Source organism: Psychrobacter sp. AOP7-A1-24 (assembly GCF_052376235.1).
Classification (GTDB): Bacteria; Pseudomonadota; Gammaproteobacteria; order Pseudomonadales; family Moraxellaceae; genus Psychrobacter.
This window is the reverse complement of the sequence record NZ_JBQSVM010000006.1, coordinates 1-57,671: the sequence shown is the minus strand read 5'-3', so window position 1 is coordinate 57,671 and position 57,671 is coordinate 1. Positions and strand designations below refer to the sequence as shown.

The 57,671-nt window shown below is 43.3% G+C and carries 47 protein-coding genes (1 of these 47 running past the window's edge); 25 read left to right on the top strand and 22 right to left on the bottom strand.

The genetic code is table 11. The features are described from left to right. The 5 genes from ACT3QQ_RS03670 to ACT3QQ_RS03650 form a co-directional block, all read left to right on the top strand. A protein-coding gene (locus ACT3QQ_RS03670; protein ID WP_444523046.1) for a YcgL domain-containing protein crosses the window boundary here: on the top strand, positions 1 to 5 show its 3' end. Its footprint begins 316 nt before the window's first position; only the last 5 of its 321 coding nucleotides appear in the window; the start codon falls outside the window, past its left edge; it ends in the stop codon at positions 3 to 5. A gap of 241 nt (positions 6 to 246) precedes the next feature. Then, on the top strand, positions 247 to 843 hold the full coding sequence (locus ACT3QQ_RS03665) for a hypothetical protein (RefSeq protein ID WP_444526964.1): 597 nt from the start codon (positions 247 to 249) through the stop codon (positions 841 to 843). Positions 844 to 1,142: 299 nt separating this feature from the next. After that, positions 1,143 to 2,006: an AAA family ATPase gene (locus ACT3QQ_RS03660; protein ID WP_444526963.1), complete on the top strand. Its 864-nt coding sequence runs from the start codon at positions 1,143 to 1,145 to the stop codon at positions 2,004 to 2,006. Between the two features lie 152 nt (positions 2,007 to 2,158). Beyond that, positions 2,159 to 3,382 (top strand): vWA domain-containing protein, encoded by a 1,224-nt coding sequence (locus ACT3QQ_RS03655; protein WP_444526962.1) that lies wholly within the window; start codon positions 2,159 to 2,161, stop codon positions 3,380 to 3,382. 303 nt (positions 3,383 to 3,685) lie between these two features. Further along, complete coding sequence (locus ACT3QQ_RS03650) at positions 3,686 to 4,903, top strand: globin domain-containing protein (RefSeq protein ID WP_444526961.1); 1,218 nt, start codon at positions 3,686 to 3,688, stop codon at positions 4,901 to 4,903. Between the two features lie 150 nt (positions 4,904 to 5,053). Here ACT3QQ_RS03650 and ACT3QQ_RS03645 read toward each other — a convergent pair whose 3' ends face one another. The 4 genes from ACT3QQ_RS03645 to ACT3QQ_RS03630 all read right to left on the bottom strand — a co-directional run bounded on the left by ACT3QQ_RS03645 (position 5,054) and on the right by ACT3QQ_RS03630 (position 9,552). Further along, positions 5,054 to 5,866, bottom strand: coding sequence for a phosphodiester glycosidase family protein (locus ACT3QQ_RS03645; RefSeq protein ID WP_444526960.1), 813 nt, complete (start codon positions 5,864 to 5,866; stop codon positions 5,054 to 5,056). A gap of 105 nt (positions 5,867 to 5,971) precedes the next feature. Beyond that, complete coding sequence (locus ACT3QQ_RS03640) at positions 5,972 to 7,780, bottom strand: FMN-binding glutamate synthase family protein (protein ID WP_444526959.1); 1,809 nt, start codon at positions 7,778 to 7,780, stop codon at positions 5,972 to 5,974. A gap of 504 nt (positions 7,781 to 8,284) precedes the next feature. After that, positions 8,285 to 8,512, bottom strand: coding sequence for a hypothetical protein (locus ACT3QQ_RS03635; RefSeq protein WP_444526958.1), 228 nt, complete (start codon positions 8,510 to 8,512; stop codon positions 8,285 to 8,287). Between the two features lie 212 nt (positions 8,513 to 8,724). Next, a complete protein-coding gene (locus tag ACT3QQ_RS03630) occupies positions 8,725 to 9,552 on the bottom strand; it encodes an IclR family transcriptional regulator (RefSeq protein WP_444526957.1) in 828 nt (275 codons plus the stop codon). A gap of 176 nt (positions 9,553 to 9,728) precedes the next feature. On the opposite strand from ACT3QQ_RS03630, the gene ACT3QQ_RS03625 reads away from it, so the two are divergent. Together ACT3QQ_RS03625 and ACT3QQ_RS03620 are read left to right on the top strand one after the other, a co-directional pair. Then, positions 9,729 to 10,913, top strand: coding sequence for an acyl-CoA dehydrogenase (locus ACT3QQ_RS03625; RefSeq protein WP_444526956.1), 1,185 nt, complete (start codon positions 9,729 to 9,731; stop codon positions 10,911 to 10,913). 195 nt (positions 10,914 to 11,108) lie between these two features. Then, positions 11,109 to 12,317 carry a CaiB/BaiF CoA transferase family protein gene (locus ACT3QQ_RS03620; RefSeq protein ID WP_444526955.1) on the top strand — a complete coding sequence of 403 codons (1,209 nt, stop codon included), beginning with the start codon at positions 11,109 to 11,111 and terminating at the stop codon, positions 12,315 to 12,317. A gap of 154 nt (positions 12,318 to 12,471) precedes the next feature. On the opposite strand, the gene ACT3QQ_RS03615 is transcribed toward ACT3QQ_RS03620, so the two are convergent. Continuing rightward, entirely contained in the window at positions 12,472 to 13,233 is a 762-nt protein-coding gene (locus ACT3QQ_RS03615) for an IclR family transcriptional regulator (RefSeq protein ID WP_444526954.1), read from the bottom strand. A 220-nt stretch (positions 13,234 to 13,453) separates the two neighbouring features. Between ACT3QQ_RS03615 and ACT3QQ_RS03610 the strand changes: the two genes are divergently transcribed. From ACT3QQ_RS03610 to ACT3QQ_RS03595, 4 genes are all read left to right on the top strand, one after another. Beyond that, entirely contained in the window at positions 13,454 to 14,917 is a 1,464-nt protein-coding gene (locus ACT3QQ_RS03610; RefSeq protein WP_444526953.1) for an NAD-dependent succinate-semialdehyde dehydrogenase, read from the top strand. Between the two features lie 141 nt (positions 14,918 to 15,058). Continuing rightward, entirely contained in the window at positions 15,059 to 16,333 is a 1,275-nt protein-coding gene (gene gabT / locus ACT3QQ_RS03605; RefSeq protein ID WP_444526952.1) for a 4-aminobutyrate--2-oxoglutarate transaminase, read from the top strand. A gap of 87 nt (positions 16,334 to 16,420) precedes the next feature. Continuing rightward, positions 16,421 to 16,639: a hypothetical protein gene (locus tag ACT3QQ_RS03600; RefSeq protein WP_444526951.1), complete on the top strand. Its 219-nt coding sequence runs from the start codon at positions 16,421 to 16,423 to the stop codon at positions 16,637 to 16,639. 21 nt (positions 16,640 to 16,660) lie between these two features. Next, positions 16,661 to 18,103, top strand: coding sequence for an APC family permease (locus tag ACT3QQ_RS03595; RefSeq protein WP_444526950.1), 1,443 nt, complete (start codon positions 16,661 to 16,663; stop codon positions 18,101 to 18,103). A 79-nt stretch (positions 18,104 to 18,182) separates the two neighbouring features. Here the strand turns inward: ACT3QQ_RS03595 and ACT3QQ_RS03590 are convergent, their stop codons facing one another. The 6 genes from ACT3QQ_RS03590 to ACT3QQ_RS03565 form a co-directional block, all read right to left on the bottom strand. Beyond that, on the bottom strand, positions 18,183 to 19,556 hold the full coding sequence (locus tag ACT3QQ_RS03590) for an NAD-dependent succinate-semialdehyde dehydrogenase (RefSeq protein ID WP_444526949.1): 1,374 nt from the start codon (positions 19,554 to 19,556) through the stop codon (positions 18,183 to 18,185). An 84-nt stretch (positions 19,557 to 19,640) separates the two neighbouring features. Further along, positions 19,641 to 20,756: an agmatine deiminase gene (aguA, locus tag ACT3QQ_RS03585; RefSeq protein ID WP_444526948.1), complete on the bottom strand. Its 1,116-nt coding sequence runs from the start codon at positions 20,754 to 20,756 to the stop codon at positions 19,641 to 19,643. A gap of 68 nt (positions 20,757 to 20,824) precedes the next feature. Continuing rightward, positions 20,825 to 21,694 (bottom strand): N-carbamoylputrescine amidase, encoded by an 870-nt coding sequence (aguB, locus tag ACT3QQ_RS03580; protein WP_444526947.1) that lies wholly within the window; start codon positions 21,692 to 21,694, stop codon positions 20,825 to 20,827. Between the two features lie 136 nt (positions 21,695 to 21,830). After that, the gene (locus tag ACT3QQ_RS03575) at positions 21,831 to 23,324 is read right to left on the bottom strand and encodes a Na+/H+ antiporter NhaC family protein (RefSeq protein WP_444521686.1); all 1,494 of its coding nucleotides are present in this window, start codon (positions 23,322 to 23,324) and stop codon (positions 21,831 to 21,833) included. 198 nt (positions 23,325 to 23,522) lie between these two features. After that, complete coding sequence (locus ACT3QQ_RS03570) at positions 23,523 to 24,854, bottom strand: NAD(P)/FAD-dependent oxidoreductase (RefSeq protein ID WP_444523028.1); 1,332 nt, start codon at positions 24,852 to 24,854, stop codon at positions 23,523 to 23,525. A 1-nt stretch (position 24,855) separates the two neighbouring features. Next, a complete protein-coding gene (locus ACT3QQ_RS03565; protein ID WP_444526946.1) occupies positions 24,856 to 26,202 on the bottom strand; it encodes a glutamine synthetase family protein in 1,347 nt (448 codons plus the stop codon). 356 nt (positions 26,203 to 26,558) lie between these two features. Here ACT3QQ_RS03565 and ACT3QQ_RS03560 point away from each other — a divergent pair, with 356 nt between their 5' ends. Together ACT3QQ_RS03560 and ACT3QQ_RS03555 are read left to right on the top strand one after the other, a co-directional pair. Continuing rightward, positions 26,559 to 27,296, top strand: a complete 738-nt coding sequence (locus ACT3QQ_RS03560; protein WP_444526945.1) for a gamma-glutamyl-gamma-aminobutyrate hydrolase family protein — start codon at positions 26,559 to 26,561, stop codon at positions 27,294 to 27,296. Continuing rightward, complete coding sequence (locus tag ACT3QQ_RS03555; protein WP_444526944.1) at positions 27,274 to 27,957, top strand: cupin domain-containing protein; 684 nt, start codon at positions 27,274 to 27,276, stop codon at positions 27,955 to 27,957. The genes ACT3QQ_RS03560 and ACT3QQ_RS03555 overlap by 23 nt, the downstream gene beginning before the upstream one ends. A gap of 96 nt (positions 27,958 to 28,053) precedes the next feature. On the opposite strand, the gene ACT3QQ_RS03550 is transcribed toward ACT3QQ_RS03555, so the two are convergent. The 8 genes from ACT3QQ_RS03550 to carA all read right to left on the bottom strand — a co-directional run bounded on the left by ACT3QQ_RS03550 (position 28,054) and on the right by carA (position 39,504). Then, positions 28,054 to 29,364 (bottom strand): glycosyltransferase family 4 protein, encoded by a 1,311-nt coding sequence (locus ACT3QQ_RS03550; protein ID WP_444526943.1) that lies wholly within the window; start codon positions 29,362 to 29,364, stop codon positions 28,054 to 28,056. 151 nt (positions 29,365 to 29,515) lie between these two features. Next, on the bottom strand, positions 29,516 to 30,388 hold the full coding sequence (locus ACT3QQ_RS03545; RefSeq protein WP_444526942.1) for a TIGR03915 family putative DNA repair protein: 873 nt from the start codon (positions 30,386 to 30,388) through the stop codon (positions 29,516 to 29,518). 75 nt (positions 30,389 to 30,463) lie between these two features. After that, complete coding sequence (locus ACT3QQ_RS03540; protein ID WP_444526941.1) at positions 30,464 to 31,732, bottom strand: putative DNA modification/repair radical SAM protein; 1,269 nt, start codon at positions 31,730 to 31,732, stop codon at positions 30,464 to 30,466. Positions 31,733 to 31,873: 141 nt separating this feature from the next. Continuing rightward, positions 31,874 to 32,449 carry a hypothetical protein gene (locus ACT3QQ_RS03535; protein WP_444526940.1) on the bottom strand — a complete coding sequence of 192 codons (576 nt, stop codon included), beginning with the start codon at positions 32,447 to 32,449 and terminating at the stop codon, positions 31,874 to 31,876. 207 nt (positions 32,450 to 32,656) lie between these two features. Then, the gene (locus ACT3QQ_RS03530) at positions 32,657 to 33,547 is read right to left on the bottom strand and encodes a hypothetical protein (RefSeq protein WP_444526939.1); all 891 of its coding nucleotides are present in this window, start codon (positions 33,545 to 33,547) and stop codon (positions 32,657 to 32,659) included. A gap of 471 nt (positions 33,548 to 34,018) precedes the next feature. Then, positions 34,019 to 34,495, bottom strand: a complete 477-nt coding sequence (gene greA, locus ACT3QQ_RS03525) for a transcription elongation factor GreA (RefSeq protein WP_444526938.1) — start codon at positions 34,493 to 34,495, stop codon at positions 34,019 to 34,021. A 330-nt stretch (positions 34,496 to 34,825) separates the two neighbouring features. Beyond that, complete coding sequence (gene carB / locus ACT3QQ_RS03520; RefSeq protein ID WP_444523502.1) at positions 34,826 to 38,104, bottom strand: carbamoyl-phosphate synthase large subunit; 3,279 nt, start codon at positions 38,102 to 38,104, stop codon at positions 34,826 to 34,828. Between the two features lie 158 nt (positions 38,105 to 38,262). Next, entirely contained in the window at positions 38,263 to 39,504 is a 1,242-nt protein-coding gene (gene carA, locus ACT3QQ_RS03515; RefSeq protein WP_444526937.1) for a glutamine-hydrolyzing carbamoyl-phosphate synthase small subunit, read from the bottom strand. A 609-nt stretch (positions 39,505 to 40,113) separates the two neighbouring features. On the opposite strand from carA, the gene ACT3QQ_RS03510 reads away from it, so the two are divergent. The 4 genes from ACT3QQ_RS03510 to ppnP all read left to right on the top strand — a co-directional run bounded on the left by ACT3QQ_RS03510 (position 40,114) and on the right by ppnP (position 43,059). Next, positions 40,114 to 40,650 (top strand): gamma carbonic anhydrase family protein, encoded by a 537-nt coding sequence (locus tag ACT3QQ_RS03510; protein WP_444526936.1) that lies wholly within the window; start codon positions 40,114 to 40,116, stop codon positions 40,648 to 40,650. A gap of 164 nt (positions 40,651 to 40,814) precedes the next feature. Then, a complete protein-coding gene (locus ACT3QQ_RS03505; RefSeq protein WP_444526935.1) occupies positions 40,815 to 41,507 on the top strand; it encodes an HAD family hydrolase in 693 nt (230 codons plus the stop codon). A gap of 127 nt (positions 41,508 to 41,634) precedes the next feature. Next, positions 41,635 to 42,730 (top strand): peptide chain release factor 2 gene (gene prfB / locus ACT3QQ_RS03500; protein ID WP_444523499.1). Its coding sequence is split into 2 segments (ribosomal slippage): positions 41,635 to 41,706 and positions 41,708 to 42,730, totalling 1,095 coding nucleotides; the frame shifts between segments, so codons are not numbered across the junction. Positions 42,731 to 42,774: 44 nt separating this feature from the next. Next, on the top strand, positions 42,775 to 43,059 hold the full coding sequence (ppnP, locus tag ACT3QQ_RS03495) for a pyrimidine/purine nucleoside phosphorylase (RefSeq protein ID WP_444526934.1): 285 nt from the start codon (positions 42,775 to 42,777) through the stop codon (positions 43,057 to 43,059). Positions 43,060 to 43,176: 117 nt separating this feature from the next. Here the strand turns inward: ppnP and ACT3QQ_RS03490 are convergent, their stop codons facing one another. Continuing rightward, positions 43,177 to 43,629 carry a GNAT family N-acetyltransferase gene (locus ACT3QQ_RS03490; RefSeq protein WP_444526933.1) on the bottom strand — a complete coding sequence of 151 codons (453 nt, stop codon included), beginning with the start codon at positions 43,627 to 43,629 and terminating at the stop codon, positions 43,177 to 43,179. A gap of 180 nt (positions 43,630 to 43,809) precedes the next feature. Here ACT3QQ_RS03490 and ACT3QQ_RS03485 point away from each other — a divergent pair, with 180 nt between their 5' ends. The 8 genes from ACT3QQ_RS03485 (at position 43,810) to ACT3QQ_RS03450 (ending at position 56,539) form a co-directional block, all read left to right on the top strand. Continuing rightward, positions 43,810 to 44,940, top strand: coding sequence for a DNA topoisomerase IB (locus ACT3QQ_RS03485; protein WP_444526932.1), 1,131 nt, complete (start codon positions 43,810 to 43,812; stop codon positions 44,938 to 44,940). A gap of 306 nt (positions 44,941 to 45,246) precedes the next feature. After that, positions 45,247 to 46,950: an AMP-binding protein gene (locus ACT3QQ_RS03480; protein WP_444526931.1), complete on the top strand. Its 1,704-nt coding sequence runs from the start codon at positions 45,247 to 45,249 to the stop codon at positions 46,948 to 46,950. Between the two features lie 72 nt (positions 46,951 to 47,022). Continuing rightward, positions 47,023 to 47,817: an SDR family NAD(P)-dependent oxidoreductase gene (locus ACT3QQ_RS03475; RefSeq protein ID WP_444526930.1), complete on the top strand. Its 795-nt coding sequence runs from the start codon at positions 47,023 to 47,025 to the stop codon at positions 47,815 to 47,817. 98 nt (positions 47,818 to 47,915) lie between these two features. After that, on the top strand, positions 47,916 to 48,497 hold the full coding sequence (locus tag ACT3QQ_RS03470) for a L,D-transpeptidase family protein (protein WP_444526929.1): 582 nt from the start codon (positions 47,916 to 47,918) through the stop codon (positions 48,495 to 48,497). Positions 48,498 to 48,789: 292 nt separating this feature from the next. Further along, the gene (gene clpB, locus ACT3QQ_RS03465) at positions 48,790 to 51,387 is read left to right on the top strand and encodes an ATP-dependent chaperone ClpB (protein WP_444526928.1); all 2,598 of its coding nucleotides are present in this window, start codon (positions 48,790 to 48,792) and stop codon (positions 51,385 to 51,387) included. A 197-nt stretch (positions 51,388 to 51,584) separates the two neighbouring features. After that, entirely contained in the window at positions 51,585 to 52,832 is a 1,248-nt protein-coding gene (locus tag ACT3QQ_RS03460) for a PQQ-dependent sugar dehydrogenase (RefSeq protein ID WP_444526927.1), read from the top strand. 167 nt (positions 52,833 to 52,999) lie between these two features. Further along, complete coding sequence (locus ACT3QQ_RS03455; protein WP_444523490.1) at positions 53,000 to 54,643, top strand: BCCT family transporter; 1,644 nt, start codon at positions 53,000 to 53,002, stop codon at positions 54,641 to 54,643. Between the two features lie 243 nt (positions 54,644 to 54,886). Continuing rightward, complete coding sequence (locus ACT3QQ_RS03450) at positions 54,887 to 56,539, top strand: BCCT family transporter (protein WP_444526926.1); 1,653 nt, start codon at positions 54,887 to 54,889, stop codon at positions 56,537 to 56,539. Between the two features lie 143 nt (positions 56,540 to 56,682). Here the strand turns inward: ACT3QQ_RS03450 and ACT3QQ_RS03445 are convergent, their stop codons facing one another. Then, entirely contained in the window at positions 56,683 to 57,039 is a 357-nt protein-coding gene (locus tag ACT3QQ_RS03445) for a hypothetical protein (protein ID WP_444526925.1), read from the bottom strand. A 233-nt stretch (positions 57,040 to 57,272) separates the two neighbouring features. Then, a complete protein-coding gene (locus ACT3QQ_RS03440) occupies positions 57,273 to 57,632 on the bottom strand; it encodes a DUF3144 domain-containing protein (RefSeq protein ID WP_444521822.1) in 360 nt (119 codons plus the stop codon). Positions 57,633 to 57,671 lie beyond the last annotated feature (39 nt).

The following is a 57,671-nucleotide window of genomic DNA, read 5'->3' as shown; positions in this document are numbered from 1 at the left end:
ATTAATAGGCTTGTTGGCAAGCAAGTGTGGTAGGAGGTATCAGTACGCTACCTGTAAAATATCGTCGATAGAAAATCGATGACACATTTGCTCACATGTATTTGCATAGAAAGTCATGATAAACTGACACCCTACGTAATGCATAAGTTCATTATGTACTTGGGCCCATTCTAGTTCTACAGAACGCACATATACCGCTAGACACAGATGGTGTCATCGGCGATAAACGCAGGTAAATAAACACGCATGGACTGGTTAAAAAGTATTTTATATAGCTTACCGCTAGAGTCTATCAGTGACATTCTCGGTGAGATTGCCATTTGGTGGGGCCAAATGGTGAAGGATGTCCCGCCCGCAGATTTGCCAATGTATGCTTATCTTGGTGGTGTTGTTTTGGTATTAGTACTATGGATACTCGTTGCTCGTGTAATGCCAAAACCGCTAGGCGGTATGAGCTGGATGGTTTTGTTTGCGGTATTGGTAGCACCAGGTACAGCGCTTGGTGATCCGAGCGAGCTTGCACCAGCCAGCATTAGCGTAGTCTATGCTGTGCTGATGAAAGATTACGCAGGCGCGGTTGCCAGTATGCTGCCAATATTGGTGATACTGGTCGCAGGATTGTTTGTTGGTTTCTTATGGCAGCTGATACGCAGTGCATTTGCATCGAGCTTGGACAAAGCCCGTAGCCGCAGCGCAGAAGATACGCAGGCCACGTTGCAAATGACCACAGGCAGTTATTTACCAGAAGGTGCTACTGTAACCAAACAGCCTGACACTAATGTAAGCTTGAAAAAAAGCAGTACATTGGCTAAGAAGCCGGATAACGATACATCTGATAAGTGATAAAAATAGGCTAAGCGTTGAGACAAAATTATTTTCTTAAAAACTATTTGATGCCCCAATAAAAAGACACCGCTGCGTGTCTTTTTTTGTGCCAGATTGTTTATTGGGCCTATAAATAATTGTTCACTATCCACTGCACATAACAATTGTTAATAAATGCGAACGCATGAGTATTTTGGCAATGCATCAGGCTGTGCTAATCTAATTTATTCTTTACTAACTCATTCTGTATTAATCATTTATGTTTTAGACCTATCCATTTATAACAACTCATCTATAACAACAATCGAGATCTGATTATGACCACAGCTGATAATACTAAGAAAAACTTTACTGGTACCAGTAGTTATATTGCTACCGATGATTTGCAACTGGCAGTAAATGCTGCCATGACTTTACAAAAGCCATTATTGATCAAAGGTGAGCCTGGCACAGGTAAGACGTTGCTCGCCGAAGAAGTTGCTGAGAGTTTGGGTATGCCGCTGATTACTTGGCACGTCAAATCGACAACTAAGGCTGAGCAAGGACTGTACGAATACGATGCAGTATCGCGCCTGCGGGATTCGCAATTGGGCGATGATAAGGTCTATGACATTGCCAACTATATCAAGCCAGGTAAGTTGTGGGACGCTTTTACCAGTACAGAGCGTAGCGTACTACTGATTGATGAGATTGATAAAGCCGATATCGAGTTCCCAAATGACTTGCTACATGAGCTTGATAAGATGTCTTTTTATGTCTACGAGACGGGCGAGACCATCACAGCAGCGCAGCGTCCAGTGGTTATTATTACCTCAAACAATGAAAAAGAGCTGCCAGATGCGTTTTTGCGTCGTTGCTTTTTCCATTACATTGACTTCCCTGAAGAAGCAACCATGCGTCAAATCATTGAAGTGCATTTTCCAGATATTCAAGAAAAACTGGTCAATGATGCATTGGATATTTTCTATAAGCTGCGCGGTATTCAAGGTCTTAAAAAGCCGCCATCAACGTCTGAGTTGGTCGATTGGTTAACCTTGTTACTTGCTGATGATATGGCTCAGGACGAGCTAGAAGAAAATCTGCGCGGCGAAAAGTCTATTCCACCATTATATGGCGCATTGCTCAAAAACGAAGCCGATGTAAGTTTATTACAGCGTTTTGCCAATATGATGCGTCGCTAATGTTTGTAGCTTGCGTTGACTTTTATATTTTATATCCAATATTGGATGTTTGATATAAAGCCAATGCAAGCGTTTAGCCTATGACGGTACCAATGAATGATATCAGCAATATCACCAGATAATAATATCAGCCAATAAGTGATACGACTCTTATGTTTATCAAACTATTCTATACCTTGCGTACTTATGGCGTGCCAGTCAGTACGCGCGAGCTGCTCGATCTCAATGCCGCGCTAGATAAAGGGCTAATGATGCAGTCGCATCCTGAAGATCCAGCACTGATTACTTTTGCCAGCCGCGAAGATATGTATCGTCTGATTCGACTGTGTATGGTCAAAGACGAGCGCCATTTTGATAAATTCGATCGGGCCATGGCAGATTATTTTGAAGGTGTCGATAGTCTTGATATGGATGAGCTATTAGCCAAGCTAACGGATGTGCCCAAAGAATGGCTGGATCTAAAGCTCGATCCAAAAAACCTAACGGAAGAGCAAAGACGCTTACTGAAAAAGTACGGTTCGCTTGAGGAGCTGATGAAGGCGCTAGAGGAACGGTTAAAGGAGCAAAAAGAGCGTCATCAAGGTGGCAGTAAATGGGTAGGCACGGGCGGCACTTCGCCATTTGGTGCTTATGGCGACCATCCAGAAGGCGTACGTGTCGGCGGTGAATCTCGTAAACGTAGTGCGGCAAAAGTCTGGGAGCAGCGTAAATATCGCAATCTCGATGACGACAATCAACTCGGTACTCGTCAGATTCAAATGGCGCTGCGTAATCTGCGTCAGTTTGCGCGGACAGGCAGTGCTGACGAGCTAGATATTCATGAGACGATTAAGCGCACGGCAAAAAAAGGTGTGCTCGATATTCATATGCAAGCGGAGCGCCGTAACCGAGTTAAGATTCTGATGTTGTTTGATGTGGGCGGCAGTATGGATATCCATGTCGAAGCGCTTGAAAAACTGTTCTCTGCGGCAAAAAATGAATTTAAAACCTTAGAATTCTTTTATTTCCATAACTGCCTGTATGACTATGTATGGAAGGACAATAATCGTCGCCATAGTGCACCAATGCCAACGTTTGAGCTACTCAATACATATGGTCGAGAGTATCGTGTCATCTTCGTCGGTGACGCATCGATGTCGCCCTATGAGCTGATGACAGTCGGTGGTAGTGTAGAGTATATGAATAATGAAGCGGGCGTTGTATGGTTGAAGCGCGTACTTGAGCATTTTGATAAAGTAGCTTGGCTCAATCCTGAAAGCCAAAGCTACTGGCAATATACGCAAACCATCGTTGAGATCAAAAAACTGTTTGAAAATAAGATGTATCCGATGACCTTACATGGTGTTGAGGAAATGACCCAATATATGGCAAGGTAATTTTAATATTTAGCCTAAATGATAAAGTCTATTTACATAGATTGAATCCTTATAATAACAGCCGTTATGACGACATAGCGGCTGTTTTTTATTAAAGAAGATAAGTTCTATATGAATACTATATTGGTCTGCCTAGTAAATTGTGTTAACATTCATTTTAAATAAATGTTATAAGTGTTTTTGAATTGGTTAGCTAAAAGTATCGATGACGACAGTAAAAAGGTTTGATCATCGTTGCCAGTTTAGACGAATCATTTTTAACATTTAAGTTTATCAACGCAGTTAATGATTAAGAGAAACAATATGGCCTCACCAAAAACGTTAGAAATCGTCACCGCAACCGTTCCTGTACTCGAAGAGCATGGCGTTGCAATTACTACGGTATTTTATAAAAATATGTTTAACGAGCACCCTGAGCTGTTAGATATTTTTAATGAGACCAATCAAAAACTAGGAAGACAGCAGACGGCACTAGCAACGACGGTATTGGCTGCTGCCAAGCACTTGGATAAGTTGGCTACGTTATTGCCACAAGTGACTCAGATTAGCCACAAGCATAGAGCTTTACAAATATTGCCTGAGCATTATCCTATCGTTGGCAAGCATTTGATTGGGGCGATAAAAGAAGTATTAGGTGAGGCGGCTACTGATGACATTATTGATGCTTGGACAGAAGCTTATGATGAAATTGCCTCGGTATTCATCCAGATTGAACATGGCATGTATGAAGAAGCGATGTGGCAGGGGTTTGTACCCTTTAAAGTCACTAAAAAAGAAGCGGTTGCTACAGATATCGCAGCTTTTACCGTGGTACCAGTCGATAAGAGTGCGCACAATACAGGCAATGATTTAGCAAATACTCAAAATATTGATTTGAGCAAGTTGACCTTAACTGCTGGTCAATATATCACTGTGAAAACAGACCCAAAAGACAGCGACCATATAGCATTGCGTCATTATTCTTTATACTCTGTCAGTACTGATACAGGCATTCAGTTCGCCGTCCGACGTGATAACCGTAATAAGCATCATGGTTTGGTTTCTAACTATATGCATGACCAACTAGAAGTCGGTGATACGGTTTTACTATCGGCTCCAGCTGGTGACTTTGCGCTCAATCAAAAGTTGGTACAGCAAAATGATGTGCCCTTAGTATTAATGAGTGCAGGAGTCGGGGTTACGCCTATACTATCTATGCTAGAGGCGCAAGTATCAGCCAATCCTAAACGTCCTATTATCTGGGTTTACGCCTGTCAGAACGTTGCTCATCATGCCTTTGCAGATCAAGTTAACGAATTACTCGGACAAGCCGCGCATGTGGAAAAACATATATTTTACTTTGAGTCTGGGCAAATATTAGATGAAACATGGCTTGCTACTTTGCCTAACCCTGCTGATATCTATGTGTGTGGGTCGATGCCATTTATGGAAAGTATGATTGATGGGTTGGTAGCATTAGCGCACGGAGTCGATAGTGTTCACTATGAACCGTTTGGCCCTAAAATGAGCTTGGGCGGCTAGTTTTTAACTTGGTTTTGCTAACAGTTAGCTAGCTGATTTTTACTTATGGCCAGTAATAAAAAAGCACTTGGATGACAATGTCATTTCCAGTGCTTTTTTATGCAACATACTATGAGAAAACAGAGGTTGAGCTAAAAATATAGATACGTATTACTCTTCATTTTCGACCAATCCAATCATCACACCCACCTCCTTTTTATCTTGCTTATCGATACTAGGCGCATACAGCGCTGAGGCAATACCACCATCCAAAAATAGCGCATTTGAACAACCTAGCTCATCCTTGAATAGTTCTGCAAACTGATAAAAGGTCACAGGCTCATCACTATTAACGAGCTGTACACTACCGTCACGACAAACGCCTGCACCATTGCGCAGTTTGACTGAGCTACTATTGGGGTTGAACTGTGGGTGTATTTCGTTATCGATGACCAACATAGGGCCAGATTGCGTCGCATACCAAGGCTGCACATCACCATTGTCCAGCTGCTCATTTAACGTATTACTTTCAGTAATTTGTACTGTACCAGCTTTGTCCCACCACATCACCCCATTAGGCAATAGATGGAAATTACCACCACCTTCTTTTGTATTTAGCGATTTGACTTCTTTGCCTTCGATGACGGTATAGCCAATCGGCGCATAATTTTCATTATACATGCCTGCATTCATTGCAAAATTGAGACTTTCATTGTTTGGTAATGTTGCCAATAACGCATCAAAAGTTAGCAAAGGCTCATTGTTATCAGAAGATTGCCAAAACAGTTGTAATGAATAACGCTCGCTCGTTAAAGCAGTAGTATCCACACGACAAATACTGTAGGTAAAAGGCGTGTCTTCAGTCTGACATGACCAATTGTCGGTATCGCTATTAGCTACGTCATTATGTGTCTGCTGGCAAGCGCTCAGGCCTAATATCAGCGCCATCGCTGTTAACGGTAAGAAAAAAGTAGAACTTGGCATCAATCACGCGTCTTTTAATGTATAAGTTATTTGAGGTTGGGTACTATCTATTGCTCAATCGCACATTCATCACTACTTTTCAGGTACAACGATTCAGGCGCTGAGTCAGTCACTAGTAGGCGGGAAGTCACGGATTGTATTATTCACATTACCAATTAAGTGTCCACCATTGGCAGTTGATGGCTCAGAACCATAAGCTGCGCTGTGCTCTGTTGGCGCATTTGTCTCTTTGCCTTTGTCGCGCGAGTCCTTGTTATAAGCAATAAGCGCATCATTATTGGCTAAAAAGCTATCAGGATTTGCCATGACCCACATTTGGTTGAAAATGTCGGCGCGTGCGCTATGATCGAGTAAAGCACCTTCATCAGCAAAATAGAAAAATTTGGATAACAGCTTGATCTGCCCGTCGTCTAAGCGTCGTGCGATATGGTATGGCTGCAATTGACTAGGATGTTGCAAGCCAACCGAGCCTACGATACTGGCAAGCGATTTTAGCGTGTTTTTATGAAAACTTGCAACACGTTCCGCTTTACTCGGAACATCGAGTGCCTTTTGACGGTAAGGATCTTGAGTAGCTACACCCGTTGGGCAAGTGTTGGTGTGACAAGAGCGCGATTGAATGCAACCGACTGCAAACATAAAGCCACGTGCCGAATTACACCAGTCTGCACCTAGCGCAATCATGCGCGCAATATCAAAGCCTGATACGATCTTGCCACTGACACCAAGCTTGATTTTGTCACGGATGCCTGCACCGACTAATGTATTGTGTACCAGCAAAAATCCTTCGACCATTGGCATGCCGACATTGTCCATAAACTCGACGGGCGCTGCACCTGTGCCGCCTTCTGCACCGTCAATAACAATAAAGTCAGGATAGTTATCCGTCTCTATCATGGCTTTGACAATGGCCATAAACTGCCATGGCTGACCAATACATAGCTTAAAGCCAACAGGCTTGCCACCAGATAAGTCACGCAGTTGCTGCCAAAAAGCGACTAGCTCGCGCGGGGTGCTAAATGCAGTGTGCGAGGAGGGCGAGATACAGTCTTGACCCGTAGGCACTTGGCGCGTGTCGGCAATCTCTTGCGTGATTTTGCTAGAAGGTAGGACACCACCTTTACCAGGCTTAGCGCCTTGTGATAATTTAATTTCGATCATTTTAACTTGTGGATCAACGGCTTTTTCGGCAAAAGACTGTGGATCAAAATTGCCCTCATTATCGCGACAACCAAAATAACCCGTACCTAACTCCCAAATTAAGTCGCCACCGAACTTGCGATGATAAGGACTGATTGCACCTTCGCCCGTATCATGAGTAAAGCCACCGCGTTTTGCGCCTTGATTAAGTGCCATGATGGCGTTTGCTGATAGGCTGCCGAAGCTCATTGCAGAGATATTAAATACCGACATATCGTGCGGCTGCTGACAACGCTCACCGCCGACCATAATACGAAAGTCTTTGTTTTCTAGTGGTGCACTGATGGCTGATTGCAAAAACCATTCTTTGCCATGAGTATAGAGATTATCTAACGTACCAAAGGCGTTGGTATCACTGACATTCTTAGCACGTTGATATACGAGCGCGCGCTGCTGGCGTGAAAACGGAACTTGTTCTTTATCGTCCTCAAGCAAGTACTGGCGAATCTCAGGACGGAAGTCTTCCAATACATAGCGGATATGTCCAGCCACAGGGTAGTTGCTCAATATCGCGTGCTTAGATTGAATCAAATCATAGATACCAAGTGCTACAGCCAACCCACCAATAACAATCAACCACCAACTTGCCAATAGCAAACCCGCTAATAGAATTAAAATCGCCGCGCCAAACGTGCTGTAGCGGAGTAATAATCCGATAAAATACGGCGAGCTGGTTTTGGGTTCAGGGTTTAGATTGGTACGAGATTCAGGCATAACGAGGCTCAATAGTAATGATTGATATAGATAAGATGCTTACGTTTATCGCGTACATCATACACGTATGACGTCATTACGTCGGTATCAATGGGTAACAGGAGAGTAGTAATATTAAGGCGTGTCCTTAGTCCTATCAAAGTCCTGTTAATCACTATTGGTGAAATAAGAATGTCCCTTTATAATTTTTAGCAGACAATTAGTACTAAAGTTTGATCGTCATTAATAGTGTCAAAAGCAATCTTAACAGGCAAAAATTGCCCAAGCAGCCATGCTTGGGTTTTGGTATGTTGGCTGATGCTTCGTGTGGTAAATTCGCCACCACCACCGATGGGTTCAAAGCCTGCTTGCAAGCATTCGATTGATATTCACTTGTATACCAAATAAAAGGGTTTAAAATATACCGTATGACGCATATTTTTTAAACCCAATAAAACGGTATTCTTGATAACTAAGTACTTGATAATTAAGTACCTAGTGTTTTAGTGCTTAATTATCACTGGCCTAGCTGTTGAATTTCTTTGCTATCAGATCTTTGATAAAAGCAATAACAGTTGCGCTGTGCTCAGAGTTTTTGATCTCATCTAATAGCTCAGACTTTGACATGCTTTGGTATCTTTGGATGTCTTCGCTACTGATATCTTTTGCGCTATTAATCAATGCTGATAAGCCATTGTTATCAGCATTATCACCGCCAGTTACAGCGCCTAACATATCGTTCATGTTTATCATTGGTATTTCCTCATACAAAAATAATTATTAAATGGTTCAATGTGAAAGTGATTTATCACTCACACTTTAGTTTACCGCATCTATATTCGCTTAGGGGTATTAAAGTTACTCTTTTTAGATAGCGATCATGTGTAGGGCAAACCAGTTTTAGTTCACATTGCCATACTACTAAGTAAAAATACCTGTGCTAGAACTTTATTGTTTATTCTTTTCTAAACCCTACCACCAATCCGCTCCGCCAATGCCTGCAATTTTGGCACTATCATCGCAGCATATTCATCCGCTTCCCAGTTGGCACTCGGCACACTGGCATTGAGCGAATACGCGTATTGCCCTGTTGCGACATCATATACGCCAACCGCGACTGCCAATATGTCAGTAGAAAAATCCCCATCAGACACGGTATAGCCATACTTTTCGTAATGCTCTGTCGCGCTGGCTAGGGCAGTTTGTGCATGGTCGTATTCTTCAACAGATAAATTCTCTTTTAGATTGCTAATGATGACTGCCTGTCTGGCTTGCGAGCTTGCTGCATAAAAAGCGCGTCCAATGGCAGTGCGTGCAACGGGCACCGCTGAGCCAACCTGTAAGTTGACCGATAGTCGAGCAGGACTACGGCAACAGGCGTGATAGCGCATTTCCCCTTCGACTTCAGTCGCCAGATTCACTGATACTTCATTTTCACTAGCGAACTGCCGTAATAATGGTTCAGCTGCTGCCACCATATCGTGACGACTCCATGCGGTTGCACTGAGACGCACAGCGCTACTACCTAATTGGTACTGTCCGTGCTCAGTGATACGTAAAAACCCAAGCGTCGTTAAGGTATGAATAAGGCGAGTAACAGTTGCCTTTGGTAGTGCTGTCATCTGACATAGCTGCTGATGGGTGAGCCGTTCATCATGTTCAAACGCTGCGAGTATCGTCAGTCCACGACCCAGTGCTGTGACGAACTGTCGATCACTTTCTCCTTTATTTTGATTCATGATTCCATATATTTTTTCTAATAGTGAGGTAGATGTTGATAAGGGTTTCGTCATTTTATACTCATCTTTTTTTAATAAAGGTTTACAGCGCGGCGAAATTTTGATTAAATAGCTTTAATTTATGAAACTAAGTTTCGCATAGCGGAATAACAAAGTCAACGACTTGTTAGGCTAAATGACGTATCAATCACTATTCGTCAGTCAGGATGACTGATACCAAGGAGATCCACATGGCAACATCTACTAGCCCACGCTTTGATTGGGAAGATCCTTTCTTATTACGTGACCAGCTAACAGAAGAAGAGCGTATGGTCACAGACAGCGCGCGTCAGTTTTTTCAAAAAGAGCTGATGCCTGGCATTATCGAAGCCAACCGCAATGAAAATTTTGATCGTAATATCATGCGTCAAATGGGTGAGATGGGTCTGCTAGGTGTCACGATTGAAGGCTATGGCTGTGCTGGTCTATCTAGTGTTGCTTATGGTCTGATTGCTAAGGAAGTAGAAGCCGTTGATTCGGGCTACCGTTCAGCGATGAGTGTGCAGTCAAGCCTAGTGATGCATCCTATTTGGGCGTATGGCACAGAAGAGCAGAGAGAAAAGTATTTGCCAAAGCTTGCGACAGGTGAGTACGTCGGCTGCTTCGGTTTGACTGAGCCAGATTCAGGGTCTGACCCTTCATCAATGTCGACACGTGCGCGCAAAGTCGATGGTGGTTACGAGCTGACTGGTAATAAAATGTGGATTACCAACAGTCCTATCGCTGACGTGTTTGTAGTATGGGCGAAAGATGATGCGGGTGAGATTCGCGGTTTTGTCTTAGACAAAGGCATGAAAGGATTATCTGCACCAAAAATCGAAGGCAAGTTCTCATTACGTGCCTCAGTCACGGGTGAGATCGTCATGGACAAAGTATTTGTTCCTGAAGCCAACGCTTTCCCAGATATTCGTGGTCTAAAAGGACCATTTGGCTGCTTAAATAAAGCCCGCTATGGTATCGCTTGGGGCAGTATGGGCGCAGCTGAATTCTGCTGGAAAGCGGCTCGTCAATACACGCTAGACCGTAAGCAGTTTGGTCGTCCGCTCGCCGCAACGCAACTTGTGCAGTTAAAACTAGCTAATATGCAAACAGAAATCAGCTTAGGGTTGCAAGCAGCACTACGTGTCGGTCGCTTGATGGATGAAGACAACGCTGCGCCTGAGATGATTTCACTCATTAAGCGTAATAACTGCGGTAAAGCGCTTGATATCGCTCGTATCGCGCGTGATATGCATGGCGGTAACGGTATCTCTGATGAGTTCCATATCATCCGTCATGTGATGAACTTGGAAGCGGTCAACACTTATGAGGGTACACATGATATCCATGCGCTTATCCTAGGTCGCGCACAAACAGGTATTCAAGCGTTCTTTTAAGCGCTTTTAGCTAATAGTGTTTGGTACAACTGTATTTTATGACGTACGTGACTGCTTGGCTTTTTGTTAAAAGAGCATGAACAGTAGCGTACGTTTTTCAGTTGTTATTCATCATTTAACGGTTAAATAGTTAGATGATGAATAATAATTTTATGATTAAAAGTCAAAAAATACGCGACAGAGTAAGGGAATCTCATGACAGATATGATTAATATGCCAGAGGGTGCATTGCATGGTATCAAAGTGCTTGATTTGTCGAGAGTGCTAGCAGGGCCTTCTTGTACGCAAGTATTGGCCGACCTCGGTGCTGAAGTCATCAAAATAGAGCGTCCGCATATTGGCGATGAAACGCGGCATTGGGCGCCGCCAAAGTTTAGCGACGACACCTCCGCTTACTATGCGACCATTAACCGCAATAAAAAATCACTGACGGTAGATATCACTACGCCAACAGGGCAAACTATTATCAAGCAGCTAATTGCCGAGAGTGATATTTTGGTTGAAAATTTTAAGGTGGGCGGCCTAGAAAAATACGGTCTAGATTACGACAGTCTAAAGCAAGACAATCCGCGGCTGATTTATGCATCATTGACAGGTTTTGGTCAAACAGGTCCAGATGCCAAGCGGCCCGGTTATGATTATATTATCCAAGGTTTATCGGGGCTGATGAGTATCACAGGCCCTAGTGATGGCGAACCACACAAGGTTGGCGTGGCAGTTGTTGATTTGTTTGCAGGTTTGCAACTGACGATTGGTATTCAGGCGGCACTGCTGGCGCGTCAACATACTGGTACTGGACAACACGTCGATGTGGCGTTACTTGATAGTGCGCTTGCCATGCTCGCTAACGTTGGTATGAACCATTTGGCATCAGATAAGATACCGCCAAGATTGGGCAATCAGCACCCTAATATTGTGCCGTACCAAGTATTTGCTGGTGAAGGTGAGCAGCACTTTATCTTAGCCTGTGGCAATGACAGTCAGTTCGCCAAACTGTGTGACGTGCTCGCAGTTGATTGGCATACTGATGAGCGTTTTTCGACCAACCCACAACGCGTTGCCAATCGTGAACTGCTATGTGGCGAGCTAACTAAACAATTTGCCAAGCAGTCTCGCACCTATTGGTTAGAGGTTTTAGATCAAGCAGGTATCCCATGTGGCGCGATTCATAATGTGGCGGAAGCCTTAGCCATGCCGCAAGCACGAGCCCGCAACATGATTGTGAATTTCACTGAGCAAGGTAGTCCAGTACGCGCACTCGGAAATCCTATCAAATTGTCCGCATCACCTGTCAGCTATCGTACGCCACCACCGCAATTGAGTGAGCATACTGACAGCACACTTTCTGACTTGGGTTATGACAGTAAGATGATTGCTAAATTAAAAGCCGATGGAATTATTTGAAAGCACTTTGACAGCCGTATATTTACAGCAATAAGTGTTATAAATAATCAAGATAACTGATAGCTCAAAAGCTTCAGTAATAACAAAATAAAAAGCAGATAAAATGGGTCGCAGAATGCAGCAGAAAGCCCTGTGACCCATTTTCTATCAGCTATCAGTTCGCCGTAAAGCCTAAATGCTGTTCAATTTGCTCGGCCAATTCAATCAGTACTGCACTGACCTCAGCCCGCTTAGATTCATACTCTCCTTGCAAAAAACTCACGGCCATACCAGCGACCGCATTGCCTGAGGCATTACGGATATGGGTGCCCAAGCAGTACATCCCATCGCGCAACTGTCCATCATCGAGAGACACGCGGCTTTCTTGTATCGTTGCAAGCTCGGTAGCCAAATCGGCAAAGTTACTGACACCATTCTGAGTCATAGGCGTTGGAAATGTATCTTGATACAACGATTTGATACCGTCCATCGATAATGTCGATAGCATGGCTTTACCCGTCGCAGAAAATACCGCAGGTACGCGAACGCCTGCACGAAAAGTAAAACCAAGCGGCTCAGGCGACTCATGACAAGCCAAAAATACTACTTCTCCCAAATCAAGCTTCGATAAAGTTACGGTGTGCTGAAGCAGTACTGGATACTGCACAATCAAATCTTTAAACAACTGTACAACGCCTTGCTGCTGCTCGTACTTGCCTGCCCAATACATCAAATACGAACCCAAATAAAAGCGACTTTCAGAGTCTTTGTAAATGACATGCTTGGCAAGTAGGCTTTGCAAAATATTGTGAGTTGAGCTACGCGGTAGCCCAAGCTCTTTTGCGATATGAGCCGCAGTCAAAGGCTGTAAGCTATCGGTAATCAAGTCCAAAATCTGAAATGTTTTGTCTAGCGCAGGCACGGCAGTCGAACTCATAAATAACCTATAAAGTGAAATAAAAGAAAAAAGTACAAGATAATTTTCAAAATAATGCGATTAAGGGTTGCAAATCACGTCATATCGTTCTTATAATGATGTCTCGTATATAGAATACGTGTTCAGTATATTGAACAAAAAATAAATTATCAATAATTATTTACGACTGACTATTGTATACATTCTTATAAACACATCCTATATGACAAGGAGCGTCACCATGTCACACGCGCTGCAGTTATCAAATCCAGATTTACTCAAACAATCTTGCTTCATTAAAGACGGCTGGCATGCTGCTAGTGATGACGCTGTGCTTGATGTAAATAATCCTTTTAACGGCGACCTTATTGGTACTGTACCAAGCCTCACGACAGAAGATGTCAACGAAGCAGTTGCTTATGCTCATGATGTCCAAGCAGAGTGGGCAGCAAAAACAGCCAAAGAGCGTGCAGAGTTATTGCAAAAATGGGCTGATCTAATCGATGCCAATAAAGAAGACTTGGCTATTATTATGACCGCTGAGCAAGGCAAGCCACTTACTGAATCACGTGGTGAAGTGGGTTATGCCAATAGCTTTATTCGCTGGTTTGCTGAAGAGGGCAAGCGTGTCTATGGCGATGTGATTCCAGCTAATAGCTCACAGCTACGTCATGTTGTTCTTAAACAGCCAGTTGGTGTTTGTGCAGCTATCACGCCTTGGAACTTCCCAGCTGCAATGATCACGCGTAAAGTTGCTCCTGCGCTAGCAGCAGGCTGTACGATTATCGTCAAACCTGCTACCGAAACGCCATATTCTGCATTGGCACTTGGTGTGTTGGCAGAGCAAGCGGGCATCCCAGCTGGCGTCATTCAGGTTGTAACTGGTAAATCATCAACTATCGGCGACATCTTAACGGGTGATGCACGCATTCATAAATTGTCATTCACAGGCTCTACAGAAGTAGGCCGTACGTTGATGGCACAATGTGCACCAACTATCAAGAAACTGTCATTAGAGTTGGGTGGCAACGCGCCATTTATCGTCTTTGATGATGCGGATCTAGAAAAAGCTGCTACCGGCTTAATCGCTTCTAAATATCGTAATGCTGGTCAGACTTGTGTTTGCGCCAACCGCGTATATGTTCAAGACAGTATCAAAGATAAATTCTTAGAGGTGTTTGTCAAAAAAGTTGCTGAATTAAAAGTAGGTAATGGTTTAGAAGAAGGCGTAGATATCGGTCCTCTTATCAACCAAAAAGCGTTAGATAAAGTTCAAGCCTTGCTAAAAGACGCACTAGATAAAGGCGCAAAACTGGTCACTGGTGGTAGTGTCAACGATGCTTCAGAATTGACTTATAACCCAACGGTTATCACAGATATTAGCAGTGATATGTACATCGCTTCTGAAGAGATTTTTGGACCAATTGCGACCATCTTTACCTTCAAAGACGAAGCAGAAGTTATTCGTGCTGCTAACGATACTATCTATGGCTTGGCCGCTTACTTCTATAGTGGTGATTATGCTCGCTCATGGCGTGTGACTGAAGGCTTAGAGTACGGCATCATTGGACACAACACTGGTTTGATTTCTACAGAAGTTGCGCCATTTGGTGGTGTGAAGCAGTCTGGCTTTGGCCGTGAAGGCTCAAAATATGGCATCGAAGATTATATTACGACCAAATATTGGTGTTCTGACGTTAGCTAATATAACGATAGCTAACGCACAAGCACATTTTAATAGTAGCTAGCCATTGTGATTGGTATTAATGATACGAGTACCAATCACAGCAATACCGATAGTAATGAATTTAATACAACCAACACCACATTAAAAAAGGACATTCTGATGACTACGAACACCCAAACCACTAACGAAGCATTACTTGCCCGTCGTAAAGCTGTTTTACCAACAGGACTTGGGGTTGCCTTTCCTATCTTTGCAGAAAAAGCAAAAAACTCAGAGATTTGGGATGTTGAAGGCAAGCGTTATATTGATTTTATCGGTGGTATCTCGGTATTAAATACGGGTCATAGTCATCCAAAAATCACTCAACGTGTACATGAGCAAGTTGACAAATTCACGCACACTGCTGCGCAAATTGTTAGCTATGAAAGCTATGTTGATCTTGCAGAAAAACTGTGTGAAAAAGCACCTATCAGCGGTCCAACTAAAGCACTATTTTTGACCACTGGTGCTGAAGCAGTCGAGAACACGATCAAAATTGCTCGTGCTAAAACTGGCCGTCCAGGCGTTATCTCTTTTGTTGGTGGCTGGCATGGTCGCACGCTAATGTGCATGAGCTTGACTGGTAAAGTATTGCCGTACAAAAAGAACTTTGGCCCAATGCCTGGTCCTGTATTCCACGCATTGTTCCCTGCTGAAGAATTGAACGTTACAGAAGCACAAGCGCTACATAACCTTGATATGATTTTTCAGGCAGATATTGATCCAAGCGAAGTGGCGGCAATGATTATTGAGCCTATTCAAGGTGAGGGTGGCTTCCATCAGGTCACGCCATCATTTGCTAAAGCATTACGTGAAATTTGTGATGAGCACGGTATTGTATTGATTTTTGATGAAGTCCAATGTGGTTTTGCCAGAACGGGTACTTTGTTTGCAGGCGAGCAGTTGGGTGTTGAGCCAGACTTAATGACCACAGCTAAGAGTTTGGCTGGTGGCTACCCTGTATCAGCAGTGGTTGGTCGCGCTGATATTATGGACGCGCCGCAAGTAGGTGGTTTGGGTGGTACGTATTCTGGTAGTCCGATTGCATTAGCAGCAGCATTGGCTGTAATAGAAGTAATTGAAGAAGAGAATTTGCTTGAACGCAGTGTTGTGATTGGCGATACCATTGCCGAATTCTTAAAAGGCTTAAACCTAAGTAGCATTGGCAACGTTCGCTATAAAGGTGCCATGCTAGCATTTGATTTAGTGGATAGCGAAGGCAAGCCAGATGCTGCTGCCACTGCCAATCTTAAACAAAAATCTTTTGAGCAAGGTTTGTTATTAGCGTCTTGTGGCATGTATGGCAATGCGATCCGTGTGATGGTGCCATTGACAGTTGAAGATGAAGTGCTACAAGAAGGCCTTGATATCATCAAAGGTATTCTAACTGCATAAAAAGTATTGAGTGTCGTTTATTTTAGCGATGGACCGCTTTTAACCAAGTACAGCTATTTCAAGTACCGATATTGGTTAAAAGATTGTATGAAAGATAACGGCAAGGTTGCTCTTCTTATGACACTCACTTTGAGTGAGCTTTTTAACGGCGCCTTGCAAGTCAAGACGCCGTTTTTGTTTTTGCTGTTTGAATACTATACCGATGGCAAATCTAAATTTTACGGCGACGCGACAGAGACAACAAATATGATGGGTATTATCCCATTTAACAAAAATAGTGTAACTGTAAAAGGTTTACACGGATGAAACACAGACAAGGAGTAGGTTATGTCTGAATTAAAAAAGTCGTTAGGGGTGTTCGATATCATTGCACTGGCATTCGGTGCTATGGTTGGTTGGGGCTGGGTGGTACTGGCGGGTAGTTGGATCATCTCAGCAGGTATATGGGGCGCAATTAGCGCCTTTTTGGTAGGCGGTCTGGTAGTTGTTTTGATTGGTGTGACGTATGCTGAACTCGCTGCTTCTATGCCAATTACTGGCGGTGAGCATACTTATACCCATCGAGCGCTAGGGGTTAATATCTCCTTTATTTGCTCATGGAGTATTTTGTTTGGTTATTTCTCGGTCGTCGCTTTTGAGGCAGTAGCGCTGCCCACCGTCGTCGAATATATCATTCCCAATTATAGCCAAGGATATCTTTGGAATATTGCTGGTTGGGATGTTTATGCCACTTGGGTAGGTGTCGGTATGCTCGGCTCAGTGATTGTCACTTGGCTGAACATACGCGGTATGGAAGTCAGTGCATGGTTCCAAAAAACAGCAGTAGTCGGTATTTTTCTTGTTGGTGTATTACTGTTCGTGGGTGCATTACTATTTAGTCCTGAAACCTCTAACTCTGTACAAGCGCCTAACTTTATTGGCGGTATGGGCGGCATTATGACTGTGATGGTGATGGTACCGTTCTTGTTCGTTGGCTTCGATGTCATTCCTCAAGCGGCAGAAGAGATCAATCTATCTCGCCCGAATATCGGCAAGTTTTTGATCGTCTCTATCATCATTGCCGTGCTATGGTATGTTGCTGTCGCTTGGAGTGTGGGTAAGACTTTACCGCTATTACAAGCGCAAGATTCGACATTGGCAACGGCTGATGCGATGACCAATGCTTGGAATGGTAAATGGGCTGGTACGCTGCTAGTTATTGGTGGTGTGCTTGGTATTCTATCGAGCTGGAATGCGTTTCTGATCGGTGGTAGCCGTCTGCTATATGCTATGGGTAAAACGCATATGTTGCCACAGTTTTTGTGCAAGCTGCATCCGAAATACAACACACCCGTCAATGCGATTTTATTGATCGGTGGTCTAGCGACACTTGCACCATTGTTTGGTCGTAAAATGCTGGTATGGATTGTAGATGCTGGCGGGTTCGGTATCGTTATTGCCTATAGCTGCGTGGCCCTATCATTCCTAGTACTGCGCTACCGTGAGCCTGATATGGTACGACCATTTAGAGTACCAGCAGGTAAACTGGTGGGTATTATCACCATTATCCTAAGTCTTGGTATGCTCACGCTTTATTTACCAGGTATGCCATCAGCACTCGTCCCGATTGAGTGGTGGATTTTCCTTGGCTGGATCGTACTTGGCGGGGTGTTATACGGTTATGCTACGATGAAGCATCCTGGCAAAAGTAAAGACATTATGGACCATGAGCTGCGCGAGCTGAAAACGGCTAACCAGCAATGGTTAAAAGAAAATCCATATAAAAAGTAAACTTACCTTAATAAGCTTCCCATAAAAAAGCCTAACGTCAAACGTTAGGCTTTTTTTTCATTCAACTAAGTTCAATCTATTAAGACTTATCACGGATAAGCTTATAGTTTAAGAACTCGGTGATACCAAGGGTACCAAGTTCACGGCCAAAACCTGAACGTTTAACACCGCCAAATGGCGTATTAGCCTCAGAACCAGAAGGCGCGTTAATAGTAACCATGCCCACTTCTAATTTGTCAGCAATTTCAGCAGCCAGCGCTGCATCTTGCGTTTGGATAGACGCACCTAGACCAAAAGGAACATCGTTGGCGATCTTGATAGCATGCTCGATGTCATTTGCTTTGTAGACGACTGCCACAGGACCAAACAGCTCCTCACGATATACGTCCATTGATTCAGTCACATCTGTCAGTACCGCAGGCTTAAACCAAGCACCAGGCTTGTCTTTCTCCATGCCACCTTCTACCAATACCGTTGCCCCTGCTTGGATAGCGCTATCTAACTGTGACTGCAAATTGACCGCAGCAGCTTTTGATGACATTGGGCCAATGAACGTATCTTCTTTGAGCGGGTCAGCCAAAGTCATGTTGCTGACTGCATTGGTAAAGCCTTCAACAAATTTATCATAGACCGATTCGATAACGATCAAACGCTTGGCTGCGTTACAAGCTTGTCCTGTATTACCGAAACGACCAGAGATAGCGCCTTGTATCGCTTGCTCGATATCGGCATCGGCTGCGACGATGAAAGCATCTGAACCACCCAATTCTAGAACGACTTTTTTGAGTGCGCCGCCAGCTTCTTTTGCCACAGCTTGACCAGCACGTTCAGAACCTGTTAATGAGACACCTTGAACGCGTGCGTCGTTGATGATGGTCGCTGATTGCTCGTTGGTCGCAAAGATATTGTTATAGACACCTTTAGGTACGCCAGCATCTTTAAAGATATCGACGATAATTTCTGCGGTTTTTGGACACTGCGGTGCGTGTTTTAAGATAATCGTGTTACCCGCCATAAAGTTTGGCGCGACAAAACGGGCGACTTGGTAATGTGGATAGTTCCACGGCATGATGCCTAAAAGCGCGCCTACAGGATGCTTTTCTACCGATGCTGATCCGCTATCGACGTCAATAGTACTAGGTGCTAGCAGTTGCTCAGCGTTGTCTGCATAGTAGCGAAAAATATCAGCAACCAGACCGATTTCACCTTTTGCCTGTGCAACGGGCTTGCCCATCTCATTAGCGACGATGCGTGATAGCTCATCTTGACGCTCAAGATAGATATCAGCGATTTTATGCAGTAGTGCACTGCGCTCATCTAATGAGATGTGACGCCAATCTTGATAAGCGCTGTCGGCTTGCTCAATGACCTGTTGGATATCTTGTTCAGTGGCAGTAGGGTAAGTGGCTTCTACTTCGCCAGTGGCTGGGTTACTAACCTGATAGTCGCTCATATTGTGTCCTTTATTTTAAAATATTATTGAGTTTATCGTCCATTTGGGTCTATCTTTTTATACAGGCACTTTTACTTAATAATTTTAATTGTTACTTTTGACTGATGGTTTTGGTTGCTGCTGCGTAATACAGTGAATATTACCGCCACCAAATACAATCTCTCTTGTTCGTACTCCCACTACCTGATGTTGAGGAAAGACTTTTTCAAGCTGTTCGATGGCGAGTGCATCATTTATATCATCATATTGCGGCACGATGACCGCGTCATTACAAATCAAAAAATTGGCATATGAGGCAATACAGACATCACCTGTCAGACGTGGTTTGGCATCATCAGATTGGACAATGTCGTAATCGTCAGGCAAGGTTACTGGCTGCTGGGTGCAGCAAAGCTTATGGACTTTTAGAGGTCTGCCTTTTGCATCGGTCATATTTGAGAGCTGCTTATAGGCTTTTTGCGTTGCTTCATAAAACGGATTTTCAGGATCATCAGTGAACAAGCAAACCACTTCACCCGGGCGTGCAAAGCAGGCAATATCGTCAATGTGACCTGTAGTTTCATCAGGGTCAATACCATCATCAACCCAAAGCACTTTTTGAACATTGAGATAAGCTTTTAATTTGTCCTCAATCTGCTGCTCGTTCAGATGTGGATTGCGCCCCGGACTTAGCAGACACATACGCGTGGTCAGAACCGTGCCTTCACCATCGACATGAAACGCGCCACCTTCCATAACGAAGTTATCCGTTCGATAACGCGGAATATCTAGCTGCTCACACAGTCGTTCTGCGAGCTTATCATCGTCATCCCATGGTGAATAGAGGCCATCATAGTCTCCGCCCCATGCATTGAATGTCCAATCACAAGCACGTAGCTCACCTGCATCATTGATTAAAAATGACGGAACGGTATCACGCGCCCACGCATCATTGCTAGGCATAGAGATAACGTCGATATCATCAGGTAAGCTATCGCGGCACTGCTGATAGTCGTCAGGATTGACCAGCACGCCAACTGCACAAAACTTGTTAATCGCCAATGCTACATCAGCATAAGCTTTTTTTGCAGGGACAGCTTGTTGTCGCCAGTTATCAGCACGGTATGGCCAGACCATCCAGACTTTTTGTATTGGCTCAAACTCTGCTGGCATATAAAAACCATCTTGCTGCGGGGTTGAGTCTGTCAGTAATATAGACATAAAATCACCTTATCGTACACGAGCGACTATAAAAATAATGAGAGTAAACTAAAGAAACGGAAATCGAGTTAACCGTGAGTGAGCAGCGTGCCATACATTGATGGACGACGATCACGGAACACGCCCCATTCCTGACGTTCGATAGCCAGTTGATCTAAGTCAAAGGTCATACTCATTACTTCACTCGTATCTGCTGACGCTTCCTTTATAATCTCCCCGCGACCGTCGGTAATGAACGAGCTACCATAGAACTGCATCGTGCTGTCATTGCCATGTTGACTGATAGTTTCAGTGCCAATGCGATTGGCTGCAATGACTGGCATCAGGTTGGCTGCAGAATGGCCTTGCATACAGCGCTGCCAATGGCCTTTTGAATCGATGCCAAGCGTTGGCTCATCGCCAATAGCAGTCGGGTAAAACAGCAACTCGGCACCCATCAATGCCATGCTACGAGCGCATTCAGGGAACCACTGATCCCAGCAGATACCCACGCCAATCTTAGCGTACTTGGTTTGCCAAACTTTGAACCCTGTATCGCCAGGGGTAAAGTAGAATTTTTCGGCATAAGGAATGCCATCTGGGATATGCGTTTTGCGATAAGTGCCCAATATCTCACCATCGGCATCGATGACAGTGATGCTATTAAAAAAGGTATTACCTGATTTTTCATAGAAACTAATGGGTAATACCACTTCTAACTCTTTTGCCAGTTTTTTAAAGTGATTGATAGCGGCATTATCTTCAACTGAGGTCGCCAGTTTGAAATAGTCAAAATCATGAACTTGGCAAAAGTAGGGCGTCTCAAACAACTCTTGTAGCAAAATAATATTGGCACCATCATTGGCCGCTTTTTTTACCAAGTCAGTCGCGGTTGCAATGTTTTGCTGGATATCCCAACTGCATGTCATCTGAGTAGTTGCCACAGTAACGTTTCGCATGATTTAAATCCTTTTATTGATCGATAGGTAATACTATAGGTAAATGGTGATTTGTATTTTCTAACGAACAATTTCTCATCATTCGTTAGTGTATAGTTTAACCATAGTTAAGCTAATTTTAGACAAGTTTATACGCTTAAGCCATCATATAACCCAATCCTAAGAAAGTGAAGACAGTTAGTACTGCTCCTAACAATGCATAAGGGAATTGGGTAAAGGCATGCTGCATAGGAGAGCAGCCAGCACCTTGCGCGGCAAGCAATGATGAGTCACTAAAGAAGCACGCATGACTACCGAACGATGAAGCCGATAACAAGGCGCCAATCATAAGTGGTGTGCTTACGCCAAGGGCGAGTGATATTGGGAATACAATCGGCATCGCCAACACGTACAGACCCCAGCTTGATGCGGTCGCAAAAGTTAAGAAAGCCATCACAGCGAAAATAATCGCAGGGAAGATAATGACCGTCATGTGCGGTGAGATAGCGTCAATGACATACATCGTCATACCAAGCTCGTCGTTAATGGCTTTCAAAAAGAAACCACCAATAACGGTCGAGAGAGGATAGAGCATGACTTTAAAGCCTTTAAAGATAGACTCCATTTGTGTCTCAAAGCTTAAGATACCTTGCATCCAATAGATAACAACCGTCACAAAACAGGTTAATAGTGCACCGCGTAACAGGTCAACTTCAAAGTAGATGGTCGAGACAATCAACAGAATCATTGGAAAAGCAAAATTAGCGATATTGGCTTTGAACGATAACGTGCGTTTGGCTTTAACATTTGACACTAACTGCTCATCGACGAAAGCCTCTGGAACAGGGTTGCCAGCTTTGGCGCGTTTTTCAGCTCGTTTCATTGGTCCCCAGTCGCCTAGAATACCGTAAGCCACTAAAAATACGATGAGTAGCGCAAACCATGCATAGGCCATGTAAGGAATAGCGCTGATATAAAGTCCGATACCGCCGCCATCTGCCGCTACGCCATTTTCTTCTAGTAGACCTGCAAAGTAAACTGCCCAAGTCGAGATAGGCACGATGATACACATAGGAGCGGCGGTTGAATCGACAATATAGGCGAGCTTTTCGCGAGAGACATTATAGACGTCAGTGAGCTTTTTAACGGAAGTAGATACCGCCAAGCAGTTCAAGTAATCATCAATAAATACCACAACGCCCAACGCAAAAGTAGCCAATAACGACTGACGACGCGACTTGATGATTTTTTGTAGCCATTCACTAAAACCATTTAAGCATCCACTGATTTCAAGGAGCTGGATAAGACCACCCATGAGACCACAAACGAGTACGATCCAAATAATGGTTTCGTTACCGAGTACAGCTGAGATATTATCTGCGAAAGGGGAAACTAAATCGAATGGGTTGAGCATAACGAGGCCAGCGACGCAGCCTGCGATCATAGATTCAAAAGGACGCCTAGAGATGATAGCGGTGACTAATACTAATAAGGTGGGTAATAAGGACAAAGCACCCCAAGATTCATCTGGGCCGCGACTCATAGAAAGCCAAGCAAAGGCTAGATAAATAACAGCGGCTACTACTACGGTGAGAAAGACTCGCTTATTATGATAGTGCCCTTCGACAGCATCATTGAGTTTCATGTTCATGTTTACACTCCCTATAGAACATAATTTTTTAAAACAAACTCTATTTTGTGGTTGATGCTCGATAGAGAGTAGCGAAACAACTTTCTATCAAGCTTCCTATCACAGCAATCCATTACTGTGATAGATCAGTGCAACAGTAGTTTTTATGAGAAAAGCGTTGAGTATATCGTCCGCTTTTATGCAAGGTTGATCATGTGTTTACATGCCAGTCTTGTCCTTTAGCGCGTACCACCATGACCCCATCATAGAGTAGGGCACTCGTAGTGCGCGACCACCAGGGAAAGGAATCCAAGGAATTTTCGTAAATGTATCAAACTCTTTTGTGTTGCCATTGATAGCATCAGCCAGTATCTGTCCAAACAGATGCGAGCCTGTCACACCGTGACCACTATACCCATGGGCAAAATATACTCGATCATGTAGCTTGCCCATTTGCGGCACACGTGAAAAAGACAGCGCAAAGTTACCGCTCCATGCATAGTCAATTTTTACATCACGCAGCTCTGGGAAGATTTTATTCATGTTGGGTCTGATTTTGGCGGTGATATCAGAGGGATCTTGACCGCCGTAGACCGTACCGCCGCCAAACAACATGCGCTTGTCTGCTGACAGACGATAGTAGTCAAGGATATAGCGGACATCTTCAACACAAACATCAGTAGGGAGCAGCTGATCGGCCAAATCACCCAATGGTTCGGTGGCAATAATTTGCGTTGATACTGGCATAACTCGATCAGTCAGTTTAGGAATGACTTTGTTTAAGTACGCATTACCGCACATAACGGCTTGTTTACAAGTGACCGTACCAAACTCAGTAATGACCTTGATATGGTCATCAGCATATTCAACATCAACGACTAAGGTGTTTTCGTAAATAGTACCGCCACGTGATTCAATGGCAGCTGCTTCACCAAGCGCAAGGTTTAGTGGATGAAAGTGTCCACCTGAATGATCGATAACGCCGCCCACATACGCATCTGATTTGATGTGCTCTTGCATGCCGTATTTGTCGAGCATTTCACGGTCGTGCATACCATGGCTTTCCCACAGTGCATGCGTTTTTTGTAGGTCTCTTAACTGCCCGTTGTTTAAGGCGGCAAAGATGTTTTTTTCTTTCAGATCACAGCTGATATCGTAGTCTTTGATCAATCGGCGAATGATTTTGCCACCGCGAGTCACAAGCTGACCGACAAAATCGGCATTTTCTTGACCATAAGAGCTTTTGATTTTTTCCAAGCTGGCATTTAGACCATTGACAATCTGACCACCATTGCGACCTGATGCACCCCAACCGATCTGTGCGCCCTCAAGTACGACCACTTCGTGATCTGTTTCCATAAGATGCAGCGCCGTTGATAAGCCACTATAGCCACCACCTACTACGCAAATCTCAACATGAATGTCATTCTCTAGCTTCGGTCTATCTGGTTTAGGATTGCGACTGGCAGCATAATAGCTATCAGGATATTGCCCATTGTCTGAGTAGTGTGGAATATTGCGCGTGTTGTTAGACGGCTTGCTATTTGACATATTAGACATCCTGTAAATAGGTGAGGTATTCAAGATTGGTGACTTGCTGAGCAAAGCGCATGGCTTCTTGCTTTTTAACGGCAATCAGAAGTTCAATCATCTCGCTTGGGAATAGTGCATCAATGACGTCGCTGTTTTCAAATTGACGAATGGCTGATAACCAATCTAATGGCAAGGTTTTAAGGTCTTCATCATTATAAGTAATACTATTGATTGGATCTGGGGCTTCTAGTTTGTTTTCGATACCATACAACATGCCTGCTAGTACCGCACTACAGACTAAGTAAGGGTTGGCATCGGCACCTGAAACGCGGTGTTCGATACGGCGTGCTCTTGAATCTCCACCTGGAATACGTACCGCTGCTGTACGGTTTTCATAACCCCATGACACATTATTTGGTGCTAGTGTACCTGGTGCAAAGCGGCGATAAGAGTTGACGTGTGGTGCAAAAAGTAATGTGCAGTCTGACATAGTCTTTAGTAGACCAGCGACGGCATGACGTAGCATATCCGAGCCTTCATCTGAACCATCGTCAAAGATATTATTGCCATCTTTATCTAGCAAGCTGCAATGTACATGAAAGCCATTACCAGACTGTAGACCAAAAGGTTTGGCCATAAAAGTGGCAGTGAGCTTGCGACGAGCAGCGACTGCTTTGACCACTTGTTTGAATAGTATCGCATCGTCAGCGGCTTTTAGTGGATCATCGACATGCAATAAGTTGATCTCAAACTGACCACAGCCGTTTTCTGCCAATGCCGCATCAACAGGAATATCGAGTTTCTCACACTGAGCATAGACTTCGTCTAAAAACTCATCAAATTGTAATAAATCATTGATACTAAGAATAGAGGTTTTGTTCAGTCTCAGGCCGCTCTTAGGACGGATAGGTGGTTTGGGTGTCTCTCCCTCAGTATAGTCAACCAAATAAAACTCAAGCTCGGTTGCCATGACAGGTGTCAAACCAAGCGCTTTGAATTTGTTGCTAATAAAGTTCAGAACGTGGCGAGCATCACCGTAGTAAGGCTCATTGTCTTCGGTATAGAGCCAAACAGGTAGCAGAGATGATGGTGCACTGGTATTTAGAAGCGGAGAAGCAGCACGACCAGTAGGGCGAGCAATGGCATCGATATCGCCATTACACTGAGAAGATTCAATGACATCAGCACCCCAAATATCGACACCTAAAATAGATAGTGGTAATCGAATATCGCCACTTTGTGCTTTTTCCATTTGATTATATGGGATGCGTTTACCGCGAAGTAACCCGTTGATATCACCCGCCGCAATATAAACATACTCGGTATTATTTGTTGCCGTACTTATAGTTTCACTATTCGTTGTCATCTCTTCTATCCCTGTCAGTTTCAAACGATTTTGGTTGGCTTTTATAATTTAACTAACAATATTAAATACTTAGTATTCAGTGCTTAGCGAATTTCAGAAAGCTATCTGTTAATGTGCACAATGTATAGAAATTGTTTTGTGTCATAAATATGTCTTTTAATATATGGATGAAGTTTATAGTTGTCAATATTTATTTTTATTTATCTAAAAGTAATTTATATAACTCATAATGACTTAAATAATTGTTGGTGAAGTTTATAGTTTACATTTAATGAGATATTGTGCTAAATTTTGGTTAAGTAAATACTTACACCATCTGGACATATAGGTTCGGATATCATATCTAGGGAAAGAATATGTCTACTACTAAGCCAATTATCGCTATCGTGTCATGCCATAAGATGGTTGATGGTCAACCAGCACAAGCGGTATATCAAAAATATATCGATGCCATACAACACTATGGTGGGAACCCAATATTGCTACCTTACACCGCTGCTGATGACGCAAACTTTGAGACATTGATGTCGCTAGTAGATGGTATATTATTGACAGGAAGTTATAGCAATGTTGCGCCGACACGTTATGGCGCGACACACGTAGAAGAAAAGCAAGATTTGAATCGTGATGAGCTGAGCTTTAAGCTATTGGATTATTCAGACAAGTCTGGCACACCTTTATTAGCAGTGTGCCGTGGCTTACAAGAGATGAACGTGCATTTTGCGGGAACACTGTACCCAGATTGGCGTGAAATAGAAGGGTTTTATGAGCAGCATCTAGAGGACAATACGCAACCGCTCGAAGTACAATATCAGCCAGTACATGATGTTCTTATCCAGCCTGAAGGAAAGCTTGCAGCATTTGGTGAAGAGTGGCATGTCAACTCGTTACATAAGCAAGCAATTAATAAAGTGGGTGAGGGGTTATTTGTTGAGGCAGTCGCACGTGATGGACTGGTAGAGGCAATCAGCTTAGCAAAACATCCGTTTATGATTGGTGTACAATGGCATCCTGAACTAAATTATGCCAAAGATGGTTTTTCCAAATTTTTATTTACGGAATTTATTCATTATGCCAGTCAAACAAAATCCTGATAACAACGTCGATACTAATACCAGTATCGATGATGACATCAACGATGAAGAAGCGTGTTCTACTGAAGAGCAGGATATGCTTGAAGATACTCAAGAGTTAGAAAAGCCTGAAGAAAATATTGGTAAAAAGATCAATCAATTGCGACTTACCAAAGGTTTCTCGCAGCGTAAATTGGCGAGATTAGCAGGATTGACCAATACCTCCATCAGTGCTATCGAGCGTAATAAGGTTAGCCCTGCTGTCAATACGCTAAAAGCGATATTGAAAGTGCTCGATTCTGACCTAAATACTTTTTTTAGTGACGAGTGGAAAGAACGTAAAGACAGAGTAGTTGTTACGCCAAAAGATCTGGTAGAAATTAGTGAGCCAAACAGTCGAGTCTCTATCAAACAAGTATTTAATGGTAGTCCGATCAAGAATTTAGGGTTTTTGATAGAGGTTTACCAGCCGAATAGTTCGACTGAAGATAGGATTTCTCATGAAGGTGAGGAGATAGGTACCGTGATCGAAGGCAAGATTATCATTCGTATTGATGATACTACTTACCTGTTAAATGAAGGCGATAGCTACGTGATTAAAACCTGTCTGCCTCATACTTTTATTAACCCAACTAATGCCATCACTCGCATTATCAGCGCGCACACCCCAGCGACTTACTAAACTGGCTTACTGGTTTGAGTGCTCATCAACACTCAATATTTAAAAGGTCATTTTAATAAAGGCTACTTTCAGCGTTGAAAGTAGCCTTTTTTGCGTTCAATCTGTTGTAGTATCTGCTTTTCTCGGTTTTTCTTTCGTCAGTTTTATTTTTGGATTTTTAGCAACAGGTTCAATATTTTTGACCGCGACATTCAGGGCAGGTTTGGCCGCTTTCTTGAGGCTTTTTTTAATTCTTTGCACTGCGATTGCATCTGCCTCCGCTTGTTCTTCCGCTAGTGCTGCCTTATGTAAACCTTCATATACCTCAAGCGTCTTATCAATCATCTCTCGCATGGTAAATTTATTGGTCATTTCAGGGCGAGTCACACTCTCCAGCTGATTTCTAACGGCTTTACAGAGCGCATTGGCATTGTATTTTTTGACCAGCCCTTGTGGATAGAGCGGTTGTAAAATCTCGCTAAAGGCTGCTTGATCCCAACCAATAACTGGCGTACCTAGATGTATGGCTTGTAGGGCGTTGATACCGATTGACTCTGGCTCATTGGCAAGTGCCATCACAATATTGGCCGCCGATAGCCATTCCCGCATGTCATTACGTTTGCTACCTACATAAGTAATGCGTTCAGCAAGTCCTAAGCTGTTGGTACGTTGGCGAAAGTCTTCATGAGCGACATCACCATCTTTATAGTCTTCATCCATAATAATGACATGAATATTGGGGAACTGTTCTTGCAGGTTGCCCAAGATATCAATGAGCCACTCTTGTCCATACTCATTACCGATGACAGTTGGAAATACTAGCCATTTTTTGTGCTCAAGCTCAGGATACTCAGCGAAGGTATGGCGTAGCCAATAGACGGAAGGATTATGACGATAAGGGTAGCGCCGAGTATCGATGCCGCGATAAATACGCGTGATGACTTTAGGGTCTACGTCCTCTAGGTCCTCGATGCGCAGTCCTTTTCTTAGGTATTGAGTGACACTATCAGATACAGTGATTATCGTATCAACGTTGAGCAAGGCTTGAGAGTACTTATTAATAGGATAAAAACCATACATGGTCGAGACCAGTTTGGGAAACCGTCTGATGCGTGCTCGGCGCAGTGCCAAATGCAGTATCCATGCAGGTGTACGCGAGTGTATATGGATGACATCAGGTTCGTGCTTTTCTATCAAATGTCGCAGTGCAGAAACTTGTAGCAATGCTAGCCAAGACTTTTTATTCACATGCAGTTGATGGTATATATTGCCATCACGCTTGAGACGTCTAACCAAATCATTGTCTTCATCGGCACTCGAGACAATAATAGAAGTATGCTCATTTTTGACCAATGCCCGCCCAAGATGAAAAATGCCGCGCTCGGATTCATCATGCTTTAGAGACGACAGTAAGCGCATAACTTTCATAATAGCGTTGGTCACCAGTTAGTAATATCAATTTGCTATTGTCAGTGAAAAGCGACTAAAACTCAACCACCAAGATAAAAAGATGAGGTCAGATAGGCATGGTTTTAGAATATATAAGTGTAAGACATAGATTAACGAATACTAAAAACCACTAACGCCGTTTTTGTAAATGTTCAGCATTGGGCAGCATTTGCTTTTCACTCAAGTACTTCCAGTAGCGCTGTGGCAAGTATTGCTTATGTAGTTTAGGGTTTTTGCGTTCTTTGATATTGACGTTGGTAAAGTACCCTTGCCAAAATTTTTGATAGCGTTGTTCGTTCTCACTATGGATGCTGGCAGGATTGCGCAAGACTGCATCATCGAGATCGGTGATGGTTTGCAGCTTTGCTGGTCGTGACAACGTACTATTACTTTTATCATAATAAATGCCAAATCCACGACTGATATCATAGATTGCCCAATGCTGATCTTGATAACGCTGGCGAAAATGCTCTCCAATCAGTGGCAGCACATTAAAGTCAGGCTCTACACGTGCAAAATAAATATCGTCAGTGGTATGCTCAAAACGTACAAACGCCTCCATGCGATGTTTTTCACGGCCAACAGATTTGACTGTTTGTATTAGTTCGAGAACATTTAAATTACCAAGATCTTGCATGATGTGGCGGTTAGGGTAGTCGATAGCGTATTTGACCACGCGGAATAACGTCGTACCGATATCCTCTTTCTCTGATAAAAATCCCCATAAGATATTTCGCATACCTGAGCGTCCTAGTAGCTTATTCAGTTTTGTGAGGACGCGCTCGGCTTTGTCTTCATCAGTTGCTACGCTGGTTGCTTGAGCAATGAGTGAAGGCCTATAGCAATCTTGAGCGGTTAGCTTCAGTGATATGTCATTTTGTAGGCGGTTGGCATAGACATGAAATACCGCACTCAGCCAACCTTCAAAGCTAGGCTCATACAGTATAATACTAGGCGTTAACTGACCGACAGCGTAAGAGTTATTTTGTATAAGTGCTGACATGTTTTATCCTATATTTCTAGCATAACTACAGTAGCGAGATAGCGATTTCTCTAACGTACATTACCTAGAGCAACTCTAAAATAAAGCCAATTGCCCGCTACGCTGATCGTTAAACTTAGTCTGCGTTTGAGCCAATACGTACTGACGGAAATTATCGCGCGTTAAATGAGCAAGGTGTTCGTTTTTGCCAGTGGTTGCGATAAAGTATTTGGCACGGTTGACCGCAGCGCCCATTTTTTTGAGATGGTATAGCGTCAATTGATTGAATTTACGCGCTTTCACAATTTTCTTAGCAGTCTTTGTACCGATACCAGGAATACGCACAATCATCTCATAAGTCGCTGTCTGAATGTTAACTGGGAAATGCTCACGATGGCGTATCGCCCAAGCAAGCTTTGGATCACAGTCTAAATCTAAAAACGGCGACTCTGGCTCTACAATCTCATGCGCGCCAAAACCATAAAAGCGCATTAACCAATCCGCCTGATACAGACGATTCTCTCGCACCATCGGTACAGGTGTGCCAATCGCTGGCAGACGATTATCGGAAAGCATCGGCACATAACCTGAGTAGTAAACACGCTTGAGATCATACTTTTTGTAGAAGTGACTCGATAACTGAATCACCTGCAAATCAGTCTCGTTACTGGCACCAACGATCATTTGGCTAGTCTGACCTGCTGGCGTGAACTTAGGCACTTTTTTATGAGTCTTGCGGCTCTCACGAATAGTGATGATTTCTTCTTTTACCGTTTCCATTGGCGCTTTTAATTGCTCATGTGATTTTTCTGGTGCAAGTAAAGCCAACCCTGATTTAGTCGGAATCTCGATATTGACGCTCAAACGATCCGCATACAGTCCTGCTTCTAGCAGCAGCTCTTTTGATGCACCTGGTATAGTCTTTAGATGGATATAACCATTGAATCGCTCGCGCGTACGTAAGAGTTTGGCGACTTCGACCAGTCGCTCCATGGTATAGTCACCACTTTTAAAGATACCAGAGCTGAGAAATAGCCCTTCGATATAGTTACGGCGATAAAACTGCATGGTTAAATCGACGACTTCTTCGACACTAAACGCGGCACGCGGTGTCTCATTGCTTTTACGTGAGGTGCAATAAGCACAGTCGTAAATGCAGTGATTGGTCAAAAGAATCTTTAACAGGCTGACACATCGGCCATCTTCGGTATAGCTGTGACAGATACCTGTCGCTGAAGCATCGCCTAGTCCGCCGCCTTGGTTTTTACGAGTACCAGCGGAGGATGAGCAAGAGACATCATACTTGGCAGCATCAGCCAGAATATTGAGTTTGCCCTGTAATCTTTCATAATTGATGTTTGCCATAAGTCGCCTTTTACCAATTAATAGATGAAGAATTATTTTACCAAAATTATCGCTAAGTCATTGTATTTATAGGTGAATTTTAAACGATATGCGACAACGGTTGTCGTCACGAGAGTCTGTATCTTTGGATATGATTTGAATTTATATAAAGATTTTTTCAGCCAATAATCCAACCACCAATCCGCCAACAATACTTGCAATACCAAGCAATAAGAGAGGAATGGATAGTATCGTGAATATCTGTGCTTGGCTTTTTTGAATCTCAATAGAGTAGTGGTTTAAATCAATATCTGCTAACGGTATGGCGCCTCCTATCATTGCTTGAAATCTTGAGGTACTTGACCCTGGTACCAGTTTCAATTCGTAACGACCCGCTTCCGCCTTAAAAGTAAAAAGTTCAACTCTTCCAGTATCAAAATTGTTTGAGCGCGGAGACAGTATTGAGCGATTAAGCTTAATTTCTTTATCAGTAGCGGTATTGCGGATATGTGGTCTAAACTGAGGTAGTGGCGTTTTTTTGAAAAGAGGGCCTTTGTGCCAGATTGCATAGACGCCTGATTTTGTAACAGTGAAGTGGCCTAGGTTATCATTGTACGGCAGCATCAATAATTTAACGCCATTGAATGCATTCTTAAACCATTTTATCGCTTTAAATACAACAAATATGCCGATAAGAATAAGGATGAATAAAAGTATTCTAAGAGATAGGATGCTCATTATTCATCTTCCTTAGTGGTATAAATATGCGTAATAAAATGTTTTAACCAATATCAGTACGAGGTGCATTTTAAATCAACACACATTTATTTATATCATAATCAGTGAGCTATTTTTAAAAAAGGTCTTGCTGACTAGATAGCTAGTCCACAAAACCTTTCACATATACTAATAACTATCGAATTATAATACGCAGCAATCTCAGCTTTATTGTACCTTGACACGTATTACTACGGTTTGACTTCCATTGGCATTAAGGTTTGCTAAGTTCCATCTCAGACCAGAATAGCTTTCTTGTATGGCCACCGTATTGCCAATTTGTTGAATGGTTTGATAGCTGTTACCGTCGGTGGTGGCAAACGTTGGTAGAGGACTGTTCAACGAGGCCAGTTGGACACCACTCGGTAGTGAGATCATGGCGTTGATGTCATTGACCGGCTGTGCCGTGGTATTGGTATACGTGGTGTGATACTCGATCACATCGCCTGAGGCAATATGATTGGCAGGAACGGCAATTTCACGTCCATCAGCATTTTTTAGAATTTTCATGACTTTAGTGTTGGCATTGACTACGTCAGGTGTACTAAAAGTAGGGGACAGTTGCAACGTATCTAAAGTTGTTTTCGTCGCTACTTGATTGATCACTGGCTGTTGCATAATAACTGGCGGGGTGACGTTGGTTGCAACAGGTAGTACTTGTGCCACGCTACTGGCAGGCGTGGTAATCACATCTACTTTAGTGACGCGATTAGTCGTTCGATTGGTCACTGGTACGCTAGTAACGGTCGCCATACCTTGAACAACAGAAGACTGATGTACGACATAACGTGGGACAGTGGTCACCTGAGTCACCGCATACGGTATGCCGTCTTGCATAGTGATACCGCTTGGTGTCGCCGTAATAGTAGCAGTATTGCCATCAGAGTATTGCTCGACCACGGTAGTGCTACCGCTGTTAGATGAACCAATAGTGACCTCAGGGGCAGCATTGACTGATGAGGCGGCTAACAGAATACCTGTTAGTATTGCAGAAATAGCTGCATTTTTTGCCATAGTCGTTTTAGCAGTTGATGCTTGAAAACCATCGTTTGTAATCATAAATATTTCCTCAAAAATAGCAGTAATTAATACAACAGTAGATAATGCTTAGACAAACAAAACCCCCGCTAAATGACACCAAAAAATATGCCAAATAACGAGGGTAGTCGTGCTGATATTAGCCTATGTTTGCGATCAGGTCATCATTATTTTTAGTGAAAGCGCAGCAGTGCTAACTCGTATAAAAGTTATTCAATCTTAAATACTTCTTATTGAATAGACTTAATATTGAAGCTGTTGTGCTCTCAAACTCAAATAATTATGCGCCAAAAAAAATCATGGTTAAAAGCAGCATTATGTAACCGAAATAGTGTAAATACTATTCATGCGTATTATAGCTTTTATCTGCGGAATTGAATGGCAAAGTAGCCAAACGCAACCGTTGCAATAAAAGCTATTGTCTAAAGGTCATTTCTCAAAATATTTCTAATTGAGGGCGTTAAATTTTTAGATTAAAACACAGTTTATCTATTAGCCGTAGATCACTTTCATAACTTCGTATTCAACCATGCCCTTTGGTGTTTCGATGCGTACTTCGTCGCCTTCGAACTTGCCAATCAGGCCACGAGCGATTGGTGAGTTGACTGAGATTTTGCCAGCTTTAAAGTCAGCTTCATCATCGCCAACGATTTTGTACTGTTTTTCTTCTTCAGTGTCCATGTTTTCGATCACGACACTAACGCCAAATACGATACGGCCTTCTTGTGGTAGAGTCGAAGGATCGATAACTTGAGCGCCACCAAGTTTCGCTTCGATATCGCGAATACGCGCTTCACAAAAACCCTGTTGCTCACGGGCAGCATGGTATTCAGCATTTTCCTTCAAATCACCATGTTCGCGTGCTTCAGCAATCGATGCTGTGATGCGTGGACGGTCGACACTTTTTAGCTGTTTTAATTCGGCTTCTAAAGCTGCGTGTCCTTGCGGAGTCATTGGGTAACGTTGCATGTTTTTTCCTTAAACCAATAACACCACACCACCTCATAATGAGATGGTGTCAGTGTTGTTGCAATGGATATAAAATATAAAAGAGTGATAATTAAGACGATGTAATAAATAAGTTGGCTATCATTTATGAGTGTATTTCACCTCAATTCAAGCATAGACGCACTTAAGCTTACGTAATAAAAAGCATAGTCGCAATTTAGCCACTATGCTTTTTAGGTCTATCACAGTAAAGGTATCGTTCCTCAAGCATGGTTGGCTATATTTAAAGCAAACAACCAACGCTGAGTGAGCTTCTAGGCAAGCCTAACGGTTATGCTTAATCTACTGAAATTATTCAGCCACGTCAATAGACTTTGCTTGCTCATGCAAATCTTGTAACTTATAGACATCAAACGGTAAGTCAATCGCATAAGACTTGCAAACTGCATCAGCAGCACCTAACGTGGTAACGTAGAATACTTTGCCTTGTAGCGCACTACGGCGAATAGAGAACGAATCCTCTTGTGCCTGCTTGCCTTCAGTTGTATTAATGATAAGGTCGATTTTACCATTTTTCAAGGCATCAACGATATGCGGGCGACCTTCAGTAACCTTGTTGATTTGCTGACTTTCGATACCAGCGTCGCTCAGTATTTTTTGCGTGCCAGTGGTCGAGACAATCTTGAAGCCAAAGTCTGCAAGCTGACGAGCAATCGGAGCGATTTGGGCTTTGTCACTATCACGAACTGAGATAAAGACAGTTTTTGTCTCGCCTTCAGTTGGCAAACCTGGCAGACGCTCATTACTACCGATAATGGCTTTGTAGAATGCTTCGCCAAAGGTTTTGCCCACGCCCATCACTTCGCCTGTTGATTTCATTTCAGGACTTAAGATTGGGTCAACACCCGGGAACTTAGCGAATGGGAATACCGCTTCTTTGACCGCATAGAATGCTGGAACAATTTCAGTCGTGAAGCTTTGGTCTTTAAGTGAAGTACCAGCCATGCAGCGAGCGGCAACCTGCGCTAACGACGTACCGATACACTTAGAAACAAACGGTACTGTACGTGCAGCACGTGGGTTCACTTCTAAGATATATACGGTTTCACCTTTTACGGCGAACTGTACGTTCATTAGACCGACAACGCCTAGCTCTTTTGCCATGGCGATCGTCTGCGCGCGCATCACATCACATAGCTCTTTAGACAGTGAGTATGGTGGTAGTGAGCATGCTGAGTCACCTGAGTGGACACCAGCCTGTTCGATATGTTGCATGATACCGCCAATGACGACATCAGTGCCATCACAGACACAGTCTACATCGACTTCGATAGCATCATCTAAGAAGCGATCTAGTAGGACAGGTGCTTCGTTCGACGCTTGTACCGCAGTACGTAGGTAATGTCTTAGCTCATCTTCGTTATAGACGATTTCCATCGCACGGCCACCCAATACATAAGATGGACGTACAACCAATGGGTAGCCTACGTCTTTTGCTTTAACCAAGCCATCTTCTAGGCTGGTTGCTAATGCGTTCGACGGCTGTACTAAATTAAGCTGTTGAATCATGTGCTGGAAGCGCTCACGGTCTTCAGCACGGTCGATGGCGTCTGGACTGGTGCCGATGATTTTAACGCCTGCTGACTCTAATGCACGAGCAAGTTTCAATGGCGTTTGACCACCGAACTGTACGATCACGCCATCAGGGTTTTCAATACGGACGATCTCTAGCACGTCTTCTAATGTGATCGGCTCAAAGTACAAGCGGTCAGAAGTGTCATAGTCGGTTGAAACCGTTTCAGGGTTACAGTTGACCATGATAGTTTCGTAACCATCTTCACGCATGGCAAGCGCTGCATGCACACAGCAGTAATCAAACTCGATACCTTGGCCGATACGGTTAGGACCGCCACCGATAACCATAATTTTCTTTTTGTCTGTTGGGTTGGCTTCACACTCGCTATCGTACGTTGAGTACATATAAGCCGTGCTAGTCGCAAACTCAGCGGCACAGGTATCTACACGCTTATAGACTGGATAGACGTTTAGATCCCAACGCTTTTTGCGTAGCTGCTTTTGGGAAACACCAAGCAATTTAGCAAGACGTAAATCTGACAACCCTTTACGTTTAAAGCTACGCAAATTATTTTCAGTCAAGCCACCAAAGCCAAGTGATTTAACAGTAGCTTCTGTTTTAACGATGTCTTCGATCTGTACCAAGAACCATGGGTCAATTTTGGTAAAGTTAAACACCTCATCGACGCTCATACCAATGCGAAACGCATCAGCGACGTAGTAGATACGCTCAGGTGTTGGAATGGTTAGGCGGTTGATAATTTCGCTACGCGCTTTTTCAGTACTCAGCTTACCGTCTTTAATAGCAGCAAAATCAATCTGCTCATCAAATCCGTCCGCGCCTGTTTCCATACCGCGTAGTGCTTTTTGCATAGACTCTTGGAAGTTACGACCAATTGCCATTACTTCACCAACTGACTTCATCTGAGTCGATAAGATATTGTCTGCTTGTGGGAATTTTTCAAAGTTAAAGCGAGGTATCTTGGTCACGACATAATCAAGCGCAGGCTCAAAGCTTGCTGGCGTTTTGCCACCTGTGATGTCATTTTGCAATTCATCTAAGGTATAACCAATCGCTAGTTTTGCTGCGATTTTGGCAATCGGGAAACCAGTGGCTTTTGAAGCGAGGGCAGATGAGCGCGATACACGTGGGTTCATCTCAATGACGACCATACGGCCGGTATCAGGGTTGATACCGAACTGTACGTTTGATCCGCCCGTTTCCACACCAATTTCACGCAATACCGCGAGTGATGCGTTACGCATGATTTGATATTCTTTATCAGTCAAAGTCTGCGCTGGTGCAACAGTGATTGAGTCGCCTGTATGCACACCCATTGGGTCAAAGTTTTCGATGGCACAGATGATGATGCAGTTGTCGTTTTTGTCACGAACCACTTCCATCTCATATTCTTTCCAACCAATGAGTGACTCATCGATAAGCAATTGATGGTTTGGAGACAAGTCAAAACCGCGCTCACAGATTTCAATGAACTCATCGCGGTTATACGCGATACCGCCACCTGAACCGCCCATGGTGAATGATGGACGAATGATACAGGGATAGCCCATTTTTTCTTGAGTAGCAAAGGCTTCTTCCATAGTTTCAGCAGTTTCAGCACGCGGGCATTCAAGGCCGATACGCTTCATCGCTTTGTCAAATAAGTCGCGATCTTCTGCCATCTCGATTGAGTCTTTGGTCGCGCCAATCAGCTCACAGCTATATTTGGTCAGTACGCCATGCTTGTCTAAATCTAGCGCACAGTTTAGTGCAGTCTGTCCGCCCATCGTTGGTAGGATTGCGTCAGGACGCTCTTTGGCAATGATTTGCTCAACGGTCTGCCAAGTAATCGGCTCGATATAGGTGGCATCCGCCATGACGGGGTCAGTCATGATGGTCGCAGGGTTTGAGTTGACCAAGATGACGCGGTAGCCTTCTTCTTTTAGTGCTTTACACGCCTGTGCGCCTGAATAGTCAAACTCACATGCTTGGCCGATGACGATAGGGCCTGCGCCAATGATAAGAATGCTTTTTATGTCGGTACGTTTTGGCATAGTTAGAGCTACCTTCGTTTGGGTGATAATTTGAGTAATCTTTATTTTTGATAACGCTCATGGCGTTTTATACTTACCGTGTTTTACTTTACTTAAGGCCGCTTGAACCGCTATGTGCGATTCAAGCTTTTACTTATTATGTAATTATAATCGACCGTTTACGCTTGGGCAGTTTTAGACTGTTCCATTATATCGGCAAATTTATCAAACAATGGCGCGCAGTCATGTGGACCAGGGCTGGCTTCTGGGTGACCTTGGAAGCTAAATACTGGCTTATTGGTCAGCTCGATACCTTGGTTAGTACCATCGAATAATGAGCGATGAGTCGATTTGACGTTGTCAGGTAGCGTGTTTTCATCAACCGCAAAACCATGGTTTTGACTGGTAATCATCACCGTGCCAGTCGCCAAATCCTGTACGGGATGGTTAGCACCATGATGGCCAGTTTTCATTTTGATAGTATTTGCACCGCTAGCCAGACCAATCAGCTGATGGCCTAAGCAGATACCAAAGGTTGGTACGTCAGTTTGTTCAATGATGTGACGTACCGCATCGATTGCGTAATCACAGGCTGCAGGATCGCCAGGGCCGTTTGATAAGAAGATGCCATCTGGGTTCAATGCTAGCACGTCTGCGATAGGAGTCTGCGCTGGCACGACAGTTACGTGACAACCGCGGTCGACGAGCATGCGTAGGATATTTGTTTTACTACCGAAGTCATAAGCGACGACGTTGTACTTAGAGTCAATGTGAGTGCCGAGTTGCTTAAAGAAGCCGCCAGTCCCGCTATCATGACTACCAGGGATGTCACGGTTGAGTAGGGTGTCTGACAAATCCCATGTACCTGCTGTCCATTCAAAGTTTTCGGTCGTGCAGCATTCTTTTGCTAAGTCCATGCCTTTTAGACCAGCAAATCCTTGTGCCAGCTCAATCGCTTTTTGCTCGTCGTCGCTACTGATAGTCTCACCATTCGAAGCGGTCATGATACAACCGTTTTGAGCGCCTTTATCACGTAATAGGCGAGTCAGCTGACGCGTATCAATTTCAGCGATAGCTACTGTATCGTTACGCTGTAAGTAGTCGCTGAGTGATTCAGAATTACGGAAGTTAGAGGTTGCCATGGTGGCGTCACGGATAATAAGACCGTCTGCCCATACTTTGTGACCGTTGCCAGATTCTGTGTCCTCGCTGTTGGTGCCTGTATTACCGATGTGAGGATAAGTCAAAGTCACCAGCTGGCGGGCATAACTAGGATCGGTTAGGATTTCTTGATACCCTGTCATAGCTGTGTTAAATACCACTTCACCAATACGATGACCTAAGCTGCCGATACTCACACCGCGAAAAATTGTACCGTCTGCTAGTGCCAAAATTGCTTGTATTTCTGCCGATGAATTCAAGGATTGCCTCCGCTGTTATTGGTGAGTGCCATCATGTTTTGTTGGTCTAAAATTGCTCCGTATCCCTTTATTTACGGCATTTGACTGTTGTCATATAAAAGTAAAAAAAAGGTCGATACACAAAAATTTTCCACAAAAAAGCGAGAAGACATTATTGATGGAAACTACAAAACCCACTAGATAGTGAATAGGTAACTTGCATCATGTCCGCTCGCTTAGGCACAGATTTTGCGTATTATATACAAAATAGACGTTTATAGCTAGCCGACTCACTGGATTAATAGTCATTTCGTGGCTAATAATGAGGACTTTATAAAGATAGTGACCTTATAGAAATAGCCTAAGCAAATATAAGCTACTTTCCCTTTTATAAAATTCAATATCAAGCGTATATCAATAGCGCTGGATTTTCGCAGTTGGCTTTGCCACAATGGACAGCACAGCGCTAGACCCAGTTTTTATAACTATAATGAATACATGGTCGATTCAAGGTAGCTTGGATACCAAAAAGCCAAATCAAAGCTGGTCATAATAGTAGTTAAACAATAGGCAAAGCACGTTTAACAATATATCTAATCTCTATAGGATTGATTAAAACAAGGAGTCGTTATGATTTATCAGTATTTAGACAAAACCCCTGAGTTTGCCGCACCGTTCAACGGTTGGGTGGCAGATTCAGCGCAAGTGATTGGCGATGTATATTTAGGCCATCAAGCCAATATTTGGTTCGGTGCAGTGATACGCGGTGACAACGATCGTATCCATATCGGCGACTATAGTAATGTGCAAGAAAACAGCGTGATTCACACTGATGCAGGTATCAAAGTGACTATTGGTAATTACGTGACTATCGGTCATCTGGCTATGTTACATGGCTGCGAAATCGGTGATAACAGCTTAATTGGTATAGGTGCTGTGGTGCTCAATAATGCCAAAATAGGTAAAAACTGCCTGATAGGGGCAAAAGCACTAATTACTGAAGGTCAGGTTATTCCAGATAACTCGCTAGTGATGGGCGCACCTGCAAAAGTAGTCAAGACACTGACAGATGAGCAAGCTGCCATGCTAAAAATGTCAGCGCTACATTATGCTGAGCGTTGCCAGAAATTCAAAACAGGCTTGACAGAAATAGCGATGCCTGACTAAAGGTAAATAATTGAAGCAATTCCAAATGGGTATATTACAAGGTGTGAGCAATATTTAATTGCTGTGCTGTTTAAGAGCTGCGCTCAGCCCAGCCCTAGTAGATAACTGTATCCAATTTTATTAAACAATTCATATTTTTTCGCAACCAACGATAAGGTCTCACCATGCAGGCAAATCAAGCACAAAAACAACTGGCATTATTTGATTTAGATCATACATTACTTGATGTCGATAGCGATTATCTCTGGGGTGAGTATATCGTAAAGCATGACCTTGTCGATGAGGCACAATACCGTACTGCCAATCAGAAATTTTATAATGACTATATCGAAGGTACGCTAGACGCGACAGAGTACAATGAATTCGTCGCGCAGTTTTTAAGCAGTCTGCCACTTGATAGACTTGATGAGCTAAGAGAAGACTATATCAAAAGCGAAATCGAGCCACATATTCGCCCAAAAGCGATGGAAGCACTGTGTCAACACATTGAGCAAGGTCATGACGTGGTGATTATTTCTGCGACCAATGATTTTGTGGTATCTGCCATTGCTAAGCGTTTTGGTATTGAAGCTGCCAATGTGTTAGCGACGCCACTCGAGATCAAAGACAATCGCTATACAGGCAAGCTCATCGATAAGCCAAATTTTCAGGCGGGCAAGATATATCATCTAGACAAATGGCTGAGTAAACAGCAAGCCTGTGGCACTACGTTTGAAAAAACATACGCGTATTCAGACTCTAAAAATGATATTCCGCTACTAGAATGGGCTGATGTAGCGATCTGTGTGTCACCCGATGAAGCGTTACATGCGCACGCCTTGGCACATCGCTGGGCCGTAGAAGATTGGTCAATCTAACAAGCTTTCCAATCTAGTAAGAGTAGCAACATTGACATTAGTGACAATTAGTCACTCATTTATGCTCAATCTCATTTAAAATAGCGCAGTATTCGTTATTTATTTTTATTAGAAAACAGGAATATTCATGGAAATTAATCCGTATCAAGAACAGATTAAAGACTTATCAGAGCGTGGGCAGGACTTGCGGAGGTATCTTTGACTTCGATGGTAAGCAAGAACGCTTAGAAGAAGTCAATTTAGAATTAGAAAACCCCGAGCTATGGAACGATCCAGAGCGCGCAACCAAGATTAATAAAGAAAAAAGTCATCTTGATGGTGTCATCGATGTGGTGGTTTCTCTTGAAACCACATTAGAAGATGCGTCTGCTATGCTAGAGTTGGCAGTTGAAGCAGAAGATGAGTCATTGCTAGCTGACGTGCAGAGCGAGTTAGATAGCGCAGAGCAACGCGTTGCTGATTTAGAATTCCGCCGAATGTTTAGCGGTGAGATGGATCCAAACAACTGCTACCTAGATATTCAGTCAGGTAGCGGTGGTACTGAAGCGCAAGATTGGGCTGAGATGCTGCTACGCATGTACACACGCTGGGCAGAAGCACACGGCTTTAAGGTCGACGTGATTGAAGTGTCATCAGGTAGTGTCGCTGGCATTAAGTCGGCAACCATTGAGATCAAAGGTGACTATGCGTTTGGTTGGTTACGCACTGAGATTGGTGTCCACCGTTTGGTACGTAAGTCACCATTTGATAGTAATAACGGACGTCATACGTCGTTTGCTGCGGTGTTTGTCTCGCCTGAGATTGATGATAATGTAGAGATTGATATCAATCCAGCTGATTTGCGTATCGATACTTATCGTTCATCGGGCGCGGGTGGTCAGCATGTAAATACGACAGATTCTGCGGTACGTATTACCCATGAGCCATCGGGCGTGGTAGTGACATGTCAGAATGAGCGTAGTCAACATGGTAACAAAGCCACGGCGATGAAAATGCTGCGTGCTAAGCTCTATGAGCTTGAGATGCAAAAACGTATGGAATCGCAGCAAGCGGTCGAAGACGGAAAGTCTGATGTCGGCTGGGGCAGTCAAATCCGCTCGTACGTGCTTGATGACTCACGTATCAAGGACTTACGCACGGGCGTTGAAACCTTCAACACGGGTGCCGTGCTAGATGGTGACCTCGATCAGTTTATTGAAGCGAGTCTAAAAGCAGGGTTGTAAGCAGCCGTTTTAAAATAGTAACCAATATTTAATTAAGGAAAATTATGCCAAGCGTTAATAATTATTTTGATGACAAAGTAACTTCTATTGCCTTTCAAACAGCGACTAAGCCTGCGACCGTCGGCGTCATGGAAATTGGTGAGTATGAGTTTGGTACCAGTGAATTTGAAACCATGAGTGTGGTGAGCGGTGCATTGACTGTCAGTCTACCAGAGAGTGATGAGTGGCAAACGTTTAACGCTGGCGAGCAGTTCACCGTTGAAGCCAATCAAAAGTTTCAAGTAAAAGTAGAGGTCGAAACTGCTTATCTATGTGTATATGGTAAATAACGATTGTTAAGATATATCAGTATTAGAACAATTAACGCTAAGCATAAAATGCTTAGCGTTTTTTTTGTGTATTGTATTCTCGAGCTGACCTCAAAAGATAAAACAAACAAGTACGATTTATAGTTTCTTACGGTATTGCACCATATCGGTCAAGCTGGCAATGTCGTCGTATAGCTTACGTGCAGATGTATTATCTTCTTGCGTTACCCAATAGACGCGGTTGCAGTCTTTCTCATTGGCAAAAGCATAAACCTGTTCGATTAATGCACGTCCAACGCCTTGACCGCGCACATTTTCACTCACGTATAGATCTTCTAAATAGCAACAGTCAGTAGTGTTCCAGGTATTGGGGTGCAGCACCACATGTGTAAATCCTACGAACATATCATCCTTCCACGCGCCAAATCCATAAATTGCCACGTTATCATCTAAAATATTACGCCATGTTGTCTCTACGACGCTAAGGGGTAAGGCAGTCTCATAAAAGCTTAAATAGTCTTGCCATAATACCAACCAAAGGTCATAGTCGGTTTTAGAGAGTGGTGCTGTTTTGATAGAAGTGTTATTCATTATTTTTTATTCAACTTAAGTTTTGATAATTACTGAATTATGCCCTAAAACTCCATAATTAAGTACCCTGACATCCGCTTTATTTTACACAGCCTTACACATTTTCTGCGCCAAGCAAACAGCAAAAACTACCGTCATTAATTATGCTAAAACCATAAGTTCTTAAAGGTATATAGGTTTATGACAAAGGCAACAATAAAGGCAAACCAGCAGACAACTACCAAAGACGTGCGTCATGATTATGAACATCTCGCGCGCCGAGCCAATTTGCGTTATGTAAGTGATGATGAGCCAGGTTACGAGCGCAGACGTTGGGGTCGTGGCTTTACTTATCGTGATGCAACGGGCAACACGGTAAAAGACAAAGCATTACGTCAGCGCTTTGATGCATTGGTGATACCACCCATGTGGTCAGAAGTATGGATATGCCAAGATGAAAGAGGTCATTTGCAATCGACAGGACGAGACGAAAAGTCACGTAAGCAGTATCTGTATCATCCGTCATGGAACAATATCCGCGACCAAGCAAAGTTTGATGCGATGATTGGATTTGCAGAGGCGCTGCCCAATCTGCGTGTGCAAGTCGAGGCAGATTTAGAAGCAGAGTCATTGTCACGCACCAATGTGCTTGCTGCCGTCGTTAAGTTGTTAGAGACCACATTAATCCGTGTGGGTAATAGCCGTTATGCCAAGCTCAATAAAAGCTATGGTCTGAGTACGCTACGCAGCAAGCATGTCAGTGAAACCGACAATGGACTGGCATTTGATTTCGTTGGAAAGAGTGCAAAAGACCATCATATCGAGCTGCAAGACGAGCGATTGATTGACATCGTACAAGCCTGCTCCGAGCTGCCAGGTTATCAGATATTCAAATATTTAGATGACAACGGGCACAAACAAGTCGTTGACAGTAGCGACATCAACGACTACTTGCGAATGCATACGTGCGGCATGGATTGTGAGAGCAAGCTATACAGTGCAAAGGATTTTCGCACGTGGATGGCAAGTGTGCTTGCGGCAAGCTACCTATATGACGAGCTACAAACGTCTGCAGGCGCCAGCATATTAACAAGTACATCAGAAAGTGCTGAGCGACAGCAATTAGTCACTGATATGGTAAAAAGTGTGGCAGCAGAGCTGGGTAATACACCAACCGTATGCCGTGCCTCTTATATTCATCCTATTATCATTGAGCGTTTTTTAGCAGGGCAGTTTTTTGAGACTTACAAACAAGCACGCCGTGGACGAACCAAACAATACCAAAGCTGTGAAGAGAAAGCGTTATTAGGATTCTTAAGGGCTGATGTTTAGATGTGAGGTTACATATATAGCAATAGTAGAGTACTGACTCTTTAACAACAAATTGAAAACTTGCTATCAGGCATTGGTCGTTGTAGATGTTTGTATTGGTTTATAGTGAATTAATGATAAATAGTTATAGGGTATCTCTATTCTTGTAAAATAAAAATGATACGTTATGTATTGAAATAATTATAAAAATGCGTTACTAATAGAGCATGATAAATACGAACCTATGAAATGGTCTATAGGATGTGACCGTTTTTCAATCATAAATACCATTTTACCAGTTACCTGCTATTGCTAAAGGATTAGCTTATGAACACTACCACTCAAACCCCGACGAATATTGATACAGAGACTACTGTCACACCAAAAAACTATATCGATTACTATAATCATTTTGAAATGAATACACTGCTGTCAGAAATATTTGGCGAGCATGTGGATGATCGCTTAAATGCTTATATGGCTTGCTGTGGTCGTCATGTACGTGATGGCCGCGCTGACAATTCTGCGTTAGTACATGAAGATACCGCAGGTAATATAACGCGCATGAGCTTTGGTGAGCTTGATAAAGCAAGCGCGCAGGTCGCTAACTTATTACAGTCGTATGGCGTAAAAGCAGGAGACAAAGTAGCAACTATGTTACCGCGTACACCTGAGCTGCTCACCGTCGTATTAGCAACATGGCGTATCGGAGCTGTATATCAGCCACTATTTACTGCTTTTGGCTATGACTCAATCAAATACCGTATGGACAAAGCCGATACCAAAGTTGTTTTCACCAATCTAGAAAACCGCAGTAAGTTTGAAGACTTAGCCGCACAAACCAAGATGGTATTGGTTGGCAGTACTGATGACGCTCAGACATGGGGCGATGACCATTATACTCAGTCCATGGCAGCACAGCCGCAAACGATAGAGCCTGTCAAGCTCGATACGGATGCGTCGTTTTTGCAAATGTTTACCTCAGGTACGGTTGGTAAATCAAAAGGCGTTAGCGTTCCATTAGCCGCGTTACCTGCTTTCTATTTATATATGCGTTATGCCATCGATCTACGCGAAGATGATCAGTATTGGAACATGGCGGATCCAGGCTGGGCATATGGTTTGTACTATGCCATTACAGGGCCGCTACTATTAGGCGTCACCACTTATTTTAATGAAGCAGGATTTGATGCGACCAATACCCGTGATTTCATGGTACGTCACAAGATTACCAATTTGGCATCTTCACCAACGGCATTTCGAATGATGAAATCTAGCGGCGTTTTTGAGGACGCTCATAACGACGCAAATGCTAAACTGTCTCTTCGCTGTGCTAACTCGGCAGGGGAGACGCTGAATACCGAGGTGGTCAACTGGGTCGAGACGTACTTAGCTTGTCAGGTAAAAGATCAATATGGGCAAACAGAGACTGGCATGACTTGCTGTGCCCATCATGCATTGGCGCATGATTGTCCTGTTGGCTCGATGGGTATGGCGCTACCAGGCCATACCCTAGTTGTGCTAGATGATGATATGAATGTACTACCAGATGGTGAGCAAGGACAGCTAGCAGTGGTCGTCAGTCAGTCACCTGCGTTTTACTTCCGTGGTTATAGCTGGAATGAAAAACAAGCCTTTGTAGATGACTACTATCTGACAGGCGACGTGGTTGAACGTCATAGTGACGGTAGTTACTGGTTTTCAGGGCGTGATGATGACATCATCATTACTGCAGGTTACCGCGTAGGTCCCACTGATGTCGAAAACACTGTATTAGAGCATGAGGCCGTTGCAGAGTCTGCGGCAGTAGGCGTGCCAGATGAAGTGCGCGGTCACACTATCAAGTCTTATGTGGTGCTAAAAGACGGTATCGAAGGTAGTGAGCAGATTGCTAAAGATATCCAAGAGCTGGTACGCAAACGTCTATCAACTCATGCTTATCCGCGTGAGGTCGAGTTTGTGACAGAATTACCAAAAACGCCAAGTGGCAAGATTCAACGCTTTTTGCTGCGTAGTCTGTCTGCTGCGTAAATGAATTGGTAAAGCGTTTATAAACTCAATAGAAAAGTATCTAATGAAAAGTAAAAACTGAAAGGGATAATCATGCAAGTTAAACAAAATAGCTTTTTGGTCACAGGCGGTGCATCAGGTTTGGGTGAGTCGGTGGCTCGTGCGATTGTAGATCAAGGTGGTAATGTCGTTATTGCTGATCTAAATGAAAACGCTGGGCAAGCATTAGTCGCTGAACTTGGTGACAGTACACGCTTTGTACGCTGTGATATTACTAATGGCGATGAAGTACAATCAGCGGTTGAGATGGCTGAAGAAGCTTTTGGTGGCCTACAAGGTTCAGTCAACTGTGCAGGTATCGCAGTAGTACAGAAGCTGCTAGACCGTGACAATAATCCAGCAGATCTTGAGTCATTCAGTCGCGGGGTTAATATTAATCTGGTCGGCTCATTTAACGTCGCACGTTTGGTCGCAGCGAGCATTGCCAAGCGTATAGCCAATGACGGCACTGTAGAAAAAGGTAATGAAGAAGATAACATGGATCAAGGTATTATTATCAATACGGCATCTATTGCAGCCTTTGATGGTCAAGTAGGTCAAGCCAGCTATTCATCGTCTAAGGCAGGCGTGGTCGGTCTAACATTGCCGCTGGCTCGTGAGTTAGCTCGTCACGGTATTCGTGTCATGACGATAGCCCCAGGGGTTTTTGCCACACCAATGATGGATACCATTCCTGAAAAGGCACGCGAACAGCTAGAGGCAGGTGTGCCATACCCTAAACGTTTAGGCGCTCCCAATGAGTTTGCTAAATTGGTGACTCACATCATTGATAACGCTTATCTAAATGGTGAAGTCATTCGCTTAGACGGTGCGATTCGTATGGTGTAGTCCACGTAATTTTCATCATTCTTGCACAAAAATTGGCATGATTCTTTGATACAGTATTATTAATCGTTTTTGAGCGTTAATAATAAGGATCAAGTTTCGTGTCATTCTTTTGCAAAAAACCTCATCAGCTAGATAAGCCGCGTACCTACAGTTTGCTTACATTCATCAGTCTTAGCCTTGCTGCATTTGTGAGCACCAGTGCTATCGCTTATGTCAAAACCACATCAGCAAACAAAACTCCAATTCCTCCTTCTATAGTGATTGATCGAGTCTTCGTCGATAAATCAGACCGTGTATTGCAGCTCATGAGCCATGGCAAAGTTATACGGTCATATCGTATTGCGCTTGGAGATAGCCCGGCTGGTCATAAGCAGCAAGAGGGCGATCAGCGTACACCAGTTGGTGTTTATACATTAGATTATAAAAACGAGAACTCTATTGCGCATCGTTCTATCCATATTAGTTATCCGAATACTGAAGATAAGGCGCGAGCGAAGTCATTGGGTGTCAGCCCAGGTGGCGATATCATGATTCATGGACAAATGAATGGCTTTGGACATTTGGGTTGGCTGAACCAGCAGCGTGATTGGACAGATGGTTGTATTGCAGTTACCAATGATGAGATGGATACTATTATGGAAGCCGTGACGATTGGCACTCCTATTGAAATTGTAGAGTAGCATAGTCGGATTAGGTCGATGCTAAATAGGTACGTAACTTACTATCATATTTAACAAATATCTATACTGTATCCTCTCTAATAAAACAACATCGCTTGTATTGCAAATGAAGTTAGTTGAGATTAATAACTCCTTTAAATAATGTTGATAATAAATATCATTGTCTTAAGTAAGGTTTTATTGATAATCGTCTTGAAATAAACGCATATATACCTTATATAAGTGACAGATAACAGTGGCCGCTAGCGTTTAGAGCGACGACTGAAAATACCAATTATAAAAGGATATAGACATGAGATTTGAGAAATTTACTCAAAAACTGCAGTCAGCCATTCAAGAAGCACAAAGCCTAGCATTAGGACGCGATCATACAGGCATCGATCCTGTGCATTTGCTTGCCGTGTTGCTACAAGATGAGTCTAATTTGTCTATCTGCCAACAAGCAGATGCTTCAATTCCAGCGTTAAAAAATGGCGTTGCAAAGGCATTAGATAATCAAGCAACGATTTCGGAGCCGACAGGCGAAGTCAACCTAAACCCGAACTCGGTAAAAATCTTAAACTTGGCCGATCGTCAGGCGCAAAAAGAAGGCGATGATTTTATCGCGACGGAATGGGTGATGTTGGCACTCGCTGAGCAGGGCGAAACCAAAAAGATATTTGAAAGTGCAGGCGTAACAGCTAACAAACTAAAAACGGTGATTGAGCAATTGCGCGGCGATGATACCGTCAACAACCAAAACGCAGAAGATCAGCGTGATGCACTCAATAAATACACAATTAATCTGACTGAGCAAGCAGAGCTTGGCAAGCTCGATCCCGTCATTGGTCGTGACGAAGAGATTCGCCGTACCATTCAGGTACTATCACGCCGTACCAAAAACAATCCTGTACTTATCGGTGAGCCGGGTGTGGGTAAGACAGCTATCGTTGAAGGTTTAGCACAGAAAATCATCAATGGTGATGTGCCAGAAGGTCTACGCCGCAAAGAAGTGCTGTCGTTAGATTTAGGTGCATTAATCGCAGGGGCAAAATTCCGTGGTGAGTTTGAAGAACGCCTCAAAGGCGTGTTGAGCGATTTGGCTAAGCAAGAAGGCAATGTTATCTTATTCATCGATGAGCTGCATACGATGGTTGGCGCAGGTAAATCAGACGGTGCAATGGATGCGGGTAATATGCTAAAACCTGCGCTAGCACGTGGCGAGCTGCATTGTGTCGGGGCAACGACGCTTGATGAATATCGTAAGTACATCGAAAAAGATGCTGCGCTTGAGCGTCGTTTCCAAAAAGTCTTAGTCGATGAGCCAACAGTTGAAGATACCATTGCGATATTACGCGGCTTAAAAGAGCGTTACGAGCTGCATCATGGCGTCGATATTCAAGACAGTGCCATCATCGCTGCAGCGCGCATGAGCCATCGCTATATCACGGATCGTAAACTACCCGACAAGGCGATTGATCTGATTGACGAAGCGGCCAGTCGTCTGCGGATGGAAATGGACAGCAAACCTGAGTCATTAGGTAAGCTTGATAGCCGCTTGATTCAGCTAAAAATGCAGCGCGAAGTACTCAAAAATGAAGAGGATGCTGGCGCGCAGGCCGAGCGTAAAGTACTGGATGCGCAAATAGCAGAGTTAGAAAAAGAATATGCTGACCTCAATGAAGTGTGGCAGGCAGAGAAAGCATTGGTCAAAGGCAGTCAACAGCTAAAAGACGAGCTGGATAAAGCCCGTATTGCCTATGACAAAGCCAGCCGCGAAGGCGACTACGAGACCATGAGTAAGCTGCAATACGAAACCATTCCGCAGTTAGAACGACGTATTCATGAGTCTGATTTGGCTGAGCAAAAAGAGCAGACAGTGGAAGGTAGCGGTGTGAAATTGCTACGTAATAAGGTCACAGATAATGAGATCGCAGAGGTGGTTGCAGCCGCGACTGGTATTCCAGTCAGCAAAATGATGCAAGGCGAGCGCGACAAGATGGTCGCAATGGAAGAAAAGCTCCATGAGCGTGTGATTGGTCAAGACGAAGCGGTACAGTCGGTGGCCAATGCGGTACGTCGTAGCCGCGCAGGTCTGTCTGATCCCAATCGTCCTTCTGGTTCATTCTTATTTTTGGGGCCTACTGGCGTTGGTAAAACGGAGCTGACTAAGTCACTAGCAAACTTCTTGTTTGACTCTGAAGATGCGATTGTACGTATCGACATGAGTGAGTATATGGAGAAGCACAGTGTCAGCCGTTTGGTCGGTGCACCTCCAGGATACGTGGGCTACGAAGAAGGTGGTACATTGACTGAAGCGGTACGCCGCAAGCCATATAGTGTCATATTATTCGACGAAGTGGAAAAGGCGCATCCTGATGTGTTCAATATCTTACTGCAAGTATTGGACGATGGTCGTTTAACGGATTCGCAAGGTCGAGTAGTAGATTTCAAAAACACTGTGATTATTATGACCAGTAACTTGGGTTCGCATAAGATTCAAGAGATGGTTGGTGAAAGCTATGATGATATTAAGGCAGAAGTAATGGACTCTGTTGGGCAGCATTTCCGTCCTGAGTTTGTCAATCGTATTGATGAAATCGTCGTCTTCCATCCACTTGGTATGTCGCAGATGGCGGGTATTGCGGATATACAATTGGATCGCTTACGCCAGCGTATCCAAGAGCGTGAGATGGATATTGAGCTGTCAGCAGATGCGATGAGCAAATTGGTTGCCGTAGGTTATGACCCTGTCTATGGCGCGCGTCCACTCAAACGTGCCATTCAACAAGAGATCGAAAACCCATTGTCATTGAAGATATTGGCAGGTGATTTTGTCGCTGGTGATATCATCAAAGTCGATGTAGGCGCAGATGACAAGCTAACTTTTGATAAGCTGAGAATGAGCTAATCAATCAAGTTTTTTACTCTTTATGATCTAACGTTACTATTAATTTCAACCCTTTATCTACAGATGTAGGTAAGGGGTTTTTTATTAAAGTAGCGTACTTTGTGTTACGGTTTTTTTACCGTTTGAAAGCTATGAGTATGCTATAACTAAATGAATAGCTAGTAGTATCACTATAAACTGAATGGAGAAATAGAACGATGATAATCAGTATCGAACGTATAAGCGCACCCTTAACTTCACCGATAATCATTGCAGCGTTGCTGTTTAGCACATCCGCTTGCTCCAATCCTTCAGCAGTGAATTCTAGCAATAACAAAAGTACTGCCACAGGCTATCAAGAGGGTTCAGTCACAGACGCCCAGACAGACACTAGCAAGCCTGACTTTACGACTAAAGCAGTTGCAACCTTTGATGAGCCTTGGGCTATGACAGCGTTACCCAGTACTGATAGCGAAGAATCGAAACTACTGATAACACAGAAAACAGGTGAGCTATTCATCGTAGATACAGCGACAGGTAACAAGACAGAAGTCAAAGGTGTTCCTGAAGTGGCTTATGGCGGTCAAGGCGGCTTGGGAGACATTATTGTGTCACCAGATTTTGCGACTTCTAATACTGTCTATCTTAGCTATGCGGAAGCAGGAACGGGAGATGATAGCAACAAATTTGGTGCTAAAGTTGTCAAAGCGACACTCTCAGGGTTGGAGTCAGCCACACCCACGTTGCAGAACATAACGCCTATCTGGCAACAGTCTCCGAAAGTTACAGGGCAGGGACATTATAGTCATCGTTTACTATTTTCACCCGATGGACGCTATCTATATATCAGCTCAGGTGAGCGTCAAGAAAAAACGCCAGCACAAGATATGAGCGGTAATCTAGGTAAAGTCATACGTCTAAATGCTGATGGATCTATCCCAACAGACAATCCATTTACTGACAATGAGATAGCCAAACAGTTTTGGACCGTCGGACATCGCAATGTGCTTGGTATGGCGTTTGACGATAGTGGACAGCTTTGGGTGAATGAGATGGGTCCAAAAGGCGGTGATGAGTTCAATATGATTGAAAAGGGCAATAACTACGGCTGGCCAGTCGTATCCAATGGACGCAATTATTCAGGTTTAGATATCCCTGACCATGACACAAAGCCGGAGTTTGCGGCACCTAAAATCACTTGGACGCCTGTCATATCACCATCTGCTATGAGCATCTATGCGGCTGGTGATCACAATGACTTTTCTAGCTGGCAAGGCAATGCGCTTATCAGTGGCCTATCATCTAAAGCACTTGTCGTAGTAGACATAAGCGAAGACAATACCGCCGCTGAACGTTATCGCTATGACATGGGTGAGCGCGTACGCAGTGTGTTAGCAGTAGACGGACAAGTGTGGACACTTGAAGACGGTAATGATGCACAATTACTCAGATTATTACCCAAATAACATCGAATTGATGACATATTTATGTAGATGTGTCTTTAATTATTATAATAAAACTGTTTAATTCTTCTAGAGTAAATTGATAGTTTTATCAAGTTTTATTTTGTAATAGATTGATAGTTAAGGCCTATTTTGTTAAGGTAATGTTCCTTGAATTTTGAGAATTGCACATGGAAGAAGTAAAAGTAGGCAGATTAGGACCTTTTCCACGGGTGAGTAAACCTGTGTTTATTACATCGTCACTGCTGATTATTGGCTTTATTATTTTTGGTGCACTTTTCACCGAAACAGCAGGGGCACTTTTTAGCTTTTTACAAGGTTTTATTACCGATAAGTTCGGTTGGCTATTTATTATCTTAGTCAATGTCGCGCTCGCACTTTGTATCTATTTGGCCATGAGTCGTTATGGCGATATTCGTTTAGGTGCTCAAACTGAGACGCCGCAGTATAGTTTATTCTCGTGGATTGGCATGCTATTTTCTGCCGGTATAGGGATTGGACTGGTTTATTGGGGTACAGCGGAGCCATTATATCACTTCATGGCTCCACCACTTGGCGAAGCAGAGAGTGTTGAAGCTGCAAAACAGGCAATGAACATCTCGTTTATGCACTGGGGGCTTCATGCTTGGGCAATTTATACAGTTGTAGCATTGTCTCTTGCGTATTTTCATTTCCGTCGAGGCTTACCGTTATCTATACGCTCAACCTTATACCCTTTACTTGGTAAGAAAATCTACGGTAAATGGGGACATACAGTCGACATTTTAGCCGTGTTTGGCACTATGTTCGGGGTGGTAACTTCACTTGGTCTTGGGGTCATGCAGATTAATGCTGGGCTTGAGAAGCTGTTTGGCACACCTAACAGCTTAATGGTACAGTTTGGTTTGATTGCTTTCATCACAGCGCTAGCGGCAGCTTCAGTCTTAATGGGTTTGGATAAAGGTATTAAGCGCCTTAGTGATATCAATATTGGTTTCACTATTGTCTTGTTAGCATTTATGGTTATCTTAGGACCAACGCTCTTTATCTTTGATAGCTTTATCGAAAACATCGGCAACTATCTGACTGTGATTGTACCTCTAGGTACATGGGGTGAGGCTTATAGCGAAACAGATTGGCAGAGTGGTTGGACGATATTTTACTGGGCATGGTGGGTTAGCTGGGCACCATTTGTTGGTATCTTTATCGCTCGTATCTCTCGTGGTCGTACGATTCGTGAGTTTACGCTTGGTGTACTACTGATTCCAATGCTAATTTTGTTCTTCTGGTTTACAACCTTTGGCGGCGTTGCTATTCACATGGAGCTTGCTTCTGCTGTGTCAGGTGTTAGCCCAGGATTGGTTGAAGCAGTACAAGCGGATACTGGTAGTGCTATCTTTAAACTGGTCGAGTACTATCCATTGGCAAAACCAATCACGCTAATGATTGTCGTCATGATTATGCTATGGTTCGTGACTTCGTCAGATTCTGCTAGCTTTGTCATTGATATGTTGACTGCTGGTGGCGATACCAACCCACCAAAAATCCAGCGTTTGTTTTGGGCAACAACAGAAGGTGTTATCTCTGCTATCTTGCTAGCGGCCGGTGGACTGTCTGCCCTACAGGCGGCGGCTATCGTAGCGGGACTACCGTTTGCCTTAGTAGTCTTTGTTATGATGTATGCGTTATTACGTGGTTTAAGCCGTGATCGTTTGATTTTATACCGTGCGCAACAACGCTTTATCACAGATGAATCGGCAGACCATAATTCAGCGAACGAATTTGTCGATGAGCATCTGTTAAAAGGACCACCTAAGATTGTTAAAGGTGACTAAAAAGCAGTTAAGAGTAAGACATCTGGTTTAGCTTTTAATAGAAGAAGCCCCAATTTATTTTTAAATTGGGGCTTCTTTATTTGGAGCATATATTTAAATTTATTCAAGACAAATACAGATTGTTGAAAATTATTACCAAAATGTTACTACCATTTCTATACATTCGGCAGTATTTACAAGGTGTTATATTTGATAATTGGCTCATACCTTGGTATGGTTACGCACTTTTTTTAGGGAATACCTATGGATCATGTAAAAGTTGGCCGAGTAGGCCCTTTTCCGCGGGTAAGTAAACCTGTATTTTTGACGTCAGCAATATTGATACTTGCTTTTATTATCTTTGGCGCATTATTCAACGAGCAAGCAGAGATAGTATTCAATCAAGCAAAAGCATTTGTTTCTTTGCGCTTTGGCTGGTTCTTTATCGTCGTGGTCAACTTAACATTGGCTATGAGTATTTATATGATATTTAGCCGGTATGGCGATATCAGGCTTGGTCATCAAAACGAAAGACCTGCGTACAATCTTATTTCTTGGGTTGGTATGTTGTTTTCGGCTGGTATTGGTATTGGTCTGCTCTATTGGGGTACCGCTGAGCCACTGTATCACTTTATGGCACCGCCATTAGGAGAACCAGAAACCGTTGCTGCTGCAAAACAAGCGATGAACATCTCATTCCTTCATTACTGTTTTCATGTTTGGGGGCTTTATGGCATGGTCGCGTTATCACTGGCATACTTCCATTACCGGGTAGGCTTACCACTGGCGATACGCTCAACCTTGTATCCAATGTTGGGTAAAAAGATCTATGGCGGGTGGGGTCATACGGTAGATATATTAGCGGTATTCGGTACGATGTTTGGGGTAGTGACCACGTTAGGTCTTGGCGTCCTACAGATTAACTCAGGTCTTGAGACCTTATTTGGTATCCCTAATAGTATTACGGTGCAAATTATCTTGATAGGTATTATCACGATGTTAGCAGGGTTGTCCCTGTTTGTGGGACTTGATAAAGGTATCAAGCGCCTAAGTGATATTAATATATTATTCACTATAATATTACTAAGTTTTGTGATTATCTTTGGGCAAACCCAATTTATCTTTAATAGTGTGATAGAGAATATTGGCAATTATTTACATCAAATTGTGCCATTAGGTCTTTGGACAGAGTCTTATAAGGGTGAAGAAAACTGGCAGTCCTCTTGGACGATATTTTATTGGGCATGGTGGATCAGCTGGTCACCATTCGTTGGGGTATTTATTGCCCGTATCTCTCGAGGACGCACCATTCGTGAGTTCATATTAGGAGTGTTGTTCATTCCTGTCACAATTTTATTTTTATGGTTTACTGCTTTTGGTGGTTCTGCGGTAAATATGGAACTGATGGCAGCAGCGGATCCCAATATTGCTAGTCCAGGTCTGATCGAAGCGGTCAAAGCTGATACAGGTAGCGCTATATTTAAATTGATGGAATCTTATCCATTAACGGGTGCGGTCAACTTGCTCATCGTGGTGATGATTGTCCTATGGTTTGTTACCTCGTCAGATTCAGCCAGTTTTGTCATCGATATGCTGACATCAGGTGGTGATACCAATCCGCCAAAGATCCAGCGCTTATTTTGGGCAGGTTCTGAAGGTGTTATCGCTGCTGTATTATTGGCAGCAGGTGGATTGAGCGCATTGCAAGCGGCATCGATTGTCTCAGGATTTCCTTTTGCTATTGTGATTGTCGTGATGATGTACTCTCTATTGCGTGGTCTTAGTCGAGACCGCTTGATACTGTATCGCAATCAGCAATGGTTTACCACAGAAGAGTCGGCAGAGCATAACTCGGCCAATGAGTTCCGTGACGAAGAGTTGCTAAAAGGCCCACCAGCACTTGAGAAAGAGGCTTAAGCTTTAAAGTTTATTTTCTAGCTACAAAAATACCCAGCTTGTCATAGGCTGGGTATTTTTATGGATGTTCAATATTTTTAATAAAAAACATTTTAATACAGCAGCTTTCAATACCGTAGCCTTCGATATAACCGCTTTATAGATTAATTGCATTCGCCTTTTACATAACCAATAGCCTCAGGAATATTGCAGGCTGAGCAGGCATTACTAGCCGTTCGGTAGCTTATCACTGATCCAACTTCCGTTTTCACGCAGACGGGTTCATATTGTGCCGTACAGATATTATTGTCAGGGTTAGCAGGCGGACATTGAGTAAGCGTATCTTCAACTGGCTGATTGATATCAGGGTTAGATGGATTAGGTGTTTGATCAGACGTGCTGATATCAGATATAGAGCTACAGCCAGTCAATACTAAAGCTAAAGTCAGTATAAGTAATGATGGTTTGAACAAAGACGGATTAGGTACGGAAAATCGGCGATTGGATAGAGTTTGTTTCATAAAAAATATCCTTATTAGTAGTATTCGATAGCGTCCTGTTATCGCTGATGGATTTGCTTAATGATGTGAAACGTTTAGTTAGTTATAGTAGCTCATTTATCAGTGGCTATCTACTTACGCCTCATACAAAAAAACCCCAAGCTCAATTAAGCTTGGGGTTTTTTTGCTGCCTTCAAATACCGATTTTACGACAGTATGTCTAAATCAAAGGTATCTAGACTGACAAAAATTGCTTATTCAGCTGGTTTGTCGTCTTGATTTAGCTGCACGTACTTATCAAAGTTTTGAGCATAATCCGTTAAATTATCGCTCAGCATTTGACGATATTGCTTCACATAAAACTCAACGATATCGTCTTTTTCTTTGGCGAAATCATCACCTTTGACAAAACCGATAGAGGCAACTGACGCGCTGTAGCGTGCTGCAGCATATAATAAAGAAGCACCAACTTGGCCTGAATGTGCTTCAGGGCCTAGCTGGCTATTTGCGATACCGATGATAGCGTCAGCACGTTGATAGAATGCCTGCATTTCAGGGGTGATTTCGATGTTAGTGTCAACGTTTTGATCTTGAGTGTTGCTGTCTTGAGACATAAGCTACTCCTAATAATAAGTGTCGGTAGTTTTTAGTAT

What these genes read in the sequence shown, in the direction of transcription:
- ACT3QQ_RS03665 (WP_444526964.1), top strand. Translation starts at nt 247, where the DNA reads ATGGACTGGTTAAAAAGTATTTTATATAGCTTACCGCTAGAGTCTATC.
- ACT3QQ_RS03660 (WP_444526963.1), top strand. Translation starts at nt 1,143, where the DNA reads ATGACCACAGCTGATAATACTAAGAAAAACTTTACTGGTACCAGTAGT.
- ACT3QQ_RS03655 (WP_444526962.1), top strand. Translation starts at nt 2,159, where the DNA reads ATGTTTATCAAACTATTCTATACCTTGCGTACTTATGGCGTGCCAGTC.
- ACT3QQ_RS03650 (WP_444526961.1), top strand. Translation starts at nt 3,686, where the DNA reads ATGGCCTCACCAAAAACGTTAGAAATCGTCACCGCAACCGTTCCTGTA.
- ACT3QQ_RS03645 (WP_444526960.1), bottom strand. Translation starts at nt 5,866, where the DNA reads ATGCCAAGTTCTACTTTTTTCTTACCGTTAACAGCGATGGCGCTGATA.
- ACT3QQ_RS03640 (WP_444526959.1), bottom strand. Translation starts at nt 7,780, where the DNA reads ATGCCTGAATCTCGTACCAATCTAAACCCTGAACCCAAAACCAGCTCG.
- ACT3QQ_RS03635 (WP_444526958.1), bottom strand. Translation starts at nt 8,512, where the DNA reads ATGATAAACATGAACGATATGTTAGGCGCTGTAACTGGCGGTGATAAT.
- ACT3QQ_RS03630 (WP_444526957.1), bottom strand. Translation starts at nt 9,552, where the DNA reads ATGACGAAACCCTTATCAACATCTACCTCACTATTAGAAAAAATATAT.
- ACT3QQ_RS03625 (WP_444526956.1), top strand. Translation starts at nt 9,729, where the DNA reads ATGGCAACATCTACTAGCCCACGCTTTGATTGGGAAGATCCTTTCTTA.
- ACT3QQ_RS03620 (WP_444526955.1), top strand. Translation starts at nt 11,109, where the DNA reads ATGACAGATATGATTAATATGCCAGAGGGTGCATTGCATGGTATCAAA.
- ACT3QQ_RS03615 (WP_444526954.1), bottom strand. Translation starts at nt 13,233, where the DNA reads ATGAGTTCGACTGCCGTGCCTGCGCTAGACAAAACATTTCAGATTTTG.
- ACT3QQ_RS03610 (WP_444526953.1), top strand. Translation starts at nt 13,454, where the DNA reads ATGTCACACGCGCTGCAGTTATCAAATCCAGATTTACTCAAACAATCT.
- gabT (WP_444526952.1), top strand. Translation starts at nt 15,059, where the DNA reads ATGACTACGAACACCCAAACCACTAACGAAGCATTACTTGCCCGTCGT.
- ACT3QQ_RS03600 (WP_444526951.1), top strand. Translation starts at nt 16,421, where the DNA reads ATGAAAGATAACGGCAAGGTTGCTCTTCTTATGACACTCACTTTGAGT.
- ACT3QQ_RS03595 (WP_444526950.1), top strand. Translation starts at nt 16,661, where the DNA reads ATGTCTGAATTAAAAAAGTCGTTAGGGGTGTTCGATATCATTGCACTG.
- ACT3QQ_RS03590 (WP_444526949.1), bottom strand. Translation starts at nt 19,556, where the DNA reads ATGAGCGACTATCAGGTTAGTAACCCAGCCACTGGCGAAGTAGAAGCC.
- aguA (WP_444526948.1), bottom strand. Translation starts at nt 20,756, where the DNA reads ATGTCTATATTACTGACAGACTCAACCCCGCAGCAAGATGGTTTTTAT.
- aguB (WP_444526947.1), bottom strand. Translation starts at nt 21,694, where the DNA reads ATGCGAAACGTTACTGTGGCAACTACTCAGATGACATGCAGTTGGGAT.
- ACT3QQ_RS03575 (WP_444521686.1), bottom strand. Translation starts at nt 23,324, where the DNA reads ATGAACATGAAACTCAATGATGCTGTCGAAGGGCACTATCATAATAAG.
- ACT3QQ_RS03570 (WP_444523028.1), bottom strand. Translation starts at nt 24,854, where the DNA reads ATGTCAAATAGCAAGCCGTCTAACAACACGCGCAATATTCCACACTAC.
- ACT3QQ_RS03565 (WP_444526946.1), bottom strand. Translation starts at nt 26,202, where the DNA reads ATGACAACGAATAGTGAAACTATAAGTACGGCAACAAATAATACCGAG.
- ACT3QQ_RS03560 (WP_444526945.1), top strand. Translation starts at nt 26,559, where the DNA reads ATGTCTACTACTAAGCCAATTATCGCTATCGTGTCATGCCATAAGATG.
- ACT3QQ_RS03555 (WP_444526944.1), top strand. Translation starts at nt 27,274, where the DNA reads ATGCCAGTCAAACAAAATCCTGATAACAACGTCGATACTAATACCAGT.
- ACT3QQ_RS03550 (WP_444526943.1), bottom strand. Translation starts at nt 29,364, where the DNA reads ATGAAAGTTATGCGCTTACTGTCGTCTCTAAAGCATGATGAATCCGAG.
- ACT3QQ_RS03545 (WP_444526942.1), bottom strand. Translation starts at nt 30,388, where the DNA reads ATGTCAGCACTTATACAAAATAACTCTTACGCTGTCGGTCAGTTAACG.
- ACT3QQ_RS03540 (WP_444526941.1), bottom strand. Translation starts at nt 31,732, where the DNA reads ATGGCAAACATCAATTATGAAAGATTACAGGGCAAACTCAATATTCTG.
- ACT3QQ_RS03535 (WP_444526940.1), bottom strand. Translation starts at nt 32,449, where the DNA reads ATGAGCATCCTATCTCTTAGAATACTTTTATTCATCCTTATTCTTATC.
- ACT3QQ_RS03530 (WP_444526939.1), bottom strand. Translation starts at nt 33,547, where the DNA reads ATGATTACAAACGATGGTTTTCAAGCATCAACTGCTAAAACGACTATG.
- greA (WP_444526938.1), bottom strand. Translation starts at nt 34,495, where the DNA reads ATGCAACGTTACCCAATGACTCCGCAAGGACACGCAGCTTTAGAAGCC.
- carB (WP_444523502.1), bottom strand. Translation starts at nt 38,104, where the DNA reads ATGCCAAAACGTACCGACATAAAAAGCATTCTTATCATTGGCGCAGGC.
- ACT3QQ_RS03510 (WP_444526936.1), top strand. Translation starts at nt 40,114, where the DNA reads ATGATTTATCAGTATTTAGACAAAACCCCTGAGTTTGCCGCACCGTTC.
- ACT3QQ_RS03505 (WP_444526935.1), top strand. Translation starts at nt 40,815, where the DNA reads ATGCAGGCAAATCAAGCACAAAAACAACTGGCATTATTTGATTTAGAT.
- ppnP (WP_444526934.1), top strand. Translation starts at nt 42,775, where the DNA reads ATGCCAAGCGTTAATAATTATTTTGATGACAAAGTAACTTCTATTGCC.
- ACT3QQ_RS03490 (WP_444526933.1), bottom strand. Translation starts at nt 43,629, where the DNA reads ATGAATAACACTTCTATCAAAACAGCACCACTCTCTAAAACCGACTAT.
- ACT3QQ_RS03485 (WP_444526932.1), top strand. Translation starts at nt 43,810, where the DNA reads ATGACAAAGGCAACAATAAAGGCAAACCAGCAGACAACTACCAAAGAC.
- ACT3QQ_RS03480 (WP_444526931.1), top strand. Translation starts at nt 45,247, where the DNA reads ATGAACACTACCACTCAAACCCCGACGAATATTGATACAGAGACTACT.
- ACT3QQ_RS03475 (WP_444526930.1), top strand. Translation starts at nt 47,023, where the DNA reads ATGCAAGTTAAACAAAATAGCTTTTTGGTCACAGGCGGTGCATCAGGT.
- clpB (WP_444526928.1), top strand. Translation starts at nt 48,790, where the DNA reads ATGAGATTTGAGAAATTTACTCAAAAACTGCAGTCAGCCATTCAAGAA.
- ACT3QQ_RS03460 (WP_444526927.1), top strand. Translation starts at nt 51,585, where the DNA reads ATGATAATCAGTATCGAACGTATAAGCGCACCCTTAACTTCACCGATA.
- ACT3QQ_RS03455 (WP_444523490.1), top strand. Translation starts at nt 53,000, where the DNA reads ATGGAAGAAGTAAAAGTAGGCAGATTAGGACCTTTTCCACGGGTGAGT.
- ACT3QQ_RS03450 (WP_444526926.1), top strand. Translation starts at nt 54,887, where the DNA reads ATGGATCATGTAAAAGTTGGCCGAGTAGGCCCTTTTCCGCGGGTAAGT.
- ACT3QQ_RS03445 (WP_444526925.1), bottom strand. Translation starts at nt 57,039, where the DNA reads ATGAAACAAACTCTATCCAATCGCCGATTTTCCGTACCTAATCCGTCT.
- ACT3QQ_RS03440 (WP_444521822.1), bottom strand. Translation starts at nt 57,632, where the DNA reads ATGTCTCAAGACAGCAACACTCAAGATCAAAACGTTGACACTAACATC.